41 protein-coding genes, 3 tRNA genes, 3 rRNA genes and 1 pseudogene (2 of these 48 cut by a window edge) are annotated in these 57,671 nt (G+C 51.2%); 22 read left to right on the forward strand and 26 right to left on the reverse strand.

What is annotated here, in order from left to right:
• From NQD60_RS00460 to ubiA, 9 genes are all read left to right on the forward strand, one after another.
• Window positions 1–1,888 carry the 3' portion of an NADP-dependent malic enzyme gene (locus NQD60_RS00460; protein ID WP_257100633.1) on the forward strand. Its footprint begins 383 nt before the window's first position, so the window shows 1,888 of its 2,271 coding nt (coding positions 384–2,271); its start codon lies beyond the left edge, outside the window; the stop codon is at window positions 1,886–1,888.
• 293 nt (window positions 1,889–2,181) lie between these two features.
• Window positions 2,182–3,712: ribosomal RNA gene (locus tag NQD60_RS00465) — 16S ribosomal RNA — on the forward strand.
• Between the two features lie 45 nt (window positions 3,713–3,757).
• Window positions 3,758–3,834, forward strand: a tRNA-Ile gene (locus NQD60_RS00470).
• A gap of 35 nt (window positions 3,835–3,869) precedes the next feature.
• A tRNA-Ala gene (locus tag NQD60_RS00475) sits at window positions 3,870–3,945 on the forward strand.
• A 220-nt stretch (window positions 3,946–4,165) separates the two neighbouring features.
• Window positions 4,166–7,046, forward strand: a 23S ribosomal RNA gene (locus tag NQD60_RS00480).
• Between the two features lie 88 nt (window positions 7,047–7,134).
• Window positions 7,135–7,248: ribosomal RNA gene (gene rrf / locus NQD60_RS00485) — 5S ribosomal RNA — on the forward strand.
• The 16S, 23S and 5S rRNA genes sit together here with 2 tRNA genes alongside, the layout of an rRNA operon.
• Window positions 7,249–7,391: 143 nt before the next feature.
• On the forward strand, window positions 7,392–8,372 hold the full coding sequence (locus tag NQD60_RS00490) for a LysR substrate-binding domain-containing protein (RefSeq protein ID WP_257100634.1): 981 nt from the start codon (window positions 7,392–7,394) through the stop codon (window positions 8,370–8,372).
• Between the two features lie 82 nt (window positions 8,373–8,454).
• Window positions 8,455–8,943 carry a Dps family protein gene (locus NQD60_RS00495; RefSeq protein WP_257100635.1) on the forward strand — a complete coding sequence of 163 codons (489 nt, stop codon included), beginning with the start codon at window positions 8,455–8,457 and terminating at the stop codon, window positions 8,941–8,943.
• Window positions 8,944–8,947: 4 nt separating this feature from the next.
• Complete coding sequence (gene ubiA, locus NQD60_RS00500; protein ID WP_257100636.1) at window positions 8,948–9,817, forward strand: 4-hydroxybenzoate octaprenyltransferase; 870 nt, start codon at window positions 8,948–8,950, stop codon at window positions 9,815–9,817.
• 50 nt (window positions 9,818–9,867) lie between these two features.
• Here the strand turns inward: ubiA and proC are convergent, their stop codons facing one another.
• From proC to NQD60_RS00525, 5 genes are read right to left on the reverse strand one after another with little or no spacing between them, the layout of a single operon-like run.
• A complete protein-coding gene (proC, locus tag NQD60_RS00505; protein WP_257101216.1) occupies window positions 9,868–10,680 on the reverse strand; it encodes a pyrroline-5-carboxylate reductase in 813 nt (270 codons plus the stop codon).
• A gap of 51 nt (window positions 10,681–10,731) precedes the next feature.
• Window positions 10,732–11,427 (reverse strand): YggS family pyridoxal phosphate-dependent enzyme, encoded by a 696-nt coding sequence (locus NQD60_RS00510; protein ID WP_257100637.1) that lies wholly within the window; start codon window positions 11,425–11,427, stop codon window positions 10,732–10,734.
• A 31-nt stretch (window positions 11,428–11,458) separates the two neighbouring features.
• On the reverse strand, window positions 11,459–12,532 hold the full coding sequence (aroG, locus tag NQD60_RS00515; protein WP_257100638.1) for a 3-deoxy-7-phosphoheptulonate synthase AroG: 1,074 nt from the start codon (window positions 12,530–12,532) through the stop codon (window positions 11,459–11,461).
• Between the two features lie 32 nt (window positions 12,533–12,564).
• Entirely contained in the window at window positions 12,565–14,031 is a 1,467-nt protein-coding gene (tldD, locus tag NQD60_RS00520) for a metalloprotease TldD (RefSeq protein ID WP_257100639.1), read from the reverse strand.
• Between the two features lie 27 nt (window positions 14,032–14,058).
• On the reverse strand, window positions 14,059–17,940 hold the full coding sequence (locus NQD60_RS00525; RefSeq protein ID WP_257100640.1) for a YhdP family protein: 3,882 nt from the start codon (window positions 17,938–17,940) through the stop codon (window positions 14,059–14,061).
• Between NQD60_RS00525 and NQD60_RS00530 the strand changes: the two genes are divergently transcribed.
• Both NQD60_RS00530 and glnE read left to right on the forward strand, forming a co-directional pair.
• On the forward strand, window positions 17,939–18,094 hold the full coding sequence (locus NQD60_RS00530) for a hypothetical protein (RefSeq protein WP_223693042.1): 156 nt from the start codon (window positions 17,939–17,941) through the stop codon (window positions 18,092–18,094). The two genes, NQD60_RS00525 and NQD60_RS00530, sit on opposite strands and share 2 nt — an antisense overlap.
• A 97-nt stretch (window positions 18,095–18,191) precedes the next feature.
• Complete coding sequence (gene glnE / locus NQD60_RS00535) at window positions 18,192–21,074, forward strand: bifunctional [glutamate--ammonia ligase]-adenylyl-L-tyrosine phosphorylase/[glutamate--ammonia-ligase] adenylyltransferase (protein ID WP_257100641.1); 2,883 nt, start codon at window positions 18,192–18,194, stop codon at window positions 21,072–21,074.
• A 25-nt stretch (window positions 21,075–21,099) separates the two neighbouring features.
• Here glnE and recN read toward each other — a convergent pair whose 3' ends face one another.
• Window positions 21,100–22,782: a DNA repair protein RecN gene (gene recN, locus NQD60_RS00540; RefSeq protein WP_257101217.1), complete on the reverse strand. Its 1,683-nt coding sequence runs from the start codon at window positions 22,780–22,782 to the stop codon at window positions 21,100–21,102.
• A 116-nt stretch (window positions 22,783–22,898) separates the two neighbouring features.
• Complete coding sequence (locus NQD60_RS00545) at window positions 22,899–23,819, reverse strand: NAD kinase (RefSeq protein WP_257100642.1); 921 nt, start codon at window positions 23,817–23,819, stop codon at window positions 22,899–22,901.
• Window positions 23,820–24,013: 194 nt separating this feature from the next.
• Here NQD60_RS00545 and hrcA point away from each other — a divergent pair, with 194 nt between their 5' ends.
• Window positions 24,014–25,033 carry a heat-inducible transcriptional repressor HrcA gene (hrcA, locus tag NQD60_RS00550; RefSeq protein ID WP_223693048.1) on the forward strand — a complete coding sequence of 340 codons (1,020 nt, stop codon included), beginning with the start codon at window positions 24,014–24,016 and terminating at the stop codon, window positions 25,031–25,033.
• A gap of 69 nt (window positions 25,034–25,102) precedes the next feature.
• Here hrcA and NQD60_RS00555 read toward each other — a convergent pair whose 3' ends face one another.
• Complete coding sequence (locus NQD60_RS00555) at window positions 25,103–25,462, reverse strand: CCDC90 family protein (protein WP_257100643.1); 360 nt, start codon at window positions 25,460–25,462, stop codon at window positions 25,103–25,105.
• Window positions 25,463–25,735: 273 nt separating this feature from the next.
• Between NQD60_RS00555 and hemH the strand changes: the two genes are divergently transcribed.
• The 5 genes from hemH to NQD60_RS00580 all read left to right on the forward strand — a co-directional run bounded on the left by hemH (window position 25,736) and on the right by NQD60_RS00580 (window position 32,819).
• A complete protein-coding gene (gene hemH, locus NQD60_RS00560) occupies window positions 25,736–26,800 on the forward strand; it encodes a ferrochelatase (RefSeq protein ID WP_257100644.1) in 1,065 nt (354 codons plus the stop codon).
• A 114-nt stretch (window positions 26,801–26,914) separates the two neighbouring features.
• Window positions 26,915–27,490, forward strand: coding sequence for a nucleotide exchange factor GrpE (gene grpE / locus NQD60_RS00565; protein WP_257100645.1), 576 nt, complete (start codon window positions 26,915–26,917; stop codon window positions 27,488–27,490).
• A gap of 102 nt (window positions 27,491–27,592) precedes the next feature.
• Window positions 27,593–29,527 carry a molecular chaperone DnaK gene (gene dnaK / locus NQD60_RS00570; protein ID WP_257100646.1) on the forward strand — a complete coding sequence of 645 codons (1,935 nt, stop codon included), beginning with the start codon at window positions 27,593–27,595 and terminating at the stop codon, window positions 29,525–29,527.
• Between the two features lie 134 nt (window positions 29,528–29,661).
• Window positions 29,662–30,786 carry a molecular chaperone DnaJ gene (gene dnaJ, locus NQD60_RS00575; RefSeq protein ID WP_257100647.1) on the forward strand — a complete coding sequence of 375 codons (1,125 nt, stop codon included), beginning with the start codon at window positions 29,662–29,664 and terminating at the stop codon, window positions 30,784–30,786.
• Between the two features lie 74 nt (window positions 30,787–30,860).
• Entirely contained in the window at window positions 30,861–32,819 is a 1,959-nt protein-coding gene (locus tag NQD60_RS00580) for a chorismate-binding protein (RefSeq protein WP_257100648.1), read from the forward strand.
• A gap of 41 nt (window positions 32,820–32,860) precedes the next feature.
• Here the strand turns inward: NQD60_RS00580 and NQD60_RS00585 are convergent, their stop codons facing one another.
• Window positions 32,861–33,259: a hypothetical protein gene (locus tag NQD60_RS00585; protein WP_257100649.1), complete on the reverse strand. Its 399-nt coding sequence runs from the start codon at window positions 33,257–33,259 to the stop codon at window positions 32,861–32,863.
• A gap of 116 nt (window positions 33,260–33,375) precedes the next feature.
• Between NQD60_RS00585 and NQD60_RS00590 the strand changes: the two genes are divergently transcribed.
• Window positions 33,376–34,521, forward strand: coding sequence for a glycosyltransferase (locus NQD60_RS00590; protein ID WP_257100650.1), 1,146 nt, complete (start codon window positions 33,376–33,378; stop codon window positions 34,519–34,521).
• Between the two features lie 52 nt (window positions 34,522–34,573).
• Here NQD60_RS00590 and NQD60_RS00595 read toward each other — a convergent pair whose 3' ends face one another.
• The 6 genes from NQD60_RS00595 to thiL all read right to left on the reverse strand — a co-directional run bounded on the left by NQD60_RS00595 (window position 34,574) and on the right by thiL (window position 40,597).
• Window positions 34,574–36,790 (reverse strand): S8 family peptidase, encoded by a 2,217-nt coding sequence (locus NQD60_RS00595; protein WP_257100651.1) that lies wholly within the window; start codon window positions 36,788–36,790, stop codon window positions 34,574–34,576.
• Window positions 36,777–37,934, reverse strand: coding sequence for an AAA family ATPase (locus NQD60_RS00600; RefSeq protein WP_257100652.1), 1,158 nt, complete (start codon window positions 37,932–37,934; stop codon window positions 36,777–36,779). The genes NQD60_RS00595 and NQD60_RS00600 overlap by 14 nt, the downstream gene beginning before the upstream one ends.
• A gap of 480 nt (window positions 37,935–38,414) precedes the next feature.
• Window positions 38,415–38,491: transfer RNA gene (locus NQD60_RS00605), tRNA-Met, on the reverse strand.
• A 55-nt stretch (window positions 38,492–38,546) separates the two neighbouring features.
• Window positions 38,547–39,047, reverse strand: a complete 501-nt coding sequence (locus NQD60_RS00610; RefSeq protein WP_257100653.1) for a CinA family protein — start codon at window positions 39,045–39,047, stop codon at window positions 38,547–38,549.
• Window positions 39,048–39,072: 25 nt separating this feature from the next.
• Window positions 39,073–39,615, reverse strand: a complete 543-nt coding sequence (locus NQD60_RS00615) for a phosphatidylglycerophosphatase A (RefSeq protein WP_257100654.1) — start codon at window positions 39,613–39,615, stop codon at window positions 39,073–39,075.
• Window positions 39,605–40,597 carry a thiamine-phosphate kinase gene (gene thiL / locus NQD60_RS00620; RefSeq protein WP_257100655.1) on the reverse strand — a complete coding sequence of 331 codons (993 nt, stop codon included), beginning with the start codon at window positions 40,595–40,597 and terminating at the stop codon, window positions 39,605–39,607. The genes NQD60_RS00615 and thiL overlap by 11 nt, the downstream gene beginning before the upstream one ends.
• A 77-nt stretch (window positions 40,598–40,674) precedes the next feature.
• Here thiL and NQD60_RS00625 point away from each other — a divergent pair, with 77 nt between their 5' ends.
• Both NQD60_RS00625 and NQD60_RS00630 read left to right on the forward strand, forming a co-directional pair.
• Window positions 40,675–42,981 (forward strand): NADP-dependent malic enzyme, encoded by a 2,307-nt coding sequence (locus NQD60_RS00625; protein ID WP_257100656.1) that lies wholly within the window; start codon window positions 40,675–40,677, stop codon window positions 42,979–42,981.
• Window positions 42,982–43,259: 278 nt separating this feature from the next.
• The gene (locus tag NQD60_RS00630; RefSeq protein ID WP_223693085.1) at window positions 43,260–43,820 is read left to right on the forward strand and encodes a barstar family protein; all 561 of its coding nucleotides are present in this window, start codon (window positions 43,260–43,262) and stop codon (window positions 43,818–43,820) included.
• Here the strand turns inward: NQD60_RS00630 and NQD60_RS00635 are convergent.
• The 4 genes and pseudogenes from NQD60_RS00635 to rsxB all read right to left on the reverse strand — a co-directional run bounded on the left by NQD60_RS00635 (window position 43,797) and on the right by rsxB (window position 46,534).
• Window positions 43,797–44,552 (reverse strand): 16S rRNA (uracil(1498)-N(3))-methyltransferase, encoded by a 756-nt coding sequence (locus tag NQD60_RS00635; RefSeq protein ID WP_257100657.1) that lies wholly within the window; start codon window positions 44,550–44,552, stop codon window positions 43,797–43,799. The genes NQD60_RS00630 and NQD60_RS00635 overlap by 24 nt on opposite strands.
• Window positions 44,553–44,596: 44 nt before the next feature.
• Window positions 44,597–45,022 (reverse strand): DUF1841 family protein, encoded by a 426-nt coding sequence (locus tag NQD60_RS00640; RefSeq protein ID WP_257100658.1) that lies wholly within the window; start codon window positions 45,020–45,022, stop codon window positions 44,597–44,599.
• 98 nt (window positions 45,023–45,120) lie between these two features.
• Window positions 45,121–45,756 (reverse strand): annotated as a pseudogene (nth, locus tag NQD60_RS00645) (endonuclease III); the annotation flags it as partial.
• A 7-nt stretch (window positions 45,757–45,763) separates the two neighbouring features.
• Window positions 45,764–46,534: an electron transport complex subunit RsxB gene (gene rsxB / locus NQD60_RS00650; RefSeq protein ID WP_257100659.1), complete on the reverse strand. Its 771-nt coding sequence runs from the start codon at window positions 46,532–46,534 to the stop codon at window positions 45,764–45,766.
• Between the two features lie 255 nt (window positions 46,535–46,789).
• Here rsxB and NQD60_RS00655 point away from each other — a divergent pair, with 255 nt between their 5' ends.
• Window positions 46,790–49,594 (forward strand): pentapeptide repeat-containing protein, encoded by a 2,805-nt coding sequence (locus NQD60_RS00655; RefSeq protein ID WP_257100660.1) that lies wholly within the window; start codon window positions 46,790–46,792, stop codon window positions 49,592–49,594.
• Here the strand turns inward: NQD60_RS00655 and ubiD are convergent.
• On the reverse strand, window positions 49,579–51,123 hold the full coding sequence (ubiD, locus tag NQD60_RS00660) for a 4-hydroxy-3-polyprenylbenzoate decarboxylase (RefSeq protein ID WP_257100661.1): 1,545 nt from the start codon (window positions 51,121–51,123) through the stop codon (window positions 49,579–49,581). The two genes, NQD60_RS00655 and ubiD, sit on opposite strands and share 16 nt — an antisense overlap.
• Before the next feature lie 213 nt (window positions 51,124–51,336).
• Here ubiD and NQD60_RS00665 point away from each other — a divergent pair, with 213 nt between their 5' ends.
• Window positions 51,337–52,626: a lytic transglycosylase domain-containing protein gene (locus NQD60_RS00665; RefSeq protein ID WP_257100662.1), complete on the forward strand. Its 1,290-nt coding sequence runs from the start codon at window positions 51,337–51,339 to the stop codon at window positions 52,624–52,626.
• A gap of 45 nt (window positions 52,627–52,671) precedes the next feature.
• Here NQD60_RS00665 and nusB read toward each other — a convergent pair whose 3' ends face one another.
• The 6 genes from nusB to hemL form a co-directional block, all read right to left on the reverse strand.
• Window positions 52,672–53,103, reverse strand: a complete 432-nt coding sequence (gene nusB, locus NQD60_RS00670; RefSeq protein ID WP_257100663.1) for a transcription antitermination factor NusB — start codon at window positions 53,101–53,103, stop codon at window positions 52,672–52,674.
• On the reverse strand, window positions 53,103–53,612 hold the full coding sequence (gene ribH, locus NQD60_RS00675; RefSeq protein WP_257100664.1) for a 6,7-dimethyl-8-ribityllumazine synthase: 510 nt from the start codon (window positions 53,610–53,612) through the stop codon (window positions 53,103–53,105). The genes nusB and ribH overlap by 1 nt, the downstream gene beginning before the upstream one ends.
• A gap of 62 nt (window positions 53,613–53,674) precedes the next feature.
• Window positions 53,675–54,796 (reverse strand): bifunctional 3,4-dihydroxy-2-butanone-4-phosphate synthase/GTP cyclohydrolase II, encoded by a 1,122-nt coding sequence (gene ribBA / locus NQD60_RS00680; protein WP_257100665.1) that lies wholly within the window; start codon window positions 54,794–54,796, stop codon window positions 53,675–53,677.
• 87 nt (window positions 54,797–54,883) lie between these two features.
• Entirely contained in the window at window positions 54,884–55,507 is a 624-nt protein-coding gene (locus NQD60_RS00685) for a riboflavin synthase (protein WP_257100666.1), read from the reverse strand.
• A 31-nt stretch (window positions 55,508–55,538) separates the two neighbouring features.
• The gene (gene ribD, locus NQD60_RS00690) at window positions 55,539–56,690 is read right to left on the reverse strand and encodes a bifunctional diaminohydroxyphosphoribosylaminopyrimidine deaminase/5-amino-6-(5-phosphoribosylamino)uracil reductase RibD (RefSeq protein ID WP_257100667.1); all 1,152 of its coding nucleotides are present in this window, start codon (window positions 56,688–56,690) and stop codon (window positions 55,539–55,541) included.
• Between the two features lie 20 nt (window positions 56,691–56,710).
• A protein-coding gene (gene hemL / locus NQD60_RS00695) for a glutamate-1-semialdehyde 2,1-aminomutase (RefSeq protein ID WP_257100668.1) crosses the window boundary here: on the reverse strand, window positions 56,711–57,671 show its 3' portion. 323 nt of this gene lie beyond the right edge of the window; only the last 961 of its 1,284 coding nucleotides appear in the window; the start codon falls outside the window, past its right edge; it ends in the stop codon at window positions 56,711–56,713.

Raw genomic sequence — 57,671 nt, forward strand, 5'->3', positions numbered from 1 at the left:
AACGCTGGGCGGCATTAATCTTGAAGATATTAAAGCGCCCGAGTGTTTTTATATCGAAAAAAAGCTGCGCGAGCGGATGAAAATTCCGGTTTTTCATGATGATCAACATGGCACGGCGATCATCGCGTCTGCCGCTATCCTTAACGGCTTGAAGGTCGTTGGCAAAAAGTTAAGCGAAATCAAACTGGTTTGTTCGGGTGCGGGTGCAGCAGCAATTGCTTGCTTGGATTTGCTCGTCGATCTTGGGCTAAATAAAGCCCATATTCTTGTCGTCGACTCAAAAGGCGTGATCCATGATGGGCGCTCCAACCTGGATCCCACTAAAGCACGTTACATTGCTAAAACTCAAGCACGCGAGCTAGCCGATGCGATGCAAGATGCAGATGTTTTTCTCGGGTGTTCGGCGGCAGGCGTGCTTAAGCCAGAAATGGTGAAAAGCATGGCCGCGAAGCCATTGATTCTCGCGCTGGCTAACCCAGAGCCGGAAATTCGCCCAGAGCTTGCTAAAGCGGCGCGCCCAGATGTGGTGATTGCGACGGGTCGCTCAGACTATCCGAATCAGGTCAACAATGTATTGTGTTTTCCCTTTATTTTTCGCGGCGCGTTGGATGTAGGGGCCACCTGTATCACTGAGCAGATGAAGCTCGCTTGTGTAAAGGCCATTGCCGAATTGGCACAAGACTGCGATCAAGGTGATGAGGTGGCGAAGGCTTATGAAGGTCATACACTTGAATTTGGACCGGATTATTTAATCCCTAAGCCATTTGATCCACGTTTAATCATCAAAATTGCACCGGCCGTAGCACAGGCGGCGATGGATTCAGGCGTAGCAACGCAACCCATTGCTGACATGGATGCCTACCGTGAGCAGCTCGCCGGGACCGTTTACCGCACGGGGATGGTGATGCGTCCAGTCTTCACCGCAGCTAAAACGGCGCCAGCGCGGATTGTGTTTGCCGAAGGTGAGGACGAACGCGTTTTGCGCGCAGCTCAATTTGTGTTGCTTGAAAAAATCGCGCAGCCTATCGTAGTAGGTCGACCGGCTGTGATTGAAATGCGTTTGAAAAAAATTAGCTCAAAGTTAAAACTTGGTCAAGATTTGATTGTTGTTAATCCAGAAGATGATTCGCGTTATCAAAAAAGTTGGCAAGAATATCATCGGCGAGGGGCCCGTGAAGGCGTCACGCCAGAAGTGGCGAAGGCCGCGATGCGCAAGTCTAATACCTTGATTGGCGCGACTCTGGTTCACCTAGGTGAAGCCGAAGGCATGATCTGTGGTCTGATTGACACTTACCATAGTCACCTGAAATTTATTCAGCAAGCGCTGGGTTACGCGCCCGATGTCAGTCATTATGCAGCGATGAATTTGCTGATGCTGCCAGGGCGCAATTTGTTTATCTGCGATACCTATGTCAATCAAGAACCGAGTTCGGAGCAGTTGGCTGAGATGGCGGTGCTTGCTGCGCGTGAAATTGAGCGCTTTGGCATTGTGCCCAAGATTGCGCTGTTATCGAGTTCAAATTTTGGTAGTGCGCCAAACGCCTCCTCGCAACGCATGGCTAAAGCACGCGCATTGATTGTTGAGCGCGCACCCGAGCTCGAGGTGGAGGGTGAGATGCATGGTGATGCCGCCTTGTCCGAAGTCTTACGCAAAGCGGCCTTTCCTGGGTCAAAACTGACCGGTGAGGCGAATCTCTTGATTATGCCAAGTCTAGAGGCCGCAAATATTGCCTACAATTTATTAAAAATGACCAGCGGCGAGGGCCTAACCATAGGCCCATTCTTGCTTGGCGCATCAAAACCGGTGCATATTCTGACTCCAGGCGCCACCGTGCGGCGGATCATCAATATGACGGCGATTGCCGCGGCTAATGCGAATCTTATTTAATTTAAAGATTTTTGCGAAAAGGGGTTGACGGGTTGGCGTAAAGGCAGCATAATCTCGTTCCTTCGCTGCTGAGTCAGCGAGACACGAACCGGAAGGTAAGTGGGCGATCTTTAAAAAGTTACAGTCGATAAGAGTGGGCACTTGATGAAAGCGAGTTTTTTGCGGCGTAAGCCGTGAGGAACGAAGATAGATATCAAGTCTCACAAGAAGTAAGATGGGTAGTAGAGCAATCTACGACTTGTCAACCTTTGAGAGAGCACCCGTCTGAAAAGATGGGGAGTTTAAACAGGTTTAAACAGAAGAGTTTGATCCTGGCTCAGATTGAACGCTGGCGGCATGCTTTACACATGCAAGTCGAACGGCAGCGCGGGTTTCGGCCTGGCGGCGAGTGGCGAACGGGTGAGTAATACATCGGAACGTGTCCTGTAGAGGGGGATAGCCCGGCGAAAGCCGGATTAATACCGCATACGATCTACGGATGAAAGCGGGGGACCTTAGGGCCTCGCGCTATAGGGGCGGCCGATGTCGGATTAGCTAGTTGGTGAGGTAAAGGCTTACCAAGGCGACGATCCGTAGCTGGTCTGAGAGGACGACCAGCCACACTGGGACTGAGACACGGCCCAGACTCCTACGGGAGGCAGCAGTGGGGAATTTTGGACAATGGGGGCAACCCTGATCCAGCAATGCCGCGTGTGTGAAGAAGGCCTTCGGGTTGTAAAGCACTTTTGTTCGGGAAGAAAACGTTAGGGTAAATAATCTTAATGGATGACGGTACCGGAAGAATAAGCACCGGCTAACTACGTGCCAGCAGCCGCGGTAATACGTAGGGTGCAAGCGTTAATCGGAATTATTGGGCGTAAAGGGTGCGTAGGCGGTTTGTTAAGACGGATGTGAAATCCCTGGGCTCAACCTGGGAACTGCATACGTGACTGGCAGACTAGAGTATGGCAGAGGGAGGTGGAATTCCACGTGTAGCAGTGAAATGCGTAGATATGTGGAGGAACACCGATGGCGAAGGCAGCCTCCTGGGCCAATACTGACGCTGAGGCACGAAAGCGTGGGGAGCAAACAGGATTAGATACCCTGGTAGTCCACGCCCTAAACGATGTCAACTGGTTGTTGGGGATAGCTATCCTTAGTAACGAAGCTAACGCGTGAAGTTGACCGCCTGGGGAGTACGATCGCAAGATTAAAACTCAAAGGAATTGACGGGGACCCGCACAAGCGGTGGATGATGTGGATTAATTCGATGCAACGCGAAAAACCTTACCTACCCTTGACATGTACATAATCTGGCCGAGAGGTTGGAGTGCTCGAAAGAGAGATGTAACACAGGTGCTGCATGGCTGTCGTCAGCTCGTGTCGTGAGATGTTGGGTTAAGTCCCGCAACGAGCGCAACCCTTATCCTTAGTTGCTACGCAAGGGCACTTTAAGGAGACTGCCGGTGACAAACCGGAGGAAGGCGGGGATGACGTCAAGTCCTCATGGCCCTTATGGGTAGGGCTTCACACGTCATACAATGGTCGGAACAGAGGGTAGCCAACCCGCGAGGGGGAGCCAATCCCAGAAAACCGATCGTAGTCCGGATTGCAGTCTGCAACTCGACTGCATGAAGTTGGAATCGCTAGTAATCGCGGATCAGCATGCCGCGGTGAATACGTTCCCGGGTCTTGTACACACCGCCCGTCACACCATGGGAGTGGGTTTTACCAGAAGTGGCTAGTCTAACCGTAAGGAGGGCGGTCACCACGGTAGGATTCATGACTGGGGTGAAGTCGTAACAAGGTAGCCGTATCGGAAGGTGCGGCTGGATCACCTCCTTTCTAGAAGATGCTTGAAGTCAAGTGTCCACACTTATCGGCTGTAATGGGTCTGTAGCTCAGGTGGTTAGAGCACACGCTTGATAAGCGTGGGGTCGTAGGTTCAAGTCCTACCAGACCCACCAAGCACAGGCCTGTTGATTGGTCAAGGAAGACACAGGGGGGCATAGCTCAGCTGGGAGAGCACCTGCTTTGCAAGCAGGGGGTCGTCGGTTCGATCCCGTCTGCCTCCACCAATCTTTATTCGCCAGGGTTTCTGAATGGGAGCCTTGTGGAATAACGATTGTCGTAAATCGACTGTCACGTTCTTTAACAAAATGGAAGAAGTAAAGTATGTGGAGACATTCTTGAGATGGAATGTTGAAGCATACATGGGTAATAGATTGTATCGACTTATCGAGACGGGTCAGCCGTTGAGATAAGGCAAACAAGTACTTAGAGACACCCTAGTTATAGGGTCAAGTGAATAAGTGCATGTGGTGGATGCCTTGGCGATCACAGGCGATGAAGGACGTGGTAGCCTGCGAAAAGCTTCGGGGAGCTGGCAAACAAGCTTTGATCCGAAGATGTCCGAATGGGGAAACCCGGCCCGAATGGGTCATCCTTGACTGAATACATAGGTCAAGAGAAGCGAACGCGGTGAACTGAAACATCTAAGTAGCCGTAGGAAAAGAAATCAACCGAGATTCCCAGAGTAGTGGCGAGCGAAATGGGAAGAGCCTGTATTTTTTAGCACAATAGTTAGCAAAATGGAATGGAAAGTCCAGCCATAGAAGGTGATAGCCCTGTATGCGAAAACTGTAGTGTGGAACTAGGGATACGAAAAGTAGGGCGGGACACGTGAAATCCTGTTTGAAGATGGGGGGACCATCCTCCAAGGCTAAATACTCGTGATCGACCGATAGTGAACCAGTACCGTGAGGGAAAGGCGAAAAGAACCCCGGAAGGGGAGTGAAATAGATCCTGAAACCGCATGCATACAAACAGTAGGAGCCTCGTAAGGGGTGACTGCGTACCTTTTGTATAATGGGTCAGCGACTTACATTCAGTAGCGAGCTTAACCGATTAGGGAAGGCGTAGCGAAAGCGAGTCCGAATAGGGCGATAGTTGCTGGGTGTAGACCCGAAACCGGATGATCTATCCATGGCCAGGATGAAGGTGCGGTAACACGTACTGGAGGTCCGAACCCACTAATGTTGAAAAATTAGGGGATGAGCTGTGGATAGGGGTGAAAGGCTAAACAAATCCGGAAATAGCTGGTTCTCTCCGAAAACTATTTAGGTAGTGCCTCGTGTATCACCTTCGGGGGTAGAGCACTGTCATGGTAGAGGGGTCCATCGCGGATTACCTCGCCATAGCAAACTCCGAATACCGAAGAGTGCAATCACGGGAGACAGACGCCGGGTGCTAACGTCCGACGTCAAGAGGGAAACAACCCAGACCGCCAGCTAAGGTCCCCAAGATTGGCTAAGTGGGAAACGAAGTGGGAAGGCTAAAACAGTCAGGAGGTTGGCTTAGAAGCAGCCATCCTTTAAAGAAAGCGTAATAGCTCACTGATCGAGTCGTCCTGCGCGGAAGATGTAACGGGGCTCAAGCCAGTCACCGAAGCTGCGGATGCATAGTAATATGCATGGTAGGAGAGCGTTCTGTAAGCCTGTGAAGGTGTATCGAAAGGTATGCTGGAGGTATCAGAAGTGCGAATGCTGACATGAGTAGCGATAAAGGGGGTGAAAAGCCCCCTCGCCGAAAGCCCAAGGTTTCCTACGCAACGTTCATCGGCGTAGGGTGAGTCGGCCCCTAAGGTGAGGCAGAAATGCGTAGCTGATGGGAAGCAGGTTAATATTCCTGCACCGTCGTTAGATGCGATGGGGGGACGGATCGCTAAAGGTTGTCCGGGTGTTGGATGTCCCGGTCCCTGCATTAGAGAAGGCGCTTAGGCAAATCCGGGCGCGGAATTCAAGGATGTGGGGCGAGCAAACGTGAGTTTGCGAAGCAATTGGAAGTGGTTCCAAGAAAAGCCTCTAAGCTTCAGTCTAATGACGACCGTACCGCAAACCGACACAGGTGGGCGAGATGAGTATTCTAAGGCGCTTGAGAGAACTCGGGAGAAGGAACTCGGCAAATTGGTACCGTAACTTCGGGATAAGGTACGCCCTGGTATCTTGACTGGCCTGCGCCAGAAGGGAGAAAGGGTTGCAAAAAATTGGTGGCTGCGACTGTTTAATAAAAACACAGCACTCTGCAAACACGAAAGTGGACGTATAGGGTGTGACGCCTGCCCGGTGCCGGAAGATTAAATGATGGGGTGCAAGCTCTTGATTGAAGTCCCGGTAAACGGCGGCCGTAACTATAACGGTCCTAAGGTAGCGAAATTCCTTGTCGGGTAAGTTCCGACCTGCACGAATGGCGTAACGATGGCCACACTGTCTCCTCCCGAGACTCAGCGAAGTTGAAATGTTTGTGATGATGCAATCTACCCGCGGCTAGACGGAAAGACCCCATGAACCTTTACTGTAGCTTTGTATTGAACTGTGAACCGGTCTGTGTAGGATAGGTGGGAGGCTTTGAAGCGTGAACGCTAGTTTGCGTGGAGCCAACCTTGAAATACCACCCTGGTTTGTTTGCGGTTCTAACCTTGGCCCGTAATCCGGGTCGGGAACAGTGCATGGTGGGCAGTTTGACTGGGGCGGTCTCCTCCCAAAGCGTAACGGAGGAGTACGAAGGTACGCTAGGTACGGTCGGAAATCGTACTGATAGTGCAATGGCATAAGCGTGCTTAACTGTGAGACTGACACGTCGAACAGGTGCGAAAGCAGGTCATAGTGATCCGGTGGTTCTGTATGGAAGGGCCATCGCTCAACGGATAAAAGGTACTCTGGGGATAACAGGCTGATACCGCCCAAGAGTTCATATCGACGGCGGTGTTTGGCACCTCGATGTCGGCTCATCTCATCCTGGGGCTGTAGCCGGTCCCAAGGGTATGGCTGTTCGCCATTTAAAGAGGTACGTGAGCTGGGTTTAAAACGTCGTGAGACAGTTTGGTCCCTATCTGCCGTGGGCGCTGGAAATTTGAGAGGACCTGCTCCTAGTACGAGAGGACCGGAGTGGACGAACCTCTGGTGTACCGGTTGTCACGCCAGTGGCATCGCCGGGTAGCTATGTTCGGAAGAGATAACCGCTGAAAGCATCTAAGCGGGAAACTCGCCTCGAGATGAGATTTCCCGGGAATTCGATTCCCCTGAAGGGTCGTTCGAGACCAGGACGTCGATAGGCTGGGTGTGTACGCACAGTAATGTGCTTAGCTAACCAGTACTAATCGCCCGTGAGGCTTGACCCTATAACTTGTGTGTCTTATCTATTACCTAATTACTTCTTCCCCCCTTTTTGATGAATTGAGATCGCTCTCAGTTCTTCTACCCTTTACGCCTGATGACCATAGCGTGTTGGAACCACCCCTTCCCATCTCGAACAGGGCCGTGAAACAACTCCACGCCGATGATAGTGCGGATTACCCGTGTGAAAGTAGGACATCGTCAGGCTTCTCTCTTTAACCAAAAAGCCTCCCCACAAGGGAGGCTTTTTGTGTTTTATTCGTCTCCTTTTAGTTCAGCGCCATCCTCTACAATAGCAAAGCTTCGTATGCAACTGGCATAGGACAGTTGTTTTGGTATACTGAACATACATGACCCTCACCGAACTTAAGTACATCGTTGCAATTGCTCGCGAACGGCATTTTAGCCGCGCGGCGGATGCGTGTTTTGTTAGTCAGCCCACTTTATCTGTAGCAATCAAAAAGCTCGAAGATGAGCTGAATGTGCAAATTTTTGAACGTGGTACCAGTGAAATCAGCGTAACACCGATTGGCGAACAAATTATTGCGCAGGCACAACGTGTTTTGGAACAAACCCAGGCGATTAGAGAAATTGCCAAACAAGGCAAAGATCCACTGATAGGACCGATACGCCTTGGTGTGATTTATACAATCGGGCCTTATCTGTTGCCTTCGCTGGTTAAGCAAATGATCAAGATGGCGCCGCAAATGCCATTGATGCTGCAAGAAAATTTTACTTTGAAGCTGATTGAGTTACTTAAGCAAGGTGAAATTGATGTGGCTGTGATTGCCTTGCCATTTCCTGAAACGGGGCTGGTAATGCGCCCACTGTATGATGAACCCTTTGTGGTTGCCTTACCTAAAAGGCATCCATGGGAACAACAGACTTCAATTGATGCCAACGACCTTAAGCAAGAAACCATGCTGCTCCTTGGTAACGGACATTGTTTCCGGGACCATGTGCTCGGCGTGTGTCCAGAGTTGATGCGTTTTTCACAGAATGCGGACGGTATTCAAAAAACCTTTGAAGGTTCATCGCTTGAAACTATCCGCCATATGGTAGCAAGCGGAATTGGCATTACCGTGCTGCCGTGCACTTCCGTGCCGGTTGAGCAAATTGGCAAGCATAAGATAACGCATCATAAGAATGCTGTTGATAATGCTATGCTGAGTTATATTCCATTTAAAGAACCGGTACCGGACCGCCGGGTGGTGTTGGCATGGCGCAAGAGCTTTACGCGTATGCCGGCCATTGATGTCATCTGTTCAGCCGTTGCTGCTTGCAATTTACCGGGAGCAAAAAAACTGGATTTACCCGCTAAGCAAGCATAAAACGCATTCAATTTAAGTTGCCTAAATGCCGGATACTGAATCCATCCATGTACCACAGTAATTCTTTTTTAAGGAGCATGTAATGACTAAAAAAGTCTCAGCAACTAATATCAATATTGGCATCAGCGATCAAGATCGCAAACATATTGCCGAGGGTTTAAGTCACGTATTGGCGGACACCTATACCTTATATTTAAAGACCCATAATTTCCATTGGAATGTCACCGGCCCGCAGTTTAATACACTGCACCTCATGTTTGAAACTCAATATACTGAGCTTGCTAGTGCGGTGGATGAGATTGCCGAGCGGATTCGGGCCCTAGGTTTTCCGGCTCCTGGCAGTTACCGTGAATACGCAAAACTCTCTTCTATCTCTGAAGCGGAGGGCGTGCCAGCGGCTGAAGAGATGATTCGTCAACTGGTCGAAGGCCATGAAGCCGTAACACGAACTGCGCGCAAATTTTTTCCAGTGGCTGACGATGCGCAGGATGAGCCAACTGCGGATTTACTCACACAGCGTATGCAAACCCATGAAAAAACCGCCTGGATGCTACGCTCTATGCTGGCATAAGCAAATGGCCGCTCACAAAATAGCTTGGCTTGTACCATACTGGCGTTTGCTGCGTCTGGATAAACCGATTGGTATTTTGTTGTTGCTGTGGCCAACACTGAATGCACTCTGGATTGCATCGAATGGCCCGCCGTCATTGTCGCTGTTGCTGATTTTTGTGATGGGTACGATTCTGATGCGTTCAGCTGGCTGTGCAATTAACGATTATGCTGATCGGGATTTTGACCGATATGTTGAGCGCACGCGCGAGCGGCCGATTACTTCTGGCCAAATTGCGCCTTGGCGGGCGCTGGTGTTGGCAGTCGCGATCACATTATTTTCTTTTCTGTTAATTGCCTCTCTTAATGCAATGACAAAATGGCTCGCACTGATTGCGGTGTTGCTTGCGGCCAGCTATCCATTGACCAAACGCTTTTTCGCATTACCTCAAGCTTATCTAGGCTGCGCCTTTGGTTTTGGTATACCGATGGCATTTGCCGCGGTGCAAAACCAACTGCCGCCTCTAGCGTGGGCTATGCTGATTGCAAATATATTTTGGTCAATTGCTTATGACACAGAATATGCAATGGTGGATCGTGATGATGACCGAAAAATTGGTATCCGCACTTCAGCGCTGACCTTTGGTCAATACGATGTGCTGGCGATTATGGGCTGCTATGCGTTGTTTTTGCTGATTTACGCGGCAATAGGTATTGCACTTGCTTATACATTGGCATTTTGGCTCGGCTTGATCGGCGCTATGCTATGTGCCGCGTATCATTACACGTTGATTCGTAGCCGCGAGCGGTCTGGATGTTTTGCCGCTTTCAGGCACAATAATTGGCTTGGCGGAGTATTGTTTGCAGGTATTGCCGCGCATTATGCGCTGCTTTAAGTGCGGCAGTTGCCTTCAGCAAACTTCTCTAAACGGCCGTTGTCTAAAGTTTAAGTTTGTCCGAGCTCATCTGCCATTTGCTCCGCCCTCGCCCGGGCAGCAAATGCGCCGCGCATAATGGCTTCTTTTACGCCATCCGCAGTAAACGACGTAAGCGCTGCGGCAGTCGTTCCTCCTTTTGAGCTGACGCGTTCTCGTAGCGTGCTCACGGCTTCATTAGATTGCATGGCTAACTGGGTGGCGCCATTCACTGTTGCAAGCGCCAGCGAGCGGCTTTGGGCGTCATCAAATCCAAGTTGCCGGGCGGCCTCTTCAAGGGCTTCAATAAAATAAAATACATAAGCCGGGCCGCTGCCAGAGATTGCCGTGATAGCGTCGATTTGCTTTTCATGTTCACACCAGATGACTTGCCCTGCTGCGGCTAACACAGTTTCAGCAAGCTGACGGCCCTGTGCATTCACGCTAGTCAGTGCGGTAACGCCTGTCACACCCATGCCAATTGAAGCTGGCGTGTTGGGCATGGCACGCACAATCCGCGTATAACCGCCTAGCCAGTCCTGTATCGTTGCCGCACGAATACCCGCCGCGATGCTAATCACAACTTGCCTGTTTAGATAGGGGGCGATGGCGTGAGCAATCTCTTTGAGTTGCTGTGGTTTAACCGCTAATACGAGTGCGTCATAGTGATGCAGGGCTGGACTGATCATGGCACTGGTGCGGATATGCCATTGCGCTTCGAGGCGTGCACATACATCGCTATTGACATCAATTGCATATAAATTCGATGAAGATAGGCCACCTTTAACTAACCCGCCGATGAGCGCGTTGGCCATATTACCGCCACCAATAAAGGCGATTTTCATAGAGGCTTCGCTGGCTGACTGATTCATTGAATAATGTCCTCTTAAATTTAATTAATGTCTGATGCGCGTACCAAAGATCGCTGAGCCAATGCGTACCAGTGTTGCGCCTTCGAGTATGGCGGCTTCTAAATCGGCCGACATGCCGGCCGATAAAGTATCAAGTGCGAGTCCATCGGTACGTAGCGTAGCAAACAGCTGAGACACCTTGCGGTATGCCAAACGCTGCGCATCAAGGGTATCAGCCGGGGCTGGAATGGTCATCAAGCCACGTAATTTGAGCCGCGGTAGTGTTGCCAGTGCATGTGCTAGCGAGACTGCGTCGGCGGGAGAGGCGCCACTTTTACTGGCTTCGCCGCTCATATTAACTTGTAGGCAGATATTGAGCGGCGGCAGATGGATGGGGCGCTGTTCGGAGAGCCGCTGGGCGATTTTAAGGCGATCCACGGAATGCACCCAATCAAAATGCGTCGCAGCCCATTTTGTTTTATTGCTCTGTAAAGGCCCAATAAAATGCCATTCTAGCTGCGCGCGCAAATCTGCCAACGCCTCGATTTTCTCTAGCGCTTCTTGCATATAGCTTTCGCCAAATGACGATTGTCCGGCTGCGTAAGCTGCGCGAATCATCTCGGCAGAAAAGGTTTTTGAAACAGCCAGCAAGCTTACGGCATTCTCACTCCGGCCTGCTACGCGCGCCGCATTGGCAATGCGCTGGCGTATCGTGTTGAGTTGGTTAGCAATATCGGACATGGAGGCAGCGGAAATCGTCTTGCACTATGGGTTAATTGCTACGGCTGCGCGCAATCCGCCGTTGTCTGACCGCCTCCGCTAAGCCTTCTAGTACTGTCACGCTATCGCTCCAATTAATGCAAGCATCGGTAATGCTTTGCCCGTAAGTTAGCGGCCCATCCCCTTCGAGATCTTGCCGGCCCTCAAGCAAGTGCGATTCAATCATGATGCCAACAATCCGCTCATCGCCGTTAGCAATTTGTTTGCCTATATCAGCACAGACCGGAATTTGGTTTTCGTATTGTTTGCGACTATTGGCATGACTGGCGTCGATCATGACGCGCGCAGCAAGGCCGGCTTTGGCAATTTCCGTTGCCGTCGCAGCAACGCTTGCTGCATCGTAATTAGGCATTTTTCCGCCGCGCAAAATTAAGTGACAATCTTCGTTGCCGGTGGTAGAAACAATGGCTGACTGGCCGCCTTTGGTAACCGATAGAAAATGATGAGGCCGCGAGGCGGCTTTAACTGCATCGACGGCGATTTTGATATTACCGTCCGTGCCATTCTTGAAACCCACCGGGCAGGAAAGACCAGAGGCCAGTTCGCGGTGCACCTGAGACTCTGTGGTACGCGCCCCAATCGCCCCCCATGAAATGAGATCTGCCAAGTACTGCGGGCTAATCAAATCAAGATATTCAGTCCCAGCCGGCAGGCCCAGTTGGTTAATTTTTACCAGTAACTCGCGCGCCGTGCGTAGACCGTCATTGATCCTGAAACTATTGTCTAGGTAAGGGTCATTAATCAGGCCCTTCCAGCCAATTGTGGTACGAGGTTTTTCAAAATAGACCCGCATCACGATTTCCAGCTCGCTCGCTAAGCGCGTGCGCTCAACCACGAGTTTATGAGCATATTCAATTGCCGCTTGTGAGTCATGAATTGAGCAGGGGCCAATCACTACAATCAGCCGATCTTCCATGCCATGCAAAATACGATGCAGCGCTTGCCGGCTATCGAAGATGAGCTTCGAGTTTGCTTCTGTACATGGAAATTCTCGGATCAGTTGCGCAGGTGGCGCGAGTTCTTTGAGTTCGCGAATACGGACATCGTCGGTATTGTGCGGGGACATAAAATTCTCCTGCAAATCGGTGAGTATTTTGATTAAACTGTGCCGCCAACCGTCATCTGGTCAATACGTAAGGTTGGCTGGCCTACCCCGACTGGAACACTTTGCCCTTCTTTGCCGCAAACGCCAATGCCGGTATCAAGAGCCATATCATTGCCTATCATGCTGATATATTTAAGCGATTCAGGGCCACTGCCAATCAAGGTGGCGCCTTTGACAGGCGACGTGATCTTGCCGTTTTCAATCAGATACGCTTCAGAAGTTGAAAAAACAAATTTGCCATTTGTAATATCCACCTGACCACCACCAAAATTGACCGCATATAAACCATTTTTAACGGAAGCAATGATTTCTTGCGGGTCTTTATCGCCGTTTAGCATATACGTATTGGTCATACGCGGTAACGGCAGGTGCGCATAGGATTCACGGCGGGCATTGCCGGTGATGGGCATTTTCATTAACTGGGCATTGAGGGTATCTTGCAGATAGCCCGTTAAGATGCCGTTTTCAATCAAGGTGGTGCATTGGGTTGGATTACCTTCATCGTCGATATTCAGCGAACCGCGCCGATTGGCTAAGGTGCCGTCGTCAACCACACTGACGCCTTTCGCGGCAATTTGTTGGCCAACACGCCCGGCAAAGGCGGACGCACCCTTCCGATTGAAATCACCTTCGAGGCCATGGCCAATGGCTTCGTGCAATAAAACGCCAGGCCAGCCTGGGCCTAAAATCACGCTCATTACACCAGCAGGCGCCGGCCGGGCGTCAAGATTGACCAATGCTGCATGCACCGCCTCATCAACATAGCTGGCCAACACAGCATCGCTGAAATAATCATAAGTGAAACGGCCGCCACCGCCACCAGTGCCGATTTCACGACGGCCATGCTGCTCGGCAATGACGGTGACAGAAACCCGTACGAGCGGCCGTATATCAGCCGCCAGCGCACCGTCGCCACGCGCGATAAGCACTACGTCGTACTCACCGGCTAGGTTGGCCATCACTTGTTTAATGCGTGAGTCGCGGCTGCGCGCCATCTGTTCAATGCGCTCAAGCAAGGCAATTTTTTCGTGAGCGCTGAGTGAAGTGAGCGGGTTAATGCCTAAATAAAGTTCGCGTCCTGTGACGCTATGTAACGAGTTGACTGCGCCAACGCGTGCGCGCCCCCCGCCTTGCTGGCCGAGTGCATGCGTGGTGGCGACTGCCTGTTCGAGTGCGGCTGACGACAAGTCATCTGAGTACGCAAAAGCGGTACGCTCACCGGCTACCGCGCGTACGCCGACACCTTGGTCAATGCTAAATGCGCCCGATTTGACAATACCTTCTTCAAGGCTCCATGACTCGCTGTGGGTTGCTTGAAAGTACACGTCCGCATAGTCAACCCGGCGCGTAAAAATGTCGGTGAGCATGCGCGCGAGCAGTGCTTCGTCAAGTCCATAAGGAGTCAGCAGTGTATCTTTGGCAATAGCGAGAGCGTTAAAGCCGGCTTTAATAGTATTCATAAACGTCATTTAAGAGCGACCATGCAGTCATTGTGCAGGAGCCGCTTCGATTGGAAGATCAATTTTACTCGCTTCGCTTGGAATTCGTTCAATTTGCGGGTTGGCCCATGAGCCGGTAATGGCATATTGGTGCGAGAAATTGTGTGAGATGGCGGCCGATAGGACTAATTGCGCTAGATAGCTGCTAAAGCCGAGTAAAGGATTAATGGCGGCAGTAGCCAATGCGGCGGAGCCTGCGTCAATCGATGGTACTACGGTAACGAGTAAATTCTGCGTTTCTTGCGGAATGTGGGTACTTCCGCTCATAGTGATGCGTGCGCTGGGGCTTAAGATCTCAAAATTATCGGTGTAGCCTATGCCATTTTTGACTGTTCCAGTCCCCTGAATTTGGTCAAAGGTCAAGCCTGAGCCAAATATGCCACGAAAATCTAGCATTAGAAAGCGCGCCAGGCTTTGCAACGACAAGACCCCGAGCAATTTACCAATGCCCGGCTCAACTTGCAGAATTTGTCCGCGCTGTAAATTAAATGACAACGAACTGTTCAAGCTTGGGTAATCAATGGCGATGGGCGTGCCTTGCCAGCTCACCTTGCCAACCAAGGCGCCGCTGCCATTGCGCAATGTGCGTGGCAGCCCGAAGTGGTCTAATAGGTCGCCTGCGTTATTGATTGCGAGGTTGAACTCGAGGGCAGTCTGGCGGGGGCTGTTATGTGCCCCCGGCGTTGGGGGTTGGGCGATCTGCTGGTGGCGTGGAAGGCTCCAGTAGCCGGTTGCGTTTAAAGTTGCGGTGGGGTTCAGAATGTGTAATTTGTCGAGTTGCCAAATTGGAGTGCCGTTGCCATCGGTCGTATTGTGCGCCGCCACTTCAACTTTTCCCAGAGCATGGCCGTGTACGGTCAGTTGGTCAATGATCCAATCAATTGCAGGGAGCGTGTTGGCCTGATCTTCGAGCTTTTTGCTGGTTAGCGTAGGCTCTTGAGCTGTCATTGAGGCGGGCAGGGTGAAATATTTAAAGCGCGCCCGTAGCGTGCCGCTTGGAGCGGATAAAAAAGGCTGCCAGCTCAGGTCGCCTAAAGCTTGAGGCGAAACGAGGCGAGCTTGCCAGCCGCTGCCGGTGCGATTTGCGTTAAGTTCAGGATTTTCCCAATGTCGGTTAGCTGCTGTCAGTTTTTTGATCTGAGCATGCAGATGGGTCGGTAGCCAAGCTGACCAGGTTGTAAGTAGATTGGCTTGTGCGTGATTTTTCAGTGGCTTGGATGTAGCCAACAAACCAGGAGACGTGAGAAGCGGGCTCATGGTGCTCAGCCACGCATCCAAATTGAGTTGTTCGAGATTCACGGTCGCGGTGATACAGCGTGCTGGCAAGCGCTGTTTTGGACAAATTTTGGCCGAAACAGGCTCGCCGATAGCGATTTGGCCGTCGACCACCGCCGGTTGTTGATTGCTATGCAGTAAATAAGTTGCGCTCAGCGGGCCAATTTGCAGCTCAAGGCGGCGCTGGGAAAGCGTAGAGGGCTTGGGTATTTGGGATGTGCGCGCGCGGCTGGCGCTGGCTGAGTGAATCGCCTGAGTGGGGCGGGCGGGTTTCAGCGCCAAGCGAAGTGGCATGGGCGTATTGGAGTCTTTGGCAAATGGCGCTGGCAAACCAAGGCTTAAGCCGGTTAAGTCAGAGGTTGCGGTAATTTGCGCTGCGGCGTGTTTAGGGGCTTGTATATTGATTTGATAGTCTGCGGTGCCATTTAGGTGGCGCGCTAGCGCCGCGAGTGGACTGTCATGCGAGACCTTCTGTAGTGCTTGAGCGGATAGTTGGCCATTGAGCACGATGGCGGTAAAACCGCTTGCTTTGACACCGCCGGTGCCGCTTATTCTGCCTCCTAGCCATTGCGCCTGAGGTCTGACCAGCGTGAGCGTGCGTTCAGTAAAATCAAGCTGGCCGGTGAGAGCGGTAAGCGGTGGCAAAGATCCCCAGTTTAAGCCGTTATCGGCAAAATTCAACGCCCCCTTAACCCCTGTATGCTCTCGGCCATCGCGCGGCACCTCAAGACGCAGCTTAAGTTGAGCGTTGCCACTGGCGCGCAACCGGTCAGTCAAGTGGGTAGTCCAATCTGGAATTGGGCTGGCATTGAGGTAGTGCAGCATATCGTCAAGCGGTCCATTGGCTAGGCCACTAATGATCAAGCTATCCGTGTGGGTGGATATATTATTGATATCCGCTTTAATCTTGCTAAGCATGACATTCCGATAGCGAGCAGCGTCAGCGGTCACTTTCAGTCGACTGCGATCTAGCTCAAAACGGCCACGGATACTCTCCAGCGCAGGCCATTGCGTAATAGCTTTAGCGCTGGGGTCTGTTGCGGGATAAGACGAAGGGTCGAAGCGGCCATGTTCAAACGGCGCTAAAACATAAAAAACTCCGGGTTTTTGTGGGTCTTCAAATGGAAAATCTTCAAGCGCTCCTTGTACCTCGATGACCGCTTTGCGTGAGACTCCGCCAATCAGTGCATGTTTGAGGTAGGCCCGCAGTTTTGGGTTAATGTGGGTGGGCAGATAGCGCGGCACACGGGCAACTAGCAGGCGCTCAAAGTTTGCCGACAACTTTAAATAACCTTGTTTGGAGGCATCGTTTGACCAAGCTGCATGCACACTGCCAGCGGCATCGGCGTTGGCAAAACTGAGATGAGGAAGCTGGACTTGAAGGAGCGTGCTTGAGTCAAGACGCTTAAACTGCCAATGCATTTTGCCGGTGAGTGTATCGAAATTGAGCGTCGGCTCATCAAATATGCTCTTAAGAGTGATTGACGTTTGTTTTGACGCCAGTGTCAGTGTGCCGCGGGTCTCATTGGCATCAATTGAACCGGAAAGATTAGTAAAGCCAAACAAAACAGGAGGTGACTGGCCTGCGTTGGTGTTGGCTAGAGCGGATGTGTGTGCGGCGACGCCAATATTTTCAAGTTGCGCTTTAAAACGGTAGTGTGCAATCGGCGTATTGCCCGCTTCATTTGAGCGGGCAATAGCGGCATCAGCGTGAGTGGCGGGCGGAGTTTGCTCCCATTCTATGGCGTAATCACGCAGTACACCGCGCGGTTTGATGCGGGCGATCTGGTTTATGAGTGTTGGTGAGATGGGTAATAGCTGAGCGAATTTACCTAATAAACGCAGATCGACGAGATCGCCGTGCAGGGTAATGCGCTCACCACGTCCTGTCAGGGGCGAACAATAACGCCCGTCGAAACGCCCAATTAGATTGACGGGCGCGTTATGAGCCGCATCGGATAAGATCGATGTTTGCTCCAGACGAGCCGACAACTGGCGAATGTGCACCGATATATCTGGTGGCGTGCGTTGCTGGTCGCCATGGTTAAATAGCGTGAATTGCGCACTGGTTAGCGTGAGGGCTAAGTTTGGTTGGGCTTCGTCTTGCCAATGGAGCATACTGTTATGTAGAGAGATGGTTTTTTGTAAGAGCAACCAGTCCAACCCTGTGTGCTTGCTGTTGTGACGCTCCGTGAGCGGGATCTTAGCGGGTATGCCTGCAATGGATAACCGACCATCGGCAGTGCGCCGTGCGGTCATTTCTGGGGCGTAAATATTTAGGCTCGCAAATATCGGTTTGAACCAGAGCAAAGAGCGCCATGATAGGGTGGCACTGGCGCGCGGTATGATGAGGTTGGCGTGGCCGGTGGCGTCCCGTAACAGCAATTGAGAAATTTCAATACGAGGATGCAGTGCCTGCCAGTGTCCGCTCAGTTGACCGATCGAGACTTGCATCCCAAGCGCGTGCGAGGCAGCTTGTTCAAGGCGGGGTCTGAAGGTGTCAAGCTTTGGCAAAATGCCATAGCGTAACGTGAGCGCCGCCGCTGCAATGCCGAAAAAGATGATCAGTACCAGCCCTGCGAAAACGGCAAACATGAGCTTGGCGTATGAGCATGGTTTAAAGAAACGGACTCTGCCCTTGGCTGCGCGTGGAGTGGGTGTTGGCTTAGAGGCGGGTGTGCGAGCGGGCATGCTGCGGCTAAAGGGCTATGAAATTACAGTAAAATTGAGGGAATCAGCGTATGGGTGAATGTAACACGATCCGCCGTTGAAGCTTGGCCGTATTCTCTTTAATTCCATTTAGAAGCTTACATTTACTTCAATTTTTTTGTTAGGTTACGCTAGCGATGCACCCTATTTTGCGAAGCACTACGTACTCTCGTTATAGCCAGCGCATAGTGCACGCCCAGCCTGAGTTGGTGGGGCTGGTCACGCGATGGAGTGCTGCTCCGTTGTCACGCACAGCAATCGCGCACCGGCTTGCTACACTCTTACCAATGGGCGCGGCGCGCCCCTCTGAAGCGCAGCTCAAGAGCGCGTTGCGGCAACTGCGCACGGAGGTGTTTTGTACGGTGATGGAGCGTGATCTTGCAGGCACTGCTGACCTGGCCGAGGTGACTGGCGCGATGAGCGATTTGGCCGAACTAACGATTCAATGCTCGCTCTCCGTACTGAATGCAGAATTGGAAACAGTGTATGGCGCGCCCTATGGTGCGCATGACCCTCTACCACAAACGCTTGGTGTGGTGGGCATGGGCAAGCTAGGTGGATATGAGCTCAATGTCTCATCGGATGTTGATTTAATTTTTGTTTATGCCGACGAAGGTGAAACAACTGGCGGTGAACGCTCACCCATCTCAAGTCATGAATATTTTTCAAAGCTGGGCAAAAAACTCATTGGCGCGCTGTCTGAATTAACCGCGGATGGTTATGTGTTTCGCGTGGATATGCGTTTGCGGCCTAACGGCGAAGCCGGGCCGCTGGTATGCAGCCTGCCTATGCTAGAGGAATACTTCTATGTTCAAGGGCGCGAATGGGAACGCTATGCTTGGATTAAAAGCCGGTTAGTGAGCGAGATGGAGAGTGACTCCGCTAAGCACTTAGCCGCGCAGCTTGAGGCTCTGGTCCAACCCTTTGTGTACCGGCGCTATCTTGATTTTGGGGTGATTGATGCGGTGCGTGCGCTGCATGCGCAAATTCGGCGAGAAGCGATGCGCCGTGCTTCTATGCGACCCGATAAAGCCGACGATATTAAGCTTGGGCGCGGAGGCATTCGAGAAATTGAATTTTGCGCGCAGGTTTTTCAATTGATCCGAGGCGGCCAAGATGCAGGCTTTCGCGTACGCCCAACCTTGCAAGCCTTAGCGTATGCTGCATCGCAAGGCTTGTTGGCGCCGGCGGTGGCCACCCAACTGGCAGAGGCTTATGGTTTCTTGCGGCAGTTAGAGCATCGTTTGCAGTATGCCGATGATGCGCAAACCCATGTTCTGCCCGTGGCTGAGTCTGAGCGCGTGCGGCTAGCCGCTTCGCTTGGATTTGCTCACTATGCAGCGCTTAGGCAAACATTAGACGGGCATTTGTCCAACGTTGAGCGGCAGTTTAACGAGATCTTTGCAGATAAAAACGATACCCATTATGGGCTTAGTAGTACAGCGAATCGCGCCACCCACCCTATGCCGGCGTCCATCACAGGCGTTGCAGAAACCGTTGGCGCAATAACGGCAGACGCTACGGCACAATCCATGGCGGCGGCAGAAGCTGCCGCGCTGGTTTGGAGTGAGGCGCTGGATGATGAAAATACGCCTCAATTACTCGAATACGTGGTGGCCTTGGGTTTTAACGCACCCGCTAAGGTTTTGTCGCGTTTAACGACCGTCTGGCGCTCCGTGCGTCATACCAGCTTGCCCGAAAAAAGCCGCGTGCGTTTTGATTTACTCATCGAGCGGGCGCTCCATTCTATACATGAACTTGCTGCAAAGCGTCGTGATGAAACGCTATTGCGTTTCCTTGATCTGCTCGAAACCATTAATCGGCGTGGCGCTTACCTTGCATTATTAACCGAATATCCAGCGGCCCTGGTCCGCGTGCTATCAACCTTAGGCGCTTCGCGCTGGGCGGCGGATTACTTATGTTCCCATCCGCAGCTGCTAGATGAATTGCTCGATGATGAGCTGCTAGTCAGTGCGTTCGATTGGCCCGCCTTTAAAGCTGCACTGGCCGCGCGGCTGGCTGCAGCCGATGGGGTTGAGCAGCAGATGGACCTGCTGCGCCATGCGCATCATGCAGAACTGTTCCGCATTCTTTTACTGGATCTGGCTGGACATATGACGCTTGAGCACGTCAGCGATCGACTGTCTGAGCTTGCAGACGCGATGTTAGACGTTACGCTTGAGGCCGTTTGGCAGCAAGTGCCGCGCCGTCACTGCGCGATTCCGCGTTTTGCGGTGATTGCCTATGGCAAGTTAGGTGGCAAAGAACTGGCTTATGGTTCCGATTTGGATCTGATATTTCTATATGATGACCCAGATGAGGCCGCGCCAGAAATTTATTTAAGTTTTGCACGGCGTTTAATCACCTGGTTGACGAGTTCGACGGGCGCCGGCCAGTTGTTTGATATTGATTTGCGGCTGCGGCCAGATGGCGCGTCTGGGCTACTGGTGACTGATCTGAATGCGTTTCGCCGCTATCAATTGCGTGAAGAGGGCGCCGCCAATGCTGCCTGGATGTGGGAGCATCAAGCGCTAACCCGAGCCCGCTATTGTGCCGGCGATGCACGTATTGGCGCGGCGTTTGAAGCCATTCGGACGCAGGTGCTGACTTTACCGCGTGCCGCGACCACGCTGGCCCAGGAAATAGTGGCGATGCGTGTCCGCGTCTTGGAAGGTCATCCGAATTCAAGTCCACTTTTCGATCTTAAACATGATCGGGGCGGGATGGTCGATATTGAATTTATTGTGCAATATTTTGTGCTGCTTTGCGCCGGGTCATGCCCTGAGCTGATTCGTAATGCAGGTAATATTGCTTTGCTACGCACGGCTGCAGGTTACGCGGCGATCACCGCCAGCGAGGCTGACGCCGTAGGCAATGCCTATCGTTTCTACCGTGCCTGGCAGCATAGGTTGCAACTTGATGGCATTGAGCAGCATATGCGGGTGTCAGCCGAGCAGGCGCAAACTCAGCGTGAAGCAGTGCTGGCGCTCTGGGCTCGCGTGTTTAAAAACGCTGCATAAACTAACTCGGTACTGGCCACATGACCTAAACGGCTAGCATCTCCTGCGCATGTTGGCGTGTGGTCGCAGTGATTTCAATGCCGCCTAACATCCTCGCAATTTCTTCGACGCGGCTATGTTGATCGAGTGAAGTCACTAAGCTTACGACTTGCTCAGAGGAGGTGGCTTGCTTGGTCACCCGTAAATGCGTATCACCTCGCGCCGCCACTTGCGGTAAGTGCGTGACGCATAACACCTGACGTTGTTGCCCTAGTTGGTGCAGCAAGCGGCCAACTACCTCAGCAACCGCGCCGCCAATGCCGCTATCGACTTCATCGAAGATTAGCGTTGGCGTTGGGTTAGCGGTACTGGTGATAACCGAAAGCGCCAAGCTAATACGTGCCAGTTCTCCACCTGAGGCAACTTTTGCGAGCGGTCGTAGTGGCACGCTAGCATGACTCGCGACCCGGAATTCGATGTGCTCGAAGCCGTGAGCATTGCCTAATGGATGTGTGGTTTCTGGTGCAGTCTGCGCCAGTGGCACGAGTGCCACTTCAAAGCGTCCACCCGCCATCGATAAATCTTGCATGCTTGCCGTGACTGCTGCGCTAAGCGTTTGAGCGGCTTGCGCGCGCGCTTTCGATAACTGTTGCGCTAATTTCTCATAATGGGTTCGAGCGTATGTTTCATCGGCATGTAGTCGCTCCGCATCGGTGACGGCATCCAGTGCTGCTAGCCGGGCGTGGCGCGCGGCATGTTCGGCGGGCAATGCTTCAGGGGGTACGCGGAATTTACGAGCACTGCTATGCAATGCATTCAATCGTGTTTCAGTCTGGGTGAGCCGGGCGGGGTCAAGTTCGAGTCGCTGTGCATAATGATTTAACGTATGCACGGCCTCGCTGATTTGGATTTCAGCCGGCTCCAAGGCCGCTAGCGCATCGGCCAGCTGGTCATCAATTTGTGCTTGTGCGCGGAGCTGAGCAATCAGTGCGCCAAGTTGCGGCAGCATCGCCTGATCGGATTCAGATAATATTTCCAACGCATTTTGCACGCTTTGAATTAAGCTGGCCGCATGAGTTAGGCGCCGGTGTTCTGCGTTGACCGCGTCCCATTCGCCAAGTTGAGGGGCCAACTGGTCAAATTCATCTAATTGCCAGATAAGTTGCTCGCGCTCGAGTTGCATCTCTCGGTTTGCGTCAGCTGCGGTTTGCGTTGCATTCATGGCGTCGCGCCAACTGCGCCATGCTTGCGCCGTTTCATTAGCCAGCGGGGTAAGACCCGCATGTAGATCAAATAAAGAGCGTTGTGCCTGTGGGCGCATTAATAATTGATGGGCGTGTTGGCCATGCAGATCAACCAGCATTTCGCCGATTTCACGCAGTTGCGTGAGCGTAGCTGGCGTGCCGTTGATAAAAGCGCGTGACCGGCCACTGGCGTCAATCAGTCGGCGTAACAGCACACTATCATGCTCGGTATCATCGAGCGCTTGCTCAGCGAGCCAGTGACGGGCATGATCTGATAAAGTGAATTCAGCAGTAATCTCTGCGCGCGCTTGGCCTATGCGCACAATGGTCGCATCTGCGCGGGCGCCGAGGGTCAAGGCCAGCGCATCAATCAAAATCGATTTGCCGGCGCCTGTTTCACCAGAAAACACTGTGAATCCAGGTTCAAACTCAAGTTCAAGCGTGGTAACGATAACGAAATCGCGAATCGACAAATGGCGTAGCATCTTAAGTTCGGACAAATAAAAAACACATAAAAATCAGCAAGAAATTTTAGGGTAGCGTAAAACCTAATTTGCAGCTAGCTTGCCGTTACCTTGAACTCGATCATTTGGTCGGCAGTTCAATTAAATTCAAGCTGGGAGCCATACGATGGTGGCTCGCTCCAATGCAATTTTTTGCGCAGCGTTGCATAATAGCTATAACTCAGCGGATGCAAAAAAGGCACAGTATGATTTGAGCGGCGTACTTCGATGGTATCTTCCAATTCCAAGGCGGTGAATGATTGCATATCGAAATTCACGTTAACATCGCGCCCACTCGTGATCTGAATCGCAATCTCTGAATCATCGGGCAAGACAATTGGCCGGTTTGACAATGCGTGAGGAGCGATGGGTACGAGTACGATCCCTCCTAGTTGAGGGTGTAAAATCGGCCCTTGCGATGATAAGGCATAGGCCGTTGAGCCGGTTGGGGTAGCGACAATCAGGCCATCGGAACGTTGCTCATACATGAAACAACCATTCACCTGAACCCGTAATTCGACCATGCCGGAAAAGCCGCTCCGGTTGACCACCACATCGTTGAAAGCAAGGGCATGGTAAATCGGCGCGCCAGCGCGCATGATGCGCGCTTCAAGCAAGGCGCGTTCTTCCCGTTCAAAATTGCCTGCCAGCATGGCCGGGACCGCCTGTTGCATTTCGCTAATTGAAATATCGGTGATAAAGCCAAGTCGCCCGTGATTAATGCCAATCAATGGCGTACCGTAAGGCGCCAGTTGGCGGCTAATGGCCAGCATCGTGCCATCACCGCCTAGTACAATAGCCACATCAGCGCGGCCACCTATTTCAGCCAGGGTAAGGATCGGGCAGTTGCTTAAACCATAAGCGGCTAAATCAATCACCTGAGCCGTGTTCGCCTCGAAAACAATTTCAAAACCATCTTGTTGAATGCGGTTAGCGAGGATCGCCAATAACTCTCCAATACGTAGAGCATCGGTGCGGCCGATAAGAGCGATCGTTTTAAAAGGAGCGTTGTTTTGCATAGTTTTACACCGTGATTGAAAAAACGGCGCGAAATTCTGAGATAAAGTTACGAATGGCACGGAAAGGAAACATAGCATGTTTGCCCGAATAGGCAACACTGCTTTTTAATCAGTTCATCTTATTTCGCTCAACTGGGCCAAAAACGGATGGTAAATACGCTGTTACTGTAACGATTGCGCTACAATTTGATGCTATGTTAGACCCACGCGCCAAGATTTTGCTGAAAACCCTGATTGAACGGTATATTGCCGAAGGTCAGCCGGTGGGTTCGCGCACACTTTCTAAGTATTCTGGCCTTGAGCTGAGTCCTGCGACGATCCGTAATGTCATGTCTGACCTTGAGGAATGTGGGCTTATCGTGAGTCCACATACCTCGGCAGGACGCATCCCTACGCCACGCGCCTACCGGCTCTTCGTCGATACGATGCTGGTAGCTCAGCCGCTTACGGACGATGCTCAAGTTGAAAGTACGGTCCGCACCCGGCTGCAGCCGGGTGAGCCGGCCAAGCTGGTGGCGGCTGCGGCCAGTGTGCTATCGAGTTTGTCGCAATTTGCCGGGGTTGTCTTGACGCCGCGCCGCAGCCATATATTTAAGCAGATCGAGTTTATGCGGCTTTCGGAAAAACGCATCCTGCTGATTATTGTGACCCCTGAAGGCGATGTACAAAACCGCATTATGGCGACGCAAAAGGAATATTCGCCTGCGCAGCTGATCGAGGCATCAAATTATATTAATGCGAATTATGCGGGTTTAAGCTTTAATGAAGTCCGCCAACGCTTACGTGAAGAAATCGAAGCACTGCGTGGCAATATGACTCATTTAATGCAAGCCGCGATTGTCGCAAGTACCGAGGTTTCCGATTCGGGCGAAGCCGTATTGATTTCTGGCGAACGGAATTTACTTGAGGTCGCGGATTTATCATCCGATATGGACCGCTTGCGCAAGCTATTTGATATATTTGACCAGAAAACCGGTTTGTTACAATTGCTTGATGTCTCTAGCCATGCGCAAGGCGTGCAAATTTTTATCGGCGGTGAATCAACGCTCGTACCGATTGAGCAAATGAGCGTTGTCACCTCATCCTATGAAGTCGATGGCAAAATTGTGGGCACACTCGGCGTCATTGGTCCGACGCGCATGGCGTATCAACGTGTGATTCCGATTGTTGATATCACCGCAAAATTGCTATCGCAAGCACTGAGCCAGCGTTAACCCAAATATGACAGCCATAGCCTGGCTCAGGTTAACGTTAACGTTAATCGTGAGCTTTGGTGGCCTTGATTAACTGAAAAATTTGCTCAGTGCTGCCGCAGCGCCAAGCAGAGCCGCCATAATGAATGTAAGTTTAATGGTTAAGCGCAGTTCGAGTTTTTCCAGCTTGGAATCCACCTCGGTGCGGAAACCAGAGATATCTTTTCTCAGGTCTTTTATTTCAACGCGTAACTCTTCACGCACCCCTTTTATTTCATGCTGTAACTCTTCTTTAACAGCTTGCAAGTCTTGTTTGGTGGGCAGCTCTTGGAAGTTGACGGCAAATATCTCTGATAAGACTTCTGCCTCAGCTTCTGCGTGAGCGCTTGAAACGCCTGCTTCTTTCAGGCGTTTAGCAAATTTTAGTGTGTCAAATAAAGCGATAGCCATGACGTATTCCCTCAGTTTTTTCAAATTTAACATAGGTAGCATATTGAGCCTAATGATTTATTGGCATTGCTTTTACTGATGCGTATGCGTACACACACTCAGTACTTTATTTGGAGCAAGCCATAATTTATACTGTTGGGTGTAAATATAAACCACTTTATGCGAAGTGTAAATAAAAAAATAGGCTATATATAAAAATCTTGCGATAGTCTCGGTTTTTCAAAAAATCATCGCTGATCTTGTTCATTTCTTTATTTCTTATGGTCTGTCCCGATGCATTTTGAGCTTGAACCACAGGCCCGCCCAAGTCATTCATCGCGTGTTGCGGTATTGTTGATTAACCTTGGTACACCGGATGCGCCAACGCCACGCGCCGTTAGGCGTTATTTGGCCGAATTTTTATCTGATCCGCGTGTGATTGAAATTCCAGCATTGATCTGGCAATGGATTTTGCGCTTGTTTATATTGCCCTTGCGCGGGCGCCCAGTGGCGGCTAAATATGCGTCAATATGGTTGCCGGAAGGCTCGCCTTTGCGGGTCTATACCGAGCAACAGGCTAAAGCATTGCAACAGCACCTTAAAGCGCCGGGTGACGAGGTTAGCGTGGAATACGCGATGCGCTATGGCGCGCGCAATATCCCTGCTATGCTGACCCAATTAAAGCGCGCAGGGATCGAGCGTATCTTATTGGTGCCGATGTATCCACAATATTGCGCAGCCACTACCGCCTCCTCTTTTGATCGCGCGTTTACTGCTTTGCAGCATATGCGCAACCAGCCAGAGTTGCGAACGATTCGGCACTATGCGGATTTTCCGCCTTATATTGCGGCACTTGCGGCACAGGTACGCGCTCATTGGGCGGTGCATGGCAAGCCAGATTTTGCCTTAGGAGGCCGCTTGCTGCTGAGCTTTCATGGAGTGCCTAAGCGCATCATCGATTTAGGTGATCCATACTATATACACTGTCAGCTAACCGCAACCTTGTTAGCGCAAGCATTGAATTTATCTGAAACTGAATCGCTGTTAACGTTTCAATCACGCTTTGGTCGCGCCGCCTGGCTCAAGCCTGATACTGCATTAGTACTCAAGGAGTTAGGGGCGGCAGGGGTAAAGCGGGTTGATGTATTTTGTCCTGGCTTTCTGGCAGATTGTTTAGAAACGCTCGAAGAAATCGGCATGGAAGGGCGCGATATTTTTCTGCAGGCGGGAGGCGAGGAATATCATTACATTCAATGTCTGAATGCTGCGCCGTCGTTTATCGCTAGCCTAGCAGAATTGGTCAGAGTGCACCTGCAAGGTTGGGTGGCTCAAAATTCGTCGGGCCCCCTCTTGAAATAAAGGGTTTGGCCCTAAATATAAGTTCTTATAAAAGTTGTATCCCGTAAAACTTCCTTTAACGGGATACGTGCGTTGTGTAAAATTATTCTTTTAAATTGGATAAGCAGATTAAATATGGAAGAAAAGCAGCCTGACCAAACGATTCAGCCACATGATGCGCCAAAGACTGAGGCCATACCGCAAGAAAGTACCCCGCTGATTGAGCCGGCGCTTGTCAAGGCGCTGGAAAAAATCGCCGAACTCGAGGGAAATTACCTGCGTGCAAAGGCTGAAACCGAAAATATGCGCCGCCGCGCCCAAGAGGATGTTGAAAAAGCACATAAATTCGCAATAGAGCGTTTCGCTGAGCATCTTTTGCCTGTGTTGGACAGTTTTGAAGCCGCTCTGACCGATTCTTCAAGCGATATCGCCAAAGTGCGCGAAGGGATTGAACTGACTCTGCGCCAGTTTAATAACGCGCTTGAAAAAGGACGTGTCGTGGCGATTAATCCAGCGCTTGGCGAGAAATTCGATCCGCATCTGCATCAAGCTATTTCAATGGTCAGTGCTGAGCAGGAACCCAATACGGTCGTTACCGTTTTGCAAAAAGGCTATCTGATTGCTGAGCGTGTCCTGCGCCCGGCGCTCGTGACTGTCTGCGAGCTTAAGAACTCTACGCCAACGCCTGTGCCTCATGCTGGCCTTGCGTAAAAATACACCTTGAAAATAAGCATATCGTACTTATTTTCAATTTAGTTTGAATAAACAGGTAAGTAATACGCTTACAAAGCTTTAAAAGATTAGGAGAATAAAATGGGTAAAGTTATCGGCATTGACCTCGGCACCACCAACTCTTGCGTCTCAGTGATGGAAGGCAATCAGGTCAAAGTGATTGAAAATTCAGAAGGCGCTCGTACCACGCCTTCTATCGTCGCTTATATGGAAGATGGTGAGATTTTTGTCGGTGCGCCGGCTAAGCGGCAAGCCGTGACCAATCCACGTAATACGATTTACGCAGTTAAGCGCCTGATCGGGCGGCGTTTTGAAGAAAAAGAAGTGCAAAAAGACATTGGCTTAATGCCATATAAAATCATTAAAGCAGATAATAATGATGCCTGGGTTGACGTGCGTGGCGAAAAACTTGCGCCACCACAAATTTCGGCTGAAATCCTGCGCAAAATGAAAAAAACGGCGGAAGACTATCTAGGCGAGCCGGTCACCGAGGCGGTTATCACCGTACCTGCTTACTTTAATGACAGTCAGCGCCAGGCAACCAAAGACGCAGGCCGGATTGCTGGACTTGAAGTCAAGCGCATCATCAACGAGCCTACTGCGGCAGCGCTTGCTTTTGGGTTGGACAAAAAAGAAAAAGGCGATCGTAAAATCGCCGTTTATGACTTAGGTGGCGGCACCTTTGACGTATCGATCATCGAAATAGCCGATGTTGATGGCGAAATGCAATTTGAAGTCCTGTCGACCAACGGCGATACTTTCCTGGGTGGCGAGGACTTTGATCAGCGCATTATTGACTACATTATCGGCGAGTTTAAAAAAGAGCAGGGCGTTGATCTATCGAAAGATGTGCTGGCGTTGCAACGCCTAAAAGAAGCTGCTGAAAAAGCCAAAATCGAGCTTTCGAGTTTGCAACAAACCGAAATTAACCTGCCCTATGTTACGGCGGATGCAAGCGGGCCTAAGCATCTGAACATGAAGATTACGCGTGCCAAACTTGAGGCGCTGGTTGAGGAGTTAATCACACGCACGATCGAGCCATGCCGTACCGCGATCAAAGATGCGGGCGTGAAAGCGAGCGAGATTCACGACGTTATTTTGGTTGGCGGCATGACGCGTATGCCAAAAGTGCAAGAGAAGGTCAAAGAATTTTTCGGTAGAGAGCCTCGCCGTGACGTCAATCCAGATGAAGCTGTAGCTGTGGGCGCCGCGATTCAGGGCCAAGTGCTGTCGGGGGACCGTACCGATGTGCTATTGCTCGACGTGACGCCATTATCGCTTGGGATTGAAACGCTGGGCGGCGTGATGACCAAGATGATTAAAAAGAACACCACGATCCCTACGAAATATTCACAAGTGTTCTCAACGGCCGATGACAATCAGCCCGCCGTGACAATCAAAGTGTTCCAGGGCGAGCGTGAAATGGCTGCGGTGAATAAATTGCTGGGTGAATTTAACCTTGAAGGAATTGCTCCTGCGCCGCGTGGATTGCCGCAAATCGAAGTGACTTTCGATATTGACGCCAATGGGATTTTGCATGTGTCGGCTAAGGATAAGGCAACTGGCAAAGAAAACAAGGTCACGATCAAAGCCAACTCAGGGTTGTCTGAAGCTGAAATTGAACAAATGGTGAAAGACGCTGAAGCCAATGCTGTTGAAGACCAGAAGCTGCGCGAGCTAGCCGATACGCGCAATCAAGGCGATGCCTTAGCACATAGCACCAAGAAAGCGCTAGCTGAGCATGGCGATAAGCTTGATGCTAGCGAGAAGACTAGCATTGAGGACGCATTAAAAGCGCTTGAAGAGATGCTAAAGCGTAGCGATGCGGATAAAGCGGAGTTCGATGCAAAGATCGAAGCGCTCGCCCAAGTTTCACAAAAGCTGGGTGAAAAAATGTATGCCAATATGCAAGCAGATCAGGCGGCAGGTGAGTCAGCCGGCGCGGCTCAGGCAGAGGCCGGCGGCTCGAAAGAAGATGTGGTTGATGCTGATTTCACGGAAGTTAAGAAAGACTAAAGCTTGCTGAAAGAGCGCGTGCTTTAATTGAAAGCCGCATCAACAATGCCTGGTGAACCTTTCGGTTCGCCGGGCAAATCTTATTTGTAGACATGGAGCGGTTCGCTAAAAATTTAAGCGAATCCTGAATCAATATGGCGAAACGGAATTACTACGACGTTTTGGGGATCCCCAAAAACGCAAGCGATGACGAAATCAAGAAAGCATATCGTAAGCTTGCGATGAAGCATCACCCGGACCGTAACCCAGATAATAAAGACTCAGAAGCGCATTTTAAAGAGGTCAAAGAGGCCTATGAAATGCTCTCCGACCCGCAAAAACGCGCAGCCTATGATCAATACGGTCATGCTGGCGTTGACCCCAATATGGGTGGCGGGCAGCAAGGTTTCGGTGGTTTTGCGGATGCCTTTGGCGACATCTTTGGCGATATTTTTGGAGGTGGCCAAGGACGTGGTCAGGCCGGCGGTTCGCGCGTGTATCGAGGCGCCGATTTGCGTTATGGCATGGAAATTTCACTTGAGCAGGCTGCCCGCGGCTACGAAACCCAAATTCGGGTACCCTCCTGGGAGTCATGCACGACCTGCAGTGGCTCGGGGGCCGCGGCCGGCACGAAACCACAGACTTGCCCAGGTTGTTCTGGCACGGGTGCTGTGCGGATGTCGCAAGGATTTTTCAGCGTTCAGCAAGCCTGCCCAAAATGCCATGGTAGCGGTAACTATATTGCACAGCCATGTAACTCTTGTCACGGTGCCGGTAAAATCAAAAAAAATAAGACCCTGGCCGTCAATATCCCCGCCGGCATTAATGATGGCATGCGCATCCGCTCATCAGGTAATGGCGAGCCTGGCCTAAATGGTGGTCCGCCGGGGGATTTATATGTAGAAATTCATATCAAGCCACATTCCGTTTTCGAGCGTGATGGTGACGATTTACATTGCCAGATGCCGATGCCATTTACCACCGCGGCTCTGGGCGGGGACATAGAAGTGCCCACTCTGCATGGGCGCGCGAGCTTTAACGTACCGGAAGGCACGCAGCCAGGGAAAACTTTCCGCTTGCGCAGTAAAGGTATTAAAGGTGTGCGTTCCAATGTGGCGGGGGACCTCTACGTGCACGTGCAAGTTGAAACCCCAGTTAAACTCACCGACGAACAACGGGCATTGCTTAAGCAATTTGAGCAATCGTTAGCGGCTGGCGGCGAGCGACATAACCCACAAAGCAAGCGCTGGTTCGATCGAGTCAAAAGCTTTTTCGAATAAGCCTCAAACCTTTACGTTGCGCAGGTCTAAGATTGAGAGTGATGCCGTGACGTTAAGGGAGATGTTTAGGTGAGATGATGGCAGTCACGGATTTAACGGACGCTGATTGCTTTGCCTTGCTCGATGATTGTGATGCGAGCGAGGTAGCCCCTACGAGTCGCCTGTACACCGATTTAGCGCATCAACGTATATGCGTTGAGATAGGCGATTGGGACTCTGTGTGTAATGCCGTAGACGCTGACTTGCGCGCTGGGCTGCATGCGGTTGCATTAGCTGACTATGAATGGGGGGTGCGGGCGCAGCTCAAGCAAACAGAATGGGCTGAGCCAAACCATGGCAGCGCAACCATGCCGTCATTTCGGTTCTTGTTATTTCGTGAGTGCGCACATCTGGCACGGCATGAAACTGACGCATGGCTTGCCATGCGTGATGCAGCGGCTCTTGAGCCGAGCGTGGCCGGTATTGCCGAACTCCACGCCAGCGTGGATGAAGCTGATTTTAAGCAGGCGCTTTCATCTATCCAGGCGGCATTGCATGCCGGAGATGCATATCAAATCAATTACACGTATCGGCTGAATTTCAAAGCTTTCGGTTCGCCCGTTGGCTTGTATCGGCGCTTACGTGGGCGTCAACCGGTACCCTACGGCGCACTCATTGCGCTGCCCAATGATCGTTGGCTCATTTCTTGCTCGCCGGAACTTTTCTTGCGTCACCAAGTAGGAAAAATCACCGCCCAGCCGATGAAAGGCACGGCTGCCCGCGTGCATGAAGCGTTAGCGGATACCGATGCCGCCTCTGCGTTAGCCTCTGACCCGAAAACCTGCGCAGAAAATCTAATGATTGTTGATTTGCTGCGCAATGATATTAGCCGTATCGCACAGACTGGCTCGGTGCAAGTACCCGCCTTATTTGCGGTTGAACCACACCCGACGGTTTGGCAAATGACCTCGACCGTAACCGCGCAATTGCGTGCGGAGGTTAATTTTGCCGCGATTATGCGTGCGCTTTTTCCATCGGGCTCGATTACGGGCGCCCCCAAATATCGTGCGATGCAATTGATTCGCGCACTTGAGAGTACGGAGCGCGGCGTATATACCGGAGTCATTGGTTGGCTTGATGCGCCGCCGTTAAGACCGTCATCGTCGTCAGCTGCGACCTCATTCAGTCAAGTACCTTTGCTATCTCTGCCAGGGGTGCCTAATGGATCCATACCGGCCAGCGGCAATTTCTGTCTATCGGTGGCAATTCGCACCTTGACCCTCGAGGCGCGGCGCTCTGACGGCCTGCGCGATGGCCGCCTAGGGATTGGGGCGGGAATTGTATACGATAGCGTCGTGGCCGATGAATACGCCGAATGTAGATTAAAAGCCCGTTTTTTAACTGAGATGGATCCAGGTTTTGCGCTGATTGAGACGATGTACGCAACACGTGAGCACGGGGTGCGTCATCTTGCGCGGCATTGGCAGCGTTTGCGTGAAGCTGCGCATTATTTTGGTTTTAACTGGGATATTAACGGCTTGCGCACGAGACTCGATGCAACGATCGCTACCTTGCCAGCAAACTCGGCACAGCGGCTGCGGCTTACCTTAAATAAATATGGCGAAATTGAAATCACAAATATGCCATTTGTGTCGCTGCATCAACCCGTCAAAGTGCTGCTTGCGGCGGACGCGGGTTTTGCGCCAGTGGCGGCAGGCGATGTATGGTTACGTTATAAAACAACCGTACGCGCAAGCTATGAGCGTGCTCAGACTGAAGCTAAGCGCCTTAATGTATTTGATTTGCTGTTTTGTAATACACGCGGCGAGGTCACTGAAGGAGCGCGCAGTAGTATTTTTATTAAACTTAAAGATCGTTGGGTGACTCCGCCGGTTAAAAGTGGGCTTTTGCCTGGCACCATGCGCGCAGCCTTACTTGAAGATGCAACCTGGGATGCCACTGAGCGCACGCTTACACTCAATGATTTGTATAGGGCAGAAAAGTTGATTGTTTGTAATGCATTACATGGGACATTAGAGGCAAAGCTGGCTTAGTCAATTAGCCAGTCCATTGCCAGTATTTTGCAACCCAATATTTATAATCGAAAATGACGCAATGCGTTATTGGTCCAGGGTAAATGAAGTGCTTGCCGTATATCTTCACGCAACAGCGATAAAATTCCGCTTAAATCGACGTTTTTATTCGCAACAAATTCTTCCATAAATTTATCTATGGCAGCGATGAGTTCTACTGAACCAAAAATCTGAATATCTGCTATGGCAGATTCAACATTAGCGATTTGACTATCCGTTAATTTTTCTCGGTTAGACGCAGACTCTAATTTCCGATAGGCGTCTAGTAAATACTCGGTAATAAGGTCGCGTTGTCTGTTCTTACGGTCTCTAAGAACACCGAATTGATAGGTCACAATCCATCCCGTAATAGCAATTAATCCAGCAATTGAATGTTGATACTTTGCAAGTATTTCAAGCATAAATTTCGCTGACATAAATTACATCAATAATCAGTATAGGTTAAAATATTATAATAATCAATTGGAAATAATCTGAATAATGAAACAGATATTTCAAGGAAATTCGAGAATCATCAATGAAAATTCTGTACACAAACTTCCACGTGAGCTATGGTGGCGGCCATACAACCTATATAGCCATTCTGGCCGAGTCGCTACGAGCGCATCACGAAATATGGGTGGCGGTTCCACCCACAAGCAAGCTGTACCTGCTTTGCCAATCCATCCCTAACATTAACGTTGTTGCTATGCCTTTTCCGAGTAAGCCAAGGGAATGGCGGGACATATTCAGTACGCGCAAACGGTTGCGCACGATGTTCGAAAAGGAACGCTTCGACATTGTGCACGTTAACGGTTCACCGGACCATCGTTTGGTCATGTACGCTATCTTCGGCTTGCATGGGAAAAGGCCGCGGGTAGTTTATACAAAACATAACTCGCTACCAGTCGGAAAGCATTTCGGCAGTCAGCTCCGAGTGAAGTATGCAACCGATCACGTGATTGCGGTATCACGTCACACCAGCCGTCTGCTTGACGGTACGCCTTATGCTAAGCGTGAGGTGTCGGTGATCCCAAATGGTGTAGATGTAGAGCATTTTCACCCTTTTAACGACGAAGCCTCGCAGCATGCACGTTTGCGTATGGTTGGTCCTGAACATGCGGATAAATTCATTGTTGGGAGCGTTGCAGGTACTGCCGACTACAAGGGGTGGATCGATATGGTGACGGCAATCGCGCGCTTGCCTGTCCTGGTGCGCGAAACGATGCATATCTTGATTGCGGGTGAAAGTCCGAGTTCTTCGCAGCGGCAACAAGTTGCTCAACTCGGCATGTCCGAGCATGTTACCTTCGCTGAGAATTTATTGGATGTACGGCCATGCATCGCGGCTTTCGATATTGGTTTTGTGCTCTCCTATGCAGAGGCGATTTCTTTTGCTTGTCGCGAAATGATGGCAATGGGGAAGCCCGTTATTGTGGCAGATTGCGGGGGCTTACCAGAGAACGTCTCTGATGGCGAAGATGGCTGGATTGTCCCGCAGCGCGATCCCGATGCGATCTCGAGTTTGCTTAGGGAGATTACAGGCAAGCCTGAGACCTTGCGAGCGATGGGAGAGTCCGCCCGGCGCAAAAGTGAGGTACATTTTGAGAAAACATTGTTTGTACAAGAGACCGAAGCCGTCTACCGACGCCTCACCATGTCGACTGAATCTATATCGCTATGATGGCCAATTGGCTAGATAAAATTTATCTAAGCGAAATTCAATTGCCGATACATCAAACTCGGATAGGTAACGAAATTTTCGGTTGAATTGGAGTCAAAATTGGAGCGTAAGTACGCAAAATATCGTTATAAAGATCGGCATGCTTTGGAGCCTCGACCGTAATAACTAAAGCATACCTAATTTCTTCTGCTCCATTCGTCTTACCGCCCCCTTCCCGGGCGTTGTAGTGGATATCGAATACAGGGCTTTTGAGAGAGCTCCCGAGCATACCTTTGTCACCATGAAGAACTGTCTCCCATTTACCCATATCTGATCGACGCTCATCCTCCGTAGAGAATTTTTTCATATCAAAGAATCCTTTTGTCTCCGCGTTAGCCTTACCTTCTTTTATGCGTTCTGAGTTTGGCCGAAACACGACGTCTAAGCCTGCTTTAGTGTAGGCCGCGGCATCCTGTGGATCTGTTGGCGAGGCATAGCAAAATGTGGCTTTTAAATTAATCCTTCCGTTCAAGCCGTCATTTGGAAGCGGCAACGAAGCACGTAAATATTTACCAGGCTTCAGCTGCCCCTGATACACGACTCTCGCTATCCCAGAAGGGCACGTAATAATAGTCATAATATCTTCGGGAATTTTCCCCCAGCCAACTTCAACCTTATCGTGCGTGGAAATATCTGCTTTATGGACTAATAACGCCTTTATTGCGAGTGGTGATAGTTCAGCTCCTAAGATTGCGCGAATACCTACAGCACTTCTCAGCAAATATGGAGATGCAAAACTGGTCCCTAATTGAGGAGACAGGGCCGGCTTTTTATCTGCAGATAAAACGTGAAAATACTTGGTGAAATCACCACCAAATGCCATCAAATCTGGCTTCACCACACCAGGGCTACGACCTGGTCCGATGGCACTGTATGGTGCTCGAGCCCAATTCACATCAGTACTGTTTGCCGCCCCAACGGCAATCGCATTTACGCAGTCAGAAGGCACCTGAACGCGAGCGTTGCCCGAAACCACATCTCGCTCTCCGTTATTGCCAATAGCAACAGTCATAAAGGTGTCGCCATCACGAAGAAGATCGTCAATGACCGATGTCCATGCATGCACATCAACGTCTTCTATAGGGAGATCAGGCCCAAGGCTCAAGTTAATAAATTCATATTGCCGCGAAAGTAGAACTTGCTCAACAAAGCCTAGTGTTCTATAAAGCTCTAAAGGATTTTCAGTATCGATATCTTCATCCAGTACGCGCAGATGATCGACATAAGCATAGGGTCGTTGTGCAGCGCCATTAGGCTGAATTGGACCAAATAAGAATGCAGAGGTAACGGCTAAGCCGTGCTCAATTGCTCCATAGCGATCTTGAGCAGTTGGATCAAGAAGGCGATACGAGCGCAACCAAGGACCGATTGGATGCTCTTTAGGCAAACCCCCGTCAAGGATGGCGACTTTCGGCTCAGACGACAATGGTTGTTCAGGGGGTAGCTGACAACTTAACGAAATAGAGTTTGCTCGAACAACTGGCCGCATTTCGCGCAATAGAGGTACTGGTCGTATTACTCGGACAAAAGTAAATGACGATAATTTCTCAACATTCTCGCGTTCACCCTCAGCCGGAATAAACCATAAATTTCCTGCTTGAAAACTCAACTCAGCATACAGTTTTACATCAAAGCTTTTTGCATATTCTTGGAAGCCTTCGCGAATGAAGGCCGAATCTTCATCCAGCAATAAATGCAAGCCAATTTCGAAAAAGCGATCCTTATCCGAGCCGTATATGCGAATGCGCTCCTCGGCTGAAAAACTAGAAAAATTTTCTATATGAGCTAAATCAAGCGCTGTTTGAGACTTTTCAACAACATCATCCATCCGTTCACGTAAATGACGAAAGTCGTCACGCGCTCCTGCAACAAAAATTTCTGTTGTAGAACATTCTTGAGGCGTCCCCTTCTTCGTCCACTTCTCAGGAGTGATACGAACAGTTCGACTGCCAACTGATTCCAAACTAAACGTGTCCAGGAACGCGCTAGGAAAATAAGATTTAGCGATATAACTTGGATTAAGGGTTAACCGCGCAACGGCAAAATCGCGAGGACATGCATCGGAAGGCAAACGATCCAATTCAACAGCGGTGTTTGATAGCTTAGGTTCAAGTCGTCGTTTTGCAACAGAAAATGGATATACTTCGACTTTTTCGCCACCTCGCTTGGGCCCCTTTATCTCGTAGGTTAAAAGCTCTCCGCGCCCAATCAGAAAATTAGTCTGGCTCATTTTTCAGTCTCCTTTTTCCCTTCTTTGCCCTGCTATATTTGCGAATAGTGTCCCGGCTTACGCCCGTAATATCCGAAATGGCGTGCTGAGTTAAGTGAGTCTGCTTGGTAAGTAAAACTGCCAAGTAAACTCTAGCTTGATGCTCCAAGACGAACACTCTGGATTTAATCAGATTTTCAATAAGTTCGGCATCTGAAGCAGTCCCTAATGCAAGAGCGCGACGAAATCGCTGAATAGACCTCTCGATATTACTGAATGATTCGCCGTTAAAAGCAAACGTCAAAATATCAATCCAATGACCAAAAACCGAGTAATCAGGTCCTAAGAAACGCTGAATAGCGTCTTTCACCAGCGGCATCTCCGGAAGCTTAAACTCTACGATCAGATCAAAACGTCGCCACAAGGCTGGATCGATTAACTCAGCGTGGTTTGTGGCAGCAAAAAGCAATCCCTCTGGCGGCCATTCATCGACCTCTTGAAGAATCACTGTAACCAATCGCTTTAGCTCACCAACATCCGACTCATCGCTTCTACGCTTTGCTATAGCATCTATTTCATCTAACAATAAGACGCAAGGATGGCGCTTTGCAAAGTCAAGCGCCGCTCTTAAATTGCTGCCACTTCTACCGAGTAAACTACTCATCACTGCGGTCAAATCGAGAACGTATAACGGAACTCCGAGTTGGGCCGCAAGCCAACGGGCAGTTAATGTCTTCCCTACGCCAGGCTGTCCAACAAAAATCGCAGATCGGGTCGGATGCAAACCTAGCGCCGCGAGTTTTTTCGCTTGCTTTCGCTCTTGTATTAGTTGTTGCAGCGACTCTTCCAAGTCAGCCGACAACAATGGAGATTCACGATCGATGGGATCTTTAAAAACTTTCAGAAGCGATAAGCGTGACTCATCATCCACGGGCAAAATAGGTTCCGTAGTTGTAGTATTCAACGCTTTGCGCAACGGCGTTGCAGTGCGAGATTGCTTTGACCGCAAAAACAAATTCAATTGTTCGGCGAGTTCCGGGTTTGAATTGCGATATTTACGTACCAGTCGAGCAACAAACAGACGAACATCTTCCGTTTGCTCGGCGAGAGCCAAGCGAACCACCTGGGCTAAATCTTTTTGATCATCATTCATTTCGTCCAACATTAACGTAACCTATTGATTTATATTTGATTTTAAAAAATCATTTATGGACGAAAATATTTTCTCATGTTTTAAGTTGTCTGTGAAGCCAATCCATAAAAAATACCCGGTGGATTCTGTTATCGCGGACACATCAAGTTGCTTGATAGGCTTGCTCACAGTAGCACCGGATAGCAGAGCAATCCGACCAACTACATATTTAAGAATTTGGCTGACGAATTATGATTCAAGATTTGCCGGTAATAAGCATACAAGTCCGAATCGAGCAGCAAATAAACTCGTTAATCGATTACCCAGAAATAGGTCGACCAGGGAGGACGCGGGCGTTTACGAGTAAGTTTTTCGCGCAGATGAGGGTAAGATATCTCAAAGTTACCCGTATTTTTCGCTTGCTGTCAGTTGGCAAGCTTTGGCATTGCGTGTAACAAAAGACCTGAAGATCCATAAGGATCTTCAGGTCTTTTGTCAAGCTTGCAGTGTTTTTGGTGGCGAATCAGGGATTCGAACCCCGGACCTGCGGATTATGATTCCGTCGCTCTAACCGACTGAGCTAATTCGCCAAAGAATGCAGATTATGCCGATCGCGCACGAAAACGTCAACTTCCAATTTTGCTTTTAGACTTCTTGCTCGTCTAGCAGCTTCAAAACGCCACGTAATGCATGCGTTGCCGCTGACCGGCGAATCTGTTGGCGCTCACCTTTGAATAATAGCGTTTCGCTGGTGGTATGCAGACGGTTGCTCCAGGCAAAATAAACCGTGCCAACGGGTTTGTGTTCAGTTGCGCCACCGGGTCCAGCAAGGCCTGTGATAGCGACGGCAATTTGCGCGCGGCTATTGCGTAGCGCACCTTCAGCCATGGCTCGGGCGACCGGTTCGCTCACTGCGCCGTGCCGTTCGATAAGTTCAGTTGGCACGCCAATCATTTCCGTTTTCGATTGGTTAGAATACGTGATAAAACCACGCTCAAACCATTGACTACTACCGGAAATCTCTGTAATCGCGGCGGCTACAAGCCCGCCCGTGCAGGATTCTGCACTGGTTAAGAATAGCCGCCCGGCGCGTAGCTGATTGCCAACCCGGATGGCCAACTGATGAATGACACTGTCTGTTTCCATGAAAAAATCGTCGGTGATAAGTGGGTCAATAAGAGGCGAACCGTGCCCACAGTGCAAGCGTCAGTAAAGTACAAAGCGCCGCTGCTATGTCGTCTAGCATGATGCCGAGACCGCCTTTAACCCGCTGGTCAAAATAACGGATTGGCTGTGGTTTAACCATATCGAAAAATCGAAAGATTAAAAAGGCTGCCAACTGCATCGAAAAGGGGGCGGGCATGACAAAGAGTAGTACCAACCAGAAGGCAACGGTTTCATCCCAATTCACCGCGCTTGGGTCTTGTGCGCCAAGTGCCTTGGCGGTATAGGCGCAAGCTGGGATACCCGCTAAAAAGCCGATCACAATCAGTGCTAACCAGTGCTCAGGCGCAAAATAACGATCAAGCGCAACGAAGGATAACCAACCCAATAATGTGCCTAACGTTCCGGGCATAATCGGCGACAGTCCGCTGCCTAAGCCAAGCGACATTATATGGGCTGGATGTGAAAACAAAAAACGCACCGTTAGCCGTGGCTTAGGTTGTTTCGGCGCAGGCGGCTTGCCAGCGGTCGTTGCAGTCTCAGGATACATGAGTGTCAAAATGGTCAAATCCACGTAGTGGTGCGCACAGTGGAGTGTTATTGGTGGTGTGCCACAGGATCTGTGCCTTGGATGGATCAAAGGCCGTTATTGTACCGATACGAGTAAGCGGTAGGCCCAGATTTTCTGCCAGTGCTGCCAGTGCGCCACGGCTATTGGTGGGAGCGGTAAAGCATAGCTCATAATCGTCGCCACCACTTAGCGTACAGCGTTGTTGTATGGCAAGCGGCTGCTTTTCTAAGATGGCGGAGCGCGGCAGTTGATCAACTTCGATGATGGCATTAACCTTAGAGCGTTTGACCAGGTGCATTAAATCACCGGCGAGGCCATCCGATAGGTCAAGTGCTGCATGGGCAATCCCCGTCAATGCCTGGCCTAATGCAATCCGCGGTTGTGGCCATTCAAGCGCGCGTTGCAGCGCAGGCCAATCATGAGTCGCGACAGTCCATTCCTGGCGCAGTGCGCCGAGTGCCAGGCGGGCATCGCCTAACACCCCTGATACCCAAATATCATCGCCAACGCAGGCTGCCGCCCGCGTGAGCGCTTGTCCATGCTTGATCTCGCCAAATACAGTCAGGCAGAGATTGAGCGGACCGGCAGTGGTATCGCCGCCAATCAGTTCGCAGTCGTATTGATCTGCGAGCGCAAATAAGCCCTCGCTAAATGGCGCGAGCCATTGCGCGCGCGCCTCAGGCAGAGCTAAGGCAAGGGTAAAGGCGCGTGGCGTGGCGCCCATTGCAGCGAGATCAGACAAATTCACGGCGAGCGCCTTATGACCCAGTCCGCGTGGATCTGTATCCGCAAAAAAATGGCGCCCGGCAACCAGCATATCAGTGGATACCGCTAAATGGTGATTAGGGGCGAGGTTAAGCAGCGCACAATCGTCCCCCGTGCCCAGCATAATGCTGGGTGCGTAGGGTGTTTGGCGGGGGCGCGTGAAAAAGCGCTCGATGACATCAAATTCAGTTAGCATGAGGAAAATGAAGAATAGCGCTAAAATGCTGGGTAAGAATCCTGACGTAGTACTTTATTACAATAATTGGCTTTTTCATGTCGACTCCATACAACAGTAAATTGCGCGACGCCGCGCTTGATTATCACGAATTTCCTGTCCCTGGAAAAATCGCTGTCACTCCTACCAAGCAAATGCTTAACCAGCGTGATCTGGCCCTGGCCTATTCGCCAGGGGTGGCCGCTGCGTGTGAAGAAATTCAAGCAAATCCACTGAATGCTGCGCGCTTTACAGCGCGCAGTAATCTGGTTGGGGTGGTGACGAATGGTACCGCCGTATTGGGGCTAGGTGATATTGGCCCGCTGGCGGCTAAGCCCGTGATGGAAGGTAAAGCGGTTTTGTTCAAAAAATTTGCTGGGATTGATGTTTTTGATATTGAGATCAATGAAAAAGACCCCTTAAAATTGGTTGAGGTCATCGCCGCACTTGAACCGACTTTTGGCGGTATTAATCTTGAAGATGTAAAAGCACCCGATTGCTTCATTGTCGAGCGCGAATGCCGTAAGCGGATGAAAATCCCGGTTTTTCATGATGATCAACACGGTACTGCGATTGTGGTCTCGGCCGCGATTATCAACGCCCTTAAAGTGGTGGACAAAAAAATCACCGAGATTAAATTGGTCACTTCTGGTGCGGGTGCGGCCGCGCTTGCTTGTTTAGATCTGCTGGTAGACCTGGGTTTGCCGCTAAAAAATATTTGGGTGACTGATCTCGCTGGCGTGGTTTACCAAGGCCGCACGGAACTTATGGATCCAGATAAAGCCCGCTTTGTGCAAGCTACCGAAGCGCGCACGTTGGCTGAAGTAATTGTGGATGCGGATGTTTTTCTTGGCTTGTCGGCAGCGGGCGTGCTACAACAAGAAATGGTCAAGCGCATGGCGCCGCAACCATTGATTATGGCGTTGGCTAATCCTACCCCAGAAATTTTGCCGGAATTGGCGCTGGCGGTACGCCCTGATGCTATCTTGGCAACGGGCCGTACGGATTATCCCAATCAAGTGAACAATGTTCTCTGTTTTCCATTTATTTTTCGAGGGGCGCTTGACGTTGGCGCGACCACCATCACTCGTGAAATGGAAATTGCCGCAGTCGATGCGCTGGCTGAACTCGCTCGGCAAGAACAAAGCGATATCGTGACCAGCGCTTATGGGATTCAAGACTTATCGTTTGGAGCGCAATATTTGATTCCAAAGCCGTTCGATCCGCGCTTAATTGTAAAAATTGCCCCTGCTGTAGCGCGGGCGGCAATGGCCGCAGGCGTGGCCACCCGGCCGATCGAGGATATGGATGCTTATCAGCAGCATCTGCAGCAATTTGTATACCATAGCGGCACGATTATGAAGCCGATCTTTGCGGTTGCTCGTAGCACGGCGGCAGACAAAAAACGTATTGTATTTTGTGAGGGCGAAGAAGAACGTATTCTGCGTGCGGTGCAAATCATTGTCGACGAAAAAATTGCCTATCCTATATTAGTTGGCCGCCCAGCCGTCATTGAGCAGCGGATTGCGCGCTATGGGTTGCGCTTAGTTCCTGGGCAAGATTGCAAGATTGTGAATCCGGAATATGACGAACGTTACCGCGATTACTGGCAGACTTATTATAAAAAGATGGCGCGCAAGGGCATTACCGAGCAGCTGGCAAAAGTTGAAATGCGCCGGCGTACGACATTAATTGGCGCCATGCTGGTGCATAAAGGCGAAGCCGACGGTATGATTTGCGGCACCATTAGTACCACTCATCGTCATTTGCATTTCATTGATCAGGTCATCGGCAAACGCCCAGAGTGTTCAGTGTATGCGGCAATGAACGGTTTAATCTTGCCCGGCCGGCAAATTTTCTTAGTGGATACACACGTTAATGTTGATCCAACGCCTAGCGAGTTGGCAGAAATTACCCTCATGGCGGCAGAAGAAGTATCCCGTTTTGGCATTGAACCTAAGATTGCTCTGCTTTCGCACTCTAATTTTGGCTCAAGTAATGCGCCTTCTGCTCAGAAAATGCGCGAAGTATTGGCAATTTTGCAAGAACGAGCTCCCGGGCTTGATGTGGATGGTGAGATGCATGGCGATTGCGCGCTCGATGAGCGTTTACGCCGAGAAATCTTGCCAGATTCGACTTTTAAAGGCGAGGCAAATCTATTGGTGCTGCCAAATATCGACGCAGCCAATATTTCATACAACCTGCTCAAAACCACAGCGGGTAACAATATTGCGATTGGCCCCATTTTGCTCGGAGCAGCCAGGCCAGTTCATATTTTAACTGAGTCGGCTACGGTGCGGCGTATTATTAATATGGCGGCGCTGGTCGTGGCCGACGTGGTCGCGACTAGCCGTGAAATGGGTTGATATTGATTCCAGCTGCCAATAACGTTACTCTTATGCTTTTAACGGTAATTGGAATTACATTTCATCTGTTTTTGCGAAGAGTCTGAACGCTGTAAGGTAAGACTCTTTTTCCTTTAGGAAGAAGAGGATATCAAAGGTGAAAGCTTGCTCGATGAAATGCCGACGGCGCAAAAGAGCAATCTGATACACCTGTTTTTCAGTGCTTGATGCGCATGAATTGGCAACAATTCACCGCATAAGGATGAAATCGATATTCAGCGCATAATGGAATCAATGGTATGAGCGACAATTTTATGGCGCACGGCACGCATGCCGTGAGCGGCTTGTCCAGGCGCGACGCTAACCCCTTTCAATATATTTTGTCGAGCAGCAAGGGTGTCGCTTGTAGCGAACCCCTGTCTGATAAGGTCAATATGAGCCTTTTTAAGAATGTGCGCCCTAACATTGTGCAGTCAATTCGCGCATTCCGGGTGCTTGAGCTAGCGCGCGAAGCAGGGCAGCTTGGCCAGCATTTTTTGTACGCATTCTGTGCGGATGCTCAAACCAAAGCAGAGGTGCTGAGTACGATCACCACCTCATTTTTGCTGCCTAGGCAAGAGGGTAAAAATTATGATGCGCTGTATGACAATTTGACGGAATTAATTTATAAAGCTGGGCCGCAACCGGGCTTTGTGATTGTGCTCGAAGGCTTACCCGCGACGCAAAAATTTGACAAAGAAGCGCGTGAGACGCTGCTTGATGTATTTCGCGAAGCAACAGAATTTTGGGCTAAATGCGGTGTTGATTTTCGGGTCTTTTTCTCATTCGCTTTATCATCAGCCGCCCCAGCGTATAGCTAAACCGGCCAGTGCGGCAATGCCGGCTGTTTCGGTCCGTAGGATACGAGGCCCTAGAGAGAGTTCAAAAAAACCATAGGCGGTTGCTGCCTGTTCTTCCGCTGCAGTGAGGCCGCCTTCGGGACCGATAAGGAGAATCACGGGTTCGGCAGGAGGGGTGGCGGGCAGCGTCTGAAAGCCGCGCGTGGCGCGCGGTGATAGCATAAATCGGGTCGAATCATTGGCTGGCGCGGTTTGGGGCAATGTGCTGAGCCAGGTGGTGAAATCAATCGGCGCATCAACGACGGGCAGTTGGTTGCGACCGCATTGCTCGCAGGCGGCGCGCACTAAGGCTTGCCAGTGGTGATGACGACGCACGGCTCGTTCGCCAGCTAGCCGCACCACGCTTTTTGAAGTGGTGATGGGCGCGATTCGGTGCACGCCCAATTCAACCGCTTTTTCAATCAGCCAATCCATTTTGTCGCCACTTGCAATCCCTTGCGCGAGCGTTAGCTGATAGGGTGGCTCTGTATTACGCAGAGCGCAGGTGTCGTGGGCGACTACTTGCGCGAGTAGCTGCTTTTTGTCGATAGTCAACACCGTGGCTTTAAATTCGCCGCCCATGCCGTTGAATAAAATAATTGGGTCGCCTGCGGTTAAGCGTAAGACACGCATATGCAGAGCGACATCGTTTGGCAAGGTGATTGATTCGCCAGCGATAAGCGGCATTGATACAAAGAAGCGAGGAACAGGCATGAGAGATCCAGTATTGTGCACTCGTGAGAGGAGGTCAAGCGTTTTTATGAGGCTCGCTGTTTAATACATGCAAGATAGGCGGCCGAATCCAGCGGCGTCTGGTTACGTTGTGCTTGCCATAATGTTTCACCGAGGCATTCCATAATCATATGGTGAGCGGCATGGCTTGTCCCCAATTTGGCGGCAAGCCGCTCATGCGCTGCGCGAATACCTGGGGGCTGATTGATCGATACCTGTTCGCTGATGGCGAGGTGCATCGATAAATGCAAAAATGGATTGGTTTGGCCTTGCTCTGGCAGATACACTTGTTCTTGTGCGTCAGGAGTCGAAAGCAGTTCATGATACTCTGGATGCTCGCTGATCCAGCTTGCTGCGATATTTTCGAGAGGCGTGAGGATGGCGCCTGCCCGCTGCTTGCGCCAGGTTTCGCAAAAAAATTGTCGGACTTCTTGTTGACTCGGATTAAACATTGGCCTGTTTTATTCTGCTATGGAAATCAATTTCGATTCTTGGTGACTAAATTTAACTTTACTCGAGGTTGCCGAGTTGGGGTCTTGAGTCCTAGATCCGGTGCGGAGGTTTTAGCTTTAAACTCGCATAGGGGTTCAATCACGCAATGCCAACATTCGGGACGACGGGCTTTGCAGACATAACGGCCGTGCAAGATCAACCAATGATGAGCATCGTGCCGAAACTCTTTAGGTGTATATTTCTCGAGCGCCGCTTCAACGACCCGTACATCTTTGCCTGGTGCTAAGCCCGTACGGTTTGCCACCCGGAAAATATGCGTATCAACCGCAATCGTTGGCTGGCCAAAAGCCGTATTTAAAACCACGTTTGCAGTTTTTCGACCAACGCCAGGCAGCGATTCAAGCGCATCCCGATCGGCGGGAACCGTGCCAGAATAATGTTCAAGCAGCATTTTACAAGTTGTGATGAGGTTTTTTGCTTTGGTACGAAAAAGACCGATGGTCTTTATATAGTCGATCACACCTGCCTCGCCAAGTTCCAGTAAGGTTTGTGGTGTATTGGCAACCTTAAATAGATGGCGGGTCGCTTTATTGACGGAAATATCCGTTGCTTGCGCAGAGAGCATAACTGCAATCAATAGTTCAAACGGTGTTTTATATTCAAGCTCAGTCGTCGGGTGCGGGTTCAGACTTTGCAGCGTCTCATATATTGCCCGGCGTTTGGTCACATTCATAAATTTTTCACCGATTTTTTTGCTTGTTATTCGAGGCCTCTTGGGGCAGGGCAGGTGTAGCAGGCTCGGTATTCTTTGGGCTAGTTTCTTGGGTGGCCAATGTTTCCTTTTTTTGGCGTGCGCGCTCAAGCGCGGCTTGGATGATGGCGCGTTTCTTGGCAGCAGAGTCTTCGGCATTGTCCGCGCTTTGCGCAGATCCTGCCTGTGCTGGTTGACTGGCTAAATGGGCAGCAGCCTGGCGGGCGCTGATTCGTGTTGCGGTCTGGGCCTGTTCACGAGCTTTTCGAGCTTGTCGTAAATGATGGTGTGCGCGTGCTGCATCGGCGGCTTTCTGTGGCCATGCGCGCCAGCCGGTAGCGGTTCCCGTGATCGGCTGCATTGAAATGCAATCAACTGGGCAGGGGGCAACACATAGGTCGCAGCCAGTACATAACGAAGTCACCACCGTATGCATTTGTTTGGGGGCTCCAATAATGGCATCGACAGGACAAGCTTGGATGCAGAGGGTACAGCCGATACACAGGTTTTCATCAATGATGGCCAATGGGCGAGGTCGTTCGGCGCCGTTGGCTGGATTTAACGGAATCACGGGCTTGCCTAATAATGAGGCAAGTCGTTGCACACCTTCTAAGCCACCTGGCGGACATTGATTGTAATTTGCTGCGCCGTGTGCAATGGCTTCAGCATAAGGGCGGCAGCCTGCATAGCCGCATTTGGTGCACTGGGTTTGCGGCAGCAGGTCTTCGATCGAATCGGCAAGGGTTTTGGAATGGACCACGGAAAAAAGTGAGCGAAAAAAATAACGTGAATTAGAAGGTATCAGCTTTGTGATTGGACTCAACTTAATATTTTATCTTGGGTTTTTTGTCGTGGGGGTTTTGTAAGCTAGCGTGAATTCTGGGGTTTGAGACTTCCTCTCGCTTAACCCTTTTACTCCTTCTATTAACATATCCTGCATTGTCAGTTTAGTATACCAGGCTCACCTGAACTTCATCATCCGCTCTGCGCGTAACTTCAGTTATTTAACCTAAAGATGTCTATGTCAGTTTATATTCCAAGCACCGCTATTCCGTCCTATTCCGTCGTACAAAAACCTCTAACGCCTTCGTTATCTTCACTACCGGTTGAAATCCAAGAAGAAGTAGAAAGTCATCTGGACTCATCTGCCCGGCAGGCGCTCTTTGAAGCGTTGATTACGGTAACGCATCATGGCGAACCCATAGACTCACCTATCCTTAAATTGCACTTGTTGCTGCATAAGATTCCATCTAAATATCAACAAACTCTGGCCAGATCAGATGCGAGCTTGCGGACATTTGCGTTGAATCAATTAAAGCTATGGGAATCGAGACAACTCTCTCAAGTGGTAGAGGAAGCTAAATTATTTGAGCTATTGCGTCTTGTTGACGACCCAGCCGTATTTGGATTTTTGAGGGAAAAAATCCAACAAGCGCCGGTTTTAAAACAAAAACTGCTGCATTGGGTCGAACGTTCAAAAACAGAAGAAGTGCAAGCCATCGCGGCGAATGCGCTGACGATCTTGGTGAAAAGCGGTGTCCAGTTTAATGGAGAGAATTTAAGGGGAATCCGGGTTGCAGGGGCGGATCTGAGTTTTGGGGTATTCGATTCGGCGCAGTTGCAAGGGGCGGATTTGAGAAACGTCCATTTTCACAATAGCTGGCTGCGCGAAGCAAATTTAAGCGAGGCGCAGATGGCGGGGGTACAGTTTGGCGAATGGTTGTCTCTCCAGGAAGAGAGCGAGGTGTACTCCTGCGTGTATTCACCAGATGGGAAAACGTGTGCGGTGGGACTTTACAACGGCACGATCAGCGTCTATGCCACGTCGAATTGGGAAAAAATCCACACCTTACAAGGTCATGCCGAGCCTGTTAGGAGCGTGGTGTATTCGCCCAACGGGCAGCAAATTGCCTCGGGCAATGCAGACAATACTGTGCGGCTGTGGGACGCACAAACCGGATCCCTCGCACACACCTTACAAGGGCATACCAACTCTGTTGTGAGCGTGGTGTATTCGCCCAGCGGGCAGCAGATCGCCTCGGCCAGTTCAGACATGACGGTGCGGCTGTGGGATGCGCAAACCGGGGAACCCAGCTATACCTTACAAAGGCATAACTCCTCGGTTAGGAGCGTGGTGTATTCGCCCAGCGGCCAGCAGATTGCCTCGATCAGTTGGGATAAGGCGGTGCGATTGTGGGACGCGCAAACTGGTGTTCCCGGCCCCACTTTACAAGGGCATACCTCCTCGGTTTGGAGCGTAGCGTATTCGCCCAGCGGGGAGCAGATCGCCTCGGGCAGTTGGGATAATACGGTGCGATTGTGGGACGCGCAAACTGGGGAACCCGGCCCCACCTTACAAGGTCATACCGAGTCTGTTATGAGTGTGGTGTATTCGCCCAGCGGGGAGCAGATCGCCTCGGGCAGTGATGACCATACGGTGCGGCTGTGGAACGCGCAAACCGGGGAACCCGGCCCCACCTTACAAGGGCATACTGGCCGTGTTAGTAGCGTGGTGTATTCGCCTAGCGGTCAGCAGATCGCCTCGAGCAGTGAAGACCATACAGTGCGGCTGTGGGACGCACAAACCGGAGTCCCCGGCTCCACCTTACGAGGGCATACCTACGCTATTAGTGGCGTGGTGTATTCGCCCAGCGGTCAGCAGATCGCCTCGAGTAGTGAGGACCATACGGTGCGGCTGTGGGACGCGCAAACCGGAGCCCCCGGCCCCACCTTACAAAGACATACCTCCCCTGTTAGTAGCGTGGTGTATTCACCCAGCGGTCAGCAGATCGCCTCGGGCAGCCAGGACAAGAAGGTGCGACTGTGGGACGCGCACACCGGAGCCCCTGGCCCCATCTTACGAGGGCATACCGCCTCGGTTTGGAGCGTAGCGTATTCGCCCAGCGGTCAGCAGATCGCTTCGGGCAGCCAGGACAAGAAGGTGCGACTGTGGGACGCGCATACCGGAGCCCCTGGCCCCATCTTACGAGGGCATACCTACGCGGTTAGGAGCGTAGCGTATTCGCCCAGCGGTCAGCAGATCGCCTCCGGCAGTGTGGATAAGACGGTGCGGCTGTGGGACGCACAAACCGGAGCCCCAGGCCCCACCTTGCTAGGTCATACCCACCCTGTTTATAGCGTGGTGTATTCGCCTAGCGGCCAGCAGATCGCCTCCGGCAGTCGGGACAGGACGGTGCGGCTGTGGGACGCACAAACCGGAGCCCCCGGCCCTACCTTACAAGGACATACCGACAGAGTTTGGAGCGTGGCGTATTCGCCCAGCGGTCAGCAGATCGCCTCGGGCAGTGTGGACAAGACGGTGCGACTGTGGGATGCGCAAACCGGCACCCCCGGCCCCACCTTGCTAGGCCATACTCACTCTGTTTATAGCGTGGCGTATTCACCCGGCGGCCAGCAGCTCGCCTCGAGCAGTGAAGACCATACGGTGCGGCTGTGGGATGTGGCCTCGGGTCAGTGTTTAGCGGTGCTGCGAGGTTTTCATGGAGGAGTCAATAGCGTCGCCTGGGAAACGACATCCAGTGGCACTTATTTGGTGACCGGCTGTGACGATAAATCTGTTCGCGTATGGCAGGTCATAGCAGAGAAAGATCGTCATCAGGTACGTCTGTGCTGGAGTTCGATGCCTGACAGACTGACCGTGTTGAATACCTCTATCCAGGACGTGCAAGGCTTAAGCTGCGTAAACGAAAAGCTCTTGAAGCAACGTGGAGCAGCGGTTGAGTTGTCCCCGTCTTTAAATTTACACGCGGCAACCTTGACGAACGGTCGAGGCCTGCCTCACTTTCATGCCTTGAAATGAGCAGCCAGCGCCAACTCTTCGTAGAGGGCATCGATCCGGCGTGTGACCTCTTTATCCATTGTGATGGGCCGCCCCCATTCACGTTGAGTCTCACCTGGCCATTTATGCGTGGCATCAAGCCCCATCTTTGAGCCGAGCCCCGCGGTTGGCGATGCGAAGTCAAGATAGTCAATCGGTGTCTGATCAACTAGTAGTGTATCGCGGCTTGGATCAACTCGTGTGGTAATGGCCCAAATGACTTCTTTCCAATCGCGAAGATTGATGTCATCGTCTACGACAACAATGAATTTCGTGTACATGAATTGCCGTAAAAAGCCCCAGACACCAAACATGACCCGCCGAGCATGGCCAGGGTAGCTTTTTTTGATTTGCACAAGCGCCATGCGGTAGCTGCATCCTTCTGGCGGCAGGTAGAAATCAGTGATTTCGGTAAATTGTTTTTGTAGCAGGGGTACCAGCACTTCGTTGAGTGCGACGCCTAATATAGCGGGTTCGTCCGGTGGTTTGCCGGTATAGGTGGAATGGTAAAGCGCATTACGTCGCATGGTGATGCGTTCGATCGTGAGCACCGGAAATAAGGCTTGTTCATTGTAGTAGCCTGTATGGTCGCCAAAGGGGCCTTCGAGCGCGTGCTCGTAGCTCGCAGGGCCTGGCAAGGTCGCATCCGCTTTTGGGTAGATAAAGCCTTCTAGTACGATTTCGGCGCGAGCCGGTACGCGTAACGCGCTTAAGCCAGGCGTTATACATTTGGCGAGTTCGGTGCGCCCCCCACGCAGCAAGCCAGCAAACTGGTACTCAGATAGAGAGTCTGGCACCGGGGTCACAGCGCCCAGCAGGGTAGCCGGATCAGCGCCTAGCGCGACAGCAACAGGATAAGGCTGACCAGGAAAAGCCAGGGCAAATTCTCGAAAATCAAGCGCCCCGCCACGATGCGCAAGCCAGCGCATGATGACTTGGTTGCGTCCAATCACTTGCTGCCGGTAAATGCCTAAATTCTGGCGGGTTTTGTGAGGCCCTCGCGTGACGGTGAGCCCCCACGTAATCAGCGGGCCGGCATCGTCTGGCCAGCAGGTTTGGATGGGCAGCCGGGCAAGATCAACATCATTGCCTTCCCAGACAATTTCTTGGCAGGGGGGCGAACTGATTGTTTTTGGTGCCATATCCCACACCGCTTTGACCAGCGTTAGCAGATTACCGGCGTCTTTAAGTCGTTGCGGCGGGGTGGGTTCTTTCAGTTCGCATAATAGACGCCCGATATCGCGCAGCGAAGCCAGTGAATCGGTTTCTGACTGGGTGGTATCGACACCCATGCCGAGCGCAATGCGCCGCGTTGTGCCAAACAGATTGCCGAGCACCGGCATTGAATGGCTGGTTGGTTTTTCAAATAATAGCGCAGGACCGCCTGCGCGTAGTACACGATCGCACAGCGCAGTCATTTCAAGGATGGGGGAAACCGGTGCGCTCACGCGGCGTAGCTCGCCAAGTGTTTCGAGCTGGTGGGTAAAATCGCGCAGATCTTTATATTTCATTTCGCCATTTTACCTGGCCTAGCCCGATGTATTCGATGAGTCACTGAAAAATGCGTAGACTTATTGTGGAAGAAAAAAGACATAAGGTGGAGCGAAATTGGAACCGGAAAAATGCACGTGTTTCATCAAAAAACACCTTCTTTATTACTAAAAGTAATCATCTGTAATTTTAATAGGATTGACTGACCATAAAAGCCTGCTAAAATTTCCGGCATGAATGCTCATTTACCTCCCCACTCTAACCAACAAACGCCAAGAGCGTTGCTCATCGCGGCCTTTATCAGGCGGCTACGAGTATGCTATGAATGTTTTTGTTATCTTGGGCGGGACTTGGGTTCTCACCTAGGTGTGTATGGCGTTAATGCAACTCGCCTGCTGCGGGTGATGTTTTATCGCATGGCGGGGCGAGGGGCCCTAAGCTTTGCGTCCGCGCCCGCTGTGCGCACCGCTTGGCATCACAGTACCCAAATGAGCCGTTATTTTGCTCACATAGTGGGGCTGGTGGTCATTGCTGGCGTAATACTATGCTGGTTGTCGCCGGCATTGCGGCAGGCGTTTATGATACGGCTCGCGCCGGTGTTTCAGATATCCCCTAAAAGCGAGCCGACAATGCAGCCTTCGCTGGTCTCCGCCGCGGTTCATTTTAATGATGCGGCTGGGGATGCCCCAGGAGGACTTGAGAAACTGGCTAGGCCGAGGCTTTCTTCATTTGAAGCACGCGTACGCAAGATTACCTCCGCCCGCGTTGCGGCAGATGCGCGCGATGATCAAATATTGGCTTCGCAGCAGGAGCGGATGCTGGTTGTGGATTATCTTGCGCGTCGTTATCGGATCGCGCGTGAGCCACTGAATAAGCTTGTAAAAGCAGCGTTTACGACAGGTCGAGAATTTGGCCTTGATCCGTTGCTGCTGCTATCGGTCATCGCTATTGAATCCAGATTTAATCCGTATGCAGAAAGTGGTGTTGGCGCGCAAGGATTGATGCAGGTTATGTCCAGGTTGCATGCGGACAAATTCGACCATTTTGGTGGGCTTGCCGCGGCCTTCGATCCGCTTGCTAACCTTAAGGTGGGCGCCTTGATTCTAAAGGACTGTATCGTAAGAGGGGGGTCGCTTGCACAAGGATTGCGTCTATACGTTGGCGCCATTTCAAAATATGATGGTATTTATGGTGCTAAAGTACAGGCAGAACGCGGGCGTTTACGTGAGGTTGCGCAGGGGCGTGATGTATCAATTCATCTTCCGCAAAAGCCTAGCCGCGCAGTGATCCAAGCTTATAATAAAACTCCGCGCGGCACCACCGTACTGTCGCGCCCGAAAAAGCCGCTTGTAGCCACGGCTTATGCAGTGCCTAAAAACTCAAAAAAGAAAGTCGTCGCAATGGCGGCGTCCCAGGCACCTAAAATTGTCATTATTCCAGCTGCAAGAACGGTTCCACTTGAGCTGGGTGAGAATACTCAAAAAATAGATGGCCGGCAAGAGCCTTCTGAGTTGGGTGTATGACAGTGAAATGCCTAATCGTGCCGAGTGAACCGTTTAAATGAGTGGTTAGCGAGACGCGTGTTCTATTTCAGTTGCGCGTAGCTGTGCCGCCAGCCGGTCGAGCACACCGTTGACATATTTATACCCATCCGTACCGCCAAATGTTTTCGTGATTTCAACGGCTTCGTTAATCACTACGCGATACGGAATCTCAATATGATGGGTAAGTTCATACGCACCAATCAGCAATACAGCGTGCTCGATCGGGGATAATTCCTGGGTTGGCCGATCGAGGCAAGGCGCTAATTGCTCGTCGAGCGCGCCAGCGCCGCGGGTTACGCCTTGTACTAAGGCGTCAAAATGCTCCCGGTCGGCTTTATTAAACCCCGGCGCAGACTGCAGGTGAGCACAGATTGCGGAGGCCTCGGCTTTGGTGAGTAGCCACTGGTATAGGCTCTGTACTGCAAATTCGCGCGAACGGCGACGTGCACTTTTCATTAGAAATTTTCCTCATCTTCATCCTCATCCTCTTCATCTAGCATTAAAGAAAGATCAAGAGCCGTGGATAAATTTGCCATTTCGACAGCAACGCGCGCCATATCGCGGCCTTTTTCTGTCATGCGGGCAATCGCTTGTTCGTCAGTATCTGTGGTGAGCACGCCATTCGCAATTGGCACATCGAACTCAAGGGCGACTTGTTGAATGCCTGCACTGCTCTGATTTGAAACGATTTCAAAATGATAGGTTTCGCCGCGAACCACCGCGCCAAGCGCAATCAATGCGTCAAATTGCGCGCACATGGCGAGTTTTTGTAGGGCAAATGGGATTTCAAGTGCGCCGGGAACGGTAATGCACAGCACATTTTCGCTGTCTACGCCAAGCCGTTCAAGCTCTTCAAGGCAGGCATCCGCTAAACTATTGCCAACCGCTTCGTTAAAACGCGATTGCACAATGCCAATAGCAAGGTCATTGCCGTCAAGGTCTGGTTGATATTGGTCGATTTCCATAATTTTGGCCTATAAAGATGGGGTTATAAGGAACGCAAAGCGCATCGATAGAAGGGTACTGTTTATTGTGCAGCGGCACCTGGCATGGGTACAAAACCAGCCACTTCTAAGCCGTAACAAGACATCGCATGAAGTTTACGTGGACTAGACAATACATGCATTTTACCTACATCCAAATCACGTAAGATTTGCGCGCCAATGCCGTAAGTTTTGAAGTCCGCCGGGCGATGTTTAAGCTGCGCGGCTTTTTCCGGCTGATTATAAGCCTCAAACGCATTAAACAAATATTCTTTTGAATCACTACAGTTCATTAGAACAATCACGCCGCATTCACTTGACGCAATTTCCTGTAAAGCAGAGTGCAAAGTCCAGGAGTGCGTGGCCGTGTCAGTTTCAAGTAAATCCAACACCGACATCGGTTCATGGACTCGCACGAGGGTTGTGCAAGCAGGCTGTGGTGTGCCGTGCACAAGTGCAATATGAGGGGCGCCGTTGGATTTATCCCGATAAATCACGGCGTGGAATGGCCCGTATGGGGTCTGCATGGTACGTTCGGCGACACGTTCAATAATCGATTCAGTGAGGCTGCGATATTCAATCAAATCCGCAATGGTGCCGATTTTAAAGGAGTGTTTTGCCGCAAACTCAAGCAGATCGGGCAAACGCGCCATCGTGCCATCATCGTTGATGATTTCACAAATCACGGCGGCGGGCGTAAGGCCCGCTAGCCGTGTTAAGTCGCAGCCGGCCTCAGTATGGCCGGCACGCACAAGCACTCCGCCAGGCTGCGCCGTGACCGGGAAAATATGACCGGGCTGTACGATATCTGCCGCTCGCGCATCTCGCGCCACGGCAGCTTGTATTGTACGTGCGCGGTCTGCCGGGGAAATGCCGGTGCTAACGCCTTGGGCTGCTTCGATGCTAACCGTGAAGGCTGTATTATATTGCGTCCCGTTATTTTGTGTCATCAGTGGCAAATTAAGGCGCTGACAATGTTCTTGCGTGAGCGTTAGACAAACTAAGCCGCGCGCGAAGCGGACCATAAAATTAATCGCCTCTGGGCTGACAAAATCTGCGGCGAACATTAAGTCGCCTTCATTTTCGCGATCTTCCTCGTCAACCAGAATAACCATTCGGCCGGCTTTGAGCTCAGCGATAATTTCTTGGGTAGAGGCAATAGACATGGCAATGGGTCGGCGAGCGTAAAATATGAATCTTACGCTATTGGTGTCAAAAGGGATATTGCTGTTGGTTCTAGTGGTGTTTTTAACTTATTTTGAGGTATTCAAAATACGCTCAACATAACGAGCGATTAAATCGACCTCAAGATTGACGCGCGCGCCAACTTTAAGCTGTTTTAGGGTGGTGACCTCAAGTGTATGCGCAATCAGATTAATTGAAAATTCGCAGCCGTCAACGTGGTCAGCCACGCGGTTAACCGTTAAGCTTACTCCATTGACTGTTACCGAACCTTTGTAGGCCAGGTAACGGCCTATCGTGTGAGGTGCCAGTATCTGCAGCTCATAGGACTCGCCAACCGGCGCGAAGTGCGTCACGGTACCCAACCCATCGATGTGGCCAGCCACCAAATGGCCGCCCAGACGATCATGGGCGCAGAGTGCTTTTTCGAGATTAACGGCACCTGGTGCATCGAGCCCCGCAGTGCACGTTAGACTTTCGCGTGATGCGTCAACACTGAAATACTCGCTTCCATTCTTGTTATCTTTTGCGATAACCGTCATGCATGCTCCTTGAATCGAGATGCTATCGCCTAGATGGACATCGTCAAGGCCGAGTGCAGCGGCATTAATGGTAAGCCGTACACCAGCGGCGTTATCACCAAGCGAGTTGACGGTTTCAATTTGACCAATTGCAGCGATTATTCCTGTAAACATTGGATTAAATTTTCTGGTGAAGTGAAAAAAACTAATTTGTACCCGGAGCGGAATGAAGCGCCATGGTACTGCCTAGTGCGCCAACGCGTGCCAGGATGCGTAGATCGTTGCCAATGCGTTCAACGGATTGAAATGAAAGCGTAACTCGTTGTGCCAGGGTTGTGGGCGCAGTAAGCTTGAACATGCCCATCGCATCGCATAATAAACTGGGCGCTAAATAGACGAGCAGTTCATCAATGCAATGCTGTTGGAGCAGCGCACCATTTAAGCCGTGACCTGCTTCAACGTGTAATTCATTGATGCCGCGTTCGCCAAGCAAGCGCAGCAACGCAGGTAGATCAACTTGATGGGAGGCGTGGCCGGCAAGTGAGATGACTTCGGCGCCGCGGGCGCGCAATTCATTGGCCTTTTGCACATGCTGATCGCCGATTGCAGCACAGACAATCAGTAGCGGAGCATGGCCATTCAATAAGTGCGCGTTAAGCGGCACCTCCAGCTGACTATCGACCAGCACCCGGAGCGGTTGCCGTGGCGTATCAACTCCGCGCACGGTCAATTGCGGATTATCCGTGCGCACGGTCCCAATGCCCGTCAAGATGGCACAGGCACGAGCGCGCCAAGTATGGCTATCAGCGCGTGCTTCGGAGCTTGTAATCCATTGGCTTTCTCCGCTTGGCAAGGCCGTACGGCCGTCTAAACTGGCGGCAATTTTAGCGCGCACCCATGGTCGGCGGCGCGTCATGCGTGAGATAAAGCCGAGATTGAGTTCATAGGCTTCTGGCGCGAGTAAACCGCAACGCACATCGATCTGGGCGGCGCGCAGTAAAGCGAAGCCTTGGCCGCAGACTTGTGGGTTGGGATCTGCCATGGCGCTGATGACTTGTGCAATATGTGCGTCAATTAATGCATGTGCACAAGGGGGGGTGCGGCCGAAATGGCTGCATGGCTCAAGTGAAACATAAGCGGTAGCGCCGGCTGGGTCATGCCCGCGTGTGCGAGCATCTTGTAGTGCTTGGATTTCCGCATGGGCGCCGCCCGCTGGTTGCGTAAACCCTTCGCCAATCACCGTACTGTTTTTAACCAGTACGCAGCCAACGCGTGGGTTGGGCGTGGTGGTATACAGACCCCGTGCAGCAAGGGTCAGGGCACGTCGCATATAAATCAAGTCGGCGCTAGAAAACATGAGCTAAGCAAACCTTAAGGCTAACGCTTCAATGCTGAGAATGCCATGCGCGCAGCAGCAAGTGTTGCATCAATCACCGTATCATCATGTGTGATTGACACAAAACCTGCCTCATAAGCGGATGGGGCAAAGTAGACGCCGGCAGCGAGCATATGATGGAAAAAAAGATTGAAATTTTCGAGATTGCCACGGCTGACTTCGGCCAGGCAAGTCGGCCGGTGAGCAGCAAAGTATAAGCCAAACATTCCTCCTACATGATCTGTTGAGAAAGTAATGCCGGCTTCGTGGGCTGCTTGCGTGAGGCCCGCTGTCAGGCGTGCTGTGCGGGCTTCTAGCTGGTCATAAAAATTAGGCGCTTGCAGACGTTTCAAGGTAGCCAGTCCGGCGGCAACAGCCAGCGGGTTGCCGGCCAGCGTGCCCGCTTGATAGACGGCGCCAAGGGGCGCTAAATGCGCCATGATATCGCGTCGCCCGCCAAATGCAGCGGCGGGCATGCCACCCCCAATGATTTTGCCTAGACAGCTCAAATCCGGTGTAATGCCGTAGAGTGCTTGTGCGCCCCCTAGGGCCACGCGGAAACCGCTCATGACTTCATCAAAAATTAAGAGTGCGCCATGCTGAGTGCATAGCTCGCGCAACATCCGAAGAAATTCAGGTGTGCCGCGCACCAAATTCATGTTGCCAGCGATTGGCTCAACGATGACAGCCGCAATTTCTTCGCCGATTGATGCAAAGGTTTCACTGAGTTGCGCCAGATTGTTATATTCAAGCACCGTGGTATGCTGAGCAATCGCCTCAGGCACGCCCGCCGAGGTTGGTTGCCCAAAGCTTAAAAGCCCAGAGCCGGCTTTGATTAGCAAGCTGTCTGCATGACCGTGATAACACCCTTCAAATTTAATAATGCGCTGACGTCCGGTGAAACCTCGCGCGAGCCGCAGCGCGCTCATCGTCGCTTCGGTGCCACTAGAAACCAGCCGTACT

This window comes from Mycoavidus sp. SF9855, from assembly GCF_024582735.1.
GTDB lineage: Bacteria > Pseudomonadota > Gammaproteobacteria > Burkholderiales > Burkholderiaceae > Mycoavidus.

Excerpts from the sequence above, each read along its gene's own strand:
- NQD60_RS00490 (WP_257100634.1), top strand. The coding sequence starts at position 7,392 with ATGACCCTCACCGAACTTAAGTACATCGTTGCAATTGCTCGCGAACGG.
- NQD60_RS00495 (WP_257100635.1), top strand. The coding sequence starts at position 8,455 with ATGACTAAAAAAGTCTCAGCAACTAATATCAATATTGGCATCAGCGAT.
- ubiA (WP_257100636.1), top strand. The coding sequence starts at position 8,948 with ATGGCCGCTCACAAAATAGCTTGGCTTGTACCATACTGGCGTTTGCTG.
- proC (WP_257101216.1), bottom strand. The coding sequence starts at position 10,680 with ATGAAAATCGCCTTTATTGGTGGCGGTAATATGGCCAACGCGCTCATC.
- NQD60_RS00510 (WP_257100637.1), bottom strand. The coding sequence starts at position 11,427 with ATGTCCGATATTGCTAACCAACTCAACACGATACGCCAGCGCATTGCC.
- aroG (WP_257100638.1), bottom strand. The coding sequence starts at position 12,532 with ATGTCCCCGCACAATACCGACGATGTCCGTATTCGCGAACTCAAAGAA.
- tldD (WP_257100639.1), bottom strand. The coding sequence starts at position 14,031 with ATGAATACTATTAAAGCCGGCTTTAACGCTCTCGCTATTGCCAAAGAT.
- NQD60_RS00530 (WP_223693042.1), top strand. The coding sequence starts at position 17,939 with ATGAGCTTGGCGTATGAGCATGGTTTAAAGAAACGGACTCTGCCCTTG.
- NQD60_RS00525 (WP_257100640.1), bottom strand. The coding sequence starts at position 17,940 with ATGTTTGCCGTTTTCGCAGGGCTGGTACTGATCATCTTTTTCGGCATT.
- glnE (WP_257100641.1), top strand. The coding sequence starts at position 18,192 with ATGCACCCTATTTTGCGAAGCACTACGTACTCTCGTTATAGCCAGCGC.
- recN (WP_257101217.1), bottom strand. The coding sequence starts at position 22,782 with ATGCTACGCCATTTGTCGATTCGCGATTTCGTTATCGTTACCACGCTT.
- NQD60_RS00545 (WP_257100642.1), bottom strand. The coding sequence starts at position 23,819 with ATGCAAAACAACGCTCCTTTTAAAACGATCGCTCTTATCGGCCGCACC.
- hrcA (WP_223693048.1), top strand. The coding sequence starts at position 24,014 with ATGTTAGACCCACGCGCCAAGATTTTGCTGAAAACCCTGATTGAACGG.
- NQD60_RS00555 (WP_257100643.1), bottom strand. The coding sequence starts at position 25,462 with ATGGCTATCGCTTTATTTGACACACTAAAATTTGCTAAACGCCTGAAA.
- hemH (WP_257100644.1), top strand. The coding sequence starts at position 25,736 with ATGCATTTTGAGCTTGAACCACAGGCCCGCCCAAGTCATTCATCGCGT.
- grpE (WP_257100645.1), top strand. The coding sequence starts at position 26,915 with ATGGAAGAAAAGCAGCCTGACCAAACGATTCAGCCACATGATGCGCCA.
- dnaK (WP_257100646.1), top strand. The coding sequence starts at position 27,593 with ATGGGTAAAGTTATCGGCATTGACCTCGGCACCACCAACTCTTGCGTC.
- dnaJ (WP_257100647.1), top strand. The coding sequence starts at position 29,662 with ATGGCGAAACGGAATTACTACGACGTTTTGGGGATCCCCAAAAACGCA.
- NQD60_RS00580 (WP_257100648.1), top strand. The coding sequence starts at position 30,861 with ATGATGGCAGTCACGGATTTAACGGACGCTGATTGCTTTGCCTTGCTC.
- NQD60_RS00585 (WP_257100649.1), bottom strand. The coding sequence starts at position 33,259 with ATGCTTGAAATACTTGCAAAGTATCAACATTCAATTGCTGGATTAATT.
- NQD60_RS00590 (WP_257100650.1), top strand. The coding sequence starts at position 33,376 with ATGAAAATTCTGTACACAAACTTCCACGTGAGCTATGGTGGCGGCCAT.
- NQD60_RS00595 (WP_257100651.1), bottom strand. The coding sequence starts at position 36,790 with ATGAGCCAGACTAATTTTCTGATTGGGCGCGGAGAGCTTTTAACCTAC.
- NQD60_RS00600 (WP_257100652.1), bottom strand. The coding sequence starts at position 37,934 with ATGTTGGACGAAATGAATGATGATCAAAAAGATTTAGCCCAGGTGGTT.
- NQD60_RS00610 (WP_257100653.1), bottom strand. The coding sequence starts at position 39,047 with ATGGAAACAGACAGTGTCATTCATCAGTTGGCCATCCGGGTTGGCAAT.
- NQD60_RS00615 (WP_257100654.1), bottom strand. The coding sequence starts at position 39,615 with ATGTATCCTGAGACTGCAACGACCGCTGGCAAGCCGCCTGCGCCGAAA.
- thiL (WP_257100655.1), bottom strand. The coding sequence starts at position 40,597 with ATGCTAACTGAATTTGATGTCATCGAGCGCTTTTTCACGCGCCCCCGC.
- NQD60_RS00625 (WP_257100656.1), top strand. The coding sequence starts at position 40,675 with ATGTCGACTCCATACAACAGTAAATTGCGCGACGCCGCGCTTGATTAT.
- NQD60_RS00630 (WP_223693085.1), top strand. The coding sequence starts at position 43,260 with ATGAGCGACAATTTTATGGCGCACGGCACGCATGCCGTGAGCGGCTTG.
- NQD60_RS00635 (WP_257100657.1), bottom strand. The coding sequence starts at position 44,552 with ATGCCTGTTCCTCGCTTCTTTGTATCAATGCCGCTTATCGCTGGCGAA.
- NQD60_RS00640 (WP_257100658.1), bottom strand. The coding sequence starts at position 45,022 with ATGTTTAATCCGAGTCAACAAGAAGTCCGACAATTTTTTTGCGAAACC.
- NQD60_RS00655 (WP_257100660.1), top strand. The coding sequence starts at position 46,790 with ATGTCTATGTCAGTTTATATTCCAAGCACCGCTATTCCGTCCTATTCC.
- ubiD (WP_257100661.1), bottom strand. The coding sequence starts at position 51,123 with ATGAAATATAAAGATCTGCGCGATTTTACCCACCAGCTCGAAACACTT.
- NQD60_RS00665 (WP_257100662.1), top strand. The coding sequence starts at position 51,337 with ATGAATGCTCATTTACCTCCCCACTCTAACCAACAAACGCCAAGAGCG.
- nusB (WP_257100663.1), bottom strand. The coding sequence starts at position 53,103 with ATGAAAAGTGCACGTCGCCGTTCGCGCGAATTTGCAGTACAGAGCCTA.
- ribH (WP_257100664.1), bottom strand. The coding sequence starts at position 53,612 with ATGGAAATCGACCAATATCAACCAGACCTTGACGGCAATGACCTTGCT.
- ribBA (WP_257100665.1), bottom strand. The coding sequence starts at position 54,796 with ATGTCTATTGCCTCTACCCAAGAAATTATCGCTGAGCTCAAAGCCGGC.
- NQD60_RS00685 (WP_257100666.1), bottom strand. The coding sequence starts at position 55,507 with ATGTTTACAGGAATAATCGCTGCAATTGGTCAAATTGAAACCGTCAAC.
- ribD (WP_257100667.1), bottom strand. The coding sequence starts at position 56,690 with ATGTTTTCTAGCGCCGACTTGATTTATATGCGACGTGCCCTGACCCTT.